Below are 57,671 nucleotides of genomic sequence, written 5' to 3'. Positions count from 1 at the left end.
AAGTTTGACAGCTTCATTGCCGACGCAGGGATCGGATGCGACAACATACCGCAGCTGACTGGCACTGGCTCAACTCTCACAGTGGCGCAGACGACTCAAACTGAAAGTTCGACATCGAGTAAAAGTAAATTCTTCGGCATCGACTGGGGCTGCGGTGCCATCGGACACCAAGGTGGCGGCACCGCCGAAGGTGTAATCCTTCTCCTCATGATCCCGGCTTTAGCAGCCTGCGTGACGCCGACCGCAGCGAAAGTTATCGCGACAAGGCGTCGCCGCAAGTGATACCATAGGGGCGCATCTCGTCTCATATTGAGACCTTGAGCTTCGAGGACTTCGATGCTGGCAACGCTAGTCAAAGGCACAGAGTGGTCTCAACTGACAGAATATCTTTCGCCGGTATTCTTTCAAATCGTTCCTCCCCTGAAAATGGCGGGTAAACTAAAGTCATTAGCGGGTGGCTACCTTAGCTCACATGCCTTCAATACCGCATTAACCACCATCCGCCCCGCGCTTGAAACTAGTGGTCTTGGCGTCTCCCTGGTGGCTCCAGGATCTGTGGTCACGGCACAGGGAGGAGACGATGACAGCACGCGCAGGCGACGTGGCGATTTAATTTTAAGGCTCTATTTCTGGCAGATCTTTAACCTCGACGTCAACCTTCTGGACTTTCGCCGGAGGGCCTTCCACAGTGATGGTGACCAGTTAGTTTGGCAACCAGCAGCATTGTTCAATCACTGGGATAAAGACTTTGTCGCGGCAGTAAGGCAAATGTACATAGGTTTTTATCACACCCGTCACGATATCATGGATACCGCTCTGCACAAACTTGGCCTATACGGCGCTAAAGACACGCTACTAAACCATTTTGGCACTAATCAAGACTGCGTCTACTTTGACCTAGCTAAATTCCGTTCGACTTTTCACGACGTTTTTCTCGCATGTAAAAAGGCAAGATCCCAGCTTCACCCGGATTTTTTGGCTTTGGGCGGCATCCTCGCTTGTCTATACGAACACCTGGAGCAGCTTGGCCTGGGCCTTGATGTCAAAGCTGCATTTCACGATGTGATTCGGGATGTTACGGTCTAGTTACGGTCTAGTTGCGGTCTAAAATCCCGCAACATCGGCGCTCGCTGCCACCCCGCCTTAAGATCCGGCGATTACCGTGTAATTACAAACTTACCTGCAACTCTTTGTCAAAATCTAAAGTTTCTCGCCGCTATGCCGATAAGGAACTCGTGTGAGCTGATTCCGCTCATACGCATCAACCCTAGAGGCTAACCTAAATGACTAACCTGCTTCGTACTAGATTCAGTCGGCGTTCGCTATTTGGCCATAAAGTCAGTAGCCTATTTGCTCTGACCCTGATGCCAGCCCTACTACAGGCCTGCGGCACGCCCGATGCCGAACAGGCGGGAACCAATCAAACCGCCCCCGGCAAAGGGGCGCGTCGATCCAGCGGTGACTCCAAGTCTAGCAAACGATCTAGAGACTCAGAGTACGAGGAAAGTGGCGACACTGGGGAAGTTAAATCGACGCTGGCGTCTAACACGCCAACGCAAGGCACCGCCCAGGCACTGCCGGCTAACAATACAGCCACGCAGCAGCCATCCACGCAATTAACTCCGTCGACGACCGTGAATTCCAGGGTCACGGGAGCCAAGCCCGATAGTGGCTTTTTTGCTCGTGGCGCCCCAACTCTTAGCCTAGCTCAGATTAGTGCGGGTCAGCAGGTGGCGGCGAAGTGCGAGGGCGGGCTACACGATCTAGTAATCGAGCCACAGCATCTACAGGCCCTGGCCCAAGGGCAGACTGTTACCATTAAGAGCTCGGTACACACTCACTTTGCTAACCCCACCGTACATGGCCACTCGGTAACATACACCCCTATTATGGGCTAAACAGATAAATGGGAACATCTAGCGAAGGTGCCACCGGGACGTCACCAAGATCCGGTGGGAGCTTTACCACGGCCTCTGCTTGCAGATTCTTTGGTAAATAGCCTCGGCCTGGGTCAGCCATGAGCACCTTGGTGCCCGAAGCGGCTAGTGCTTCGAACCACGGTAGCACTCTCTGCACCATATCGTGGCCATAGGTCACATCCCCCACAAGCAACCAATCAACGCCAGGTAGCTTTGCTCCTATGATATCGTGCGGGTCAAGACCTAACTCGATCCCATTTAGCGCAGCGTTCTCCCGGCAAGCCCAAAGCGCCAGAGGATCGATGTCGCAGGCCACAGTGCGGGCCGCACCAACGAGCGCCGCCGCCACACCAACCACCCCGCAGCCTGCACCAAAGTCAATCACAGTTTGATCGTGGACAAGATCCGGTCGGTCGAGCAGATAACGCGCCAAGGCGGTACCGCCTGGCCAGCAGAAGGCCCAGTAGGGATCGACAATCCCCTGATTCTCAAGGTCCTTGGGATCGCTATGCCACCATGGTAAATCGAATGTGACCAGTCGCAGATTAATCTCTGGTATCGCACCCGGCGTCACTATCTTCGTGTTCGCCCTAATAAGGGCCTCAATCCCCATGTCCAACATGCGCACCAAGTACTAAATTTTGGAATATACAATCACGTCCAGGGTCTTCGACCTGGTCTCTTTACTAGCACAGTTATTCTGGCCGTAACAGCTCCCTAACTGAAGCTTTTTCCCCACCACCTTAATGAGGCGGTAGGTGGTCGGAGGCTCAATGCACGCCGTCAGGTCGGTTTCCTGACTGGGCTGAAAGGTGAGTGTCTTGCAAGCCGGCTTTTTAATTCCAAGCTCTGAAAGCGCTTCAAGAGCCTTAGCTTTGTCAGGCAAGCGCGGCTGCACGATAAACTTAGTAATTGCCAGATCAAAATCGAGCGATCCCTCGACAGATTTACTGACGCTTCCGAAAGTACTGGTGCCAATCTGTTTATCCGTCCATACAATTTTACTCGCATCGGCACAGGCTTCGTCCTGGTAATGCTCCGTCTGCGACGTGAGTTGACCACCGGATTCTATGGTCAGAGTGGACTGGGTATATTCGGGAGTGGCGGTTGCAGGGATGGTGGGGTCTAGGATACAGGTCGACCTCCAGCTCCCAACAACGGACTCGGCGGTAGTTACCGGCTCTGGTTTCTTCGGTTTCTTTTTCGAGTCACCTGAGGAAGCCGGCTCGCTCCCGCCGCCACTGGACGCTTGATTACAGCTCACCACTAGTAGCAAAGTTGAGACCACCCGCCCGATTCTTTTCATCGCAACATCCCCTGTCAATTAGTCCGCACCCAACCGAAATCCCTCGGTGAGGCACAGCCACCTGCGTGCACCGCATCAAATCCTTATCGGAACCTCCCTATTTAACTTTAATTTTTATCGCAAATCCCTGTAACATTTACCTTTTCAGAATCGCTAAGCATCAGCTCCAGTGCCGCCGGCAGCTTGTCAATACGCCCACTTATGTGAGCTTCGCGGCGCCCCACATCCAAAGAGGCGTCCGTCGCCAGGTAAACAGGTAGCGTGGGCAGTCTGGCGCGCAGTTCTCCAGCAAGCTGCAGCCCATCAAGCTTGCAGTTATCGAAATAGAAATCGGTAACCACAAGTTTGAATTGCGTTAGAAACCCTGGATTCACCCGGATGTGATCGAGCAGAGCAAAGGGATCCGCTGCCACATGAACCGCTAGTCGATCGGCAAAATAAATCTGCCATTCCTGCGCTATAAAGGGATCATCCTCCACGAGTAAAATGTGATCCCGTTGTCCTGTTGGCTTCGCGGCAACGAGCTTGTATTGCCCCCGCTGCAGGCAATCACTTATGGATGTCAGAGGCAGAGTACAAATAAATTCCGTGCACCCATCAGGATGGGACTCATCACGCCGCGACACACAGTCTATACTACCTCCGTGAGCTAGCATGACTTGCTTGGCAATGGTGAGACCAAGTCCAGTGCCTCGTGCCTTGCCACGAGTGAAGAAACTCTCGAAGATCCGCTGCCTGTATTTAGGCTGCACGTAGGATCCTGTGTTGCCGATGCGAATTTCGACCTTATCGTCCCGAGCAGCCATGCGTATCCAAACTTTACCTTGTTTGGCCGTTGCTTCAAGGGCGTTACTAACGATATTGGTAAATGCGCGCAGCAATTTATGCTCGTCACCTTGAGTCACGTAACCCTCGTAAATGCTGTAATTAATGCGTCCTTGGGCCTCTGGATCAAGGTCCGTACATTGTTTAATTGCCGTGTCCAGTATGTGACCTAAGCTGACATCGCCATGCTGATGGCGCGTCCTGATGCGACCGATATCCAAAATGTCCTGGACCATCTCTTCTACATGCACGACTGCGCGATCAATGCGTGGCAACATGTGCTCGCAAATATCATGCATCTCCTCCAAGCTCCTGGCTCTTTTAATTTTACTAATGACCACACGCAGAAGGGAGAATGGGCGCCGCGCATCATGTGCTAACATCTCTACGGCTAAACGCAGCATGGTGATGGATGTGGTGGTGTTCTCTGAGCACTCTCGGTGACATGCAAGACCCATACAATCTCCCCCTTAACGTAGCGGCGTAAGTTGGGGACGATCGCACGACAGCAACGCTGCATAGCCATGACAGGTATCGTCGGTGAAGTCATTTGGTAAAGAATCGCACCGGGTGCCGGTCCATTTCTTTACCCCCGAGTACCTGATGCTAGCTGCATCAGGTACTTATGACTCACCGATCGCCCCCAAATCTAGCTAGAGCAATCACTGTGCCAACCTGACGTTGGACCGAATTCAAAAGCCGCGGCGGAGACCGCCATCGACTGGGATATGGACTCCCGTGATATAACTCGCAGCGTCTGATGCCAGAAAGGCGACCAGCGCAGCCAGCTCCTCCGGCCGTCCCATCCGCCGCATGGGAATCTGCGTCTGACTACGCTCCATTTCTTCGGCAAGTGTCGTGCCATCGCGCAACGCTTTAGCGCGACGTAGATCCTCAATGCGCTGCGTATGGATGATTCCCGGTAAAACCGTATTGACCGTCACTCCGTCTTTAGCAACCTCACTGGACAAAGTTTTGGTAAATCCGGTCACCGCTAAGCGCATAGCGGTCGAGACTACGAGATTTTCAATCGGCTCAAGCACACTAATCGAAGTGATGGTGACGATGCGCCCGAACCCCTGCTGGCGCATCGATGGCAGTAGAGCTGTCGTCAGCAGAGTGGAGCTGAGAAACACCTGCTCGAAACCCTTCTGCCAAGCCTCGCGCGTCGTATCAGAAGCTGCAGTGGGGGCTGGACCGCCGACATTATTAATCAAGACATCGACACCGCCCAGGTGTCTGGTGGCTTCCTTGGCTAGCAGCTCAGGTGCCCCCGGCGTAGTTAGATCGGTAACCACTGGGTAAACACGGACCCCATACTCATCGCTGATAGTTGTGGCAGCCTGCCGTAACCGGTCCTCACCGCGCGCGCAGATCACAAGATCCATTCCCGACGATGCAAGCGCCTTGGCTGTCGCCAGGCCAAGGCCGGTTGAGGCCGCTGATACTAGGGCGCGGCGTCTGCTATTTATTGCCTTTGTCACGACTCGACTCCTCACTAGACATCAAGAATTCTCTTTCAACGCATGGCCATCGAGATGGTCTTCAGCTCGCTAAAGAAATCTAAACTATACTGCCCACCCTCGCGTCCAATACCGCTGCGTTTCATCCCGCCAAATGCCGTGTGCAAATCACGAGAGAACCAGGTATTGATCCAGACGAGACCCATACGAGCGCCCCGAGCAAATCGCTGAGCACGATCGATGTCCTTTGTGAACACCGAACATGATAGGCCGTACTGCGTGCCGTTAACGAGCTGTAAGGCTTCGCTCTCGTCATCAAAAATTTGCACCGTCAGCAGCGGACCAAAGACCTCTTCCTGAATCAGTCTTGAGTCTTGGGTTACGCCGGTCACTACGGTCGGCTCAAAAAAGGCTCCCTGCGGCAAGTCCACTGGCACGTCACCACCACAAAGAATCTCCACGCCAGCAGCAGCTTTAGCATATGCGGCGTAGCTTGAAACTTTGTCGCGGTGATCACGGCTGACCAATGAACCCATGGTCGTGGCTGGATCCAAGGGATCGCCAACTCGAATACGGCCGACGGCAGCAAGAACTTTTTCAATCACCTGCGAGGCAACGCGACGCTCCAAGAGCAGCCTTGACCCCGCAAGACAGATCTGGCCCTGATTGCGAAACGCCGCTCGTACCGCGGTTTCAGCCGCCTGTTCTAGATCAGCGTCGGCAAAAATCACGGTCGCTCCTTTGCCGCCAAGCTCAAAAGACAGCTTCTTTAGGAGTGGCGCAGCCGTCCGCATAATGGCCTCACCCGTGGAGGTCTCGCCAGTAAAGGAGATAGCCTTGATGTCCGGATGCTTGACGAGCGCCTCACCGGCTCCACCTGCGCCAAAACCTTGCACGATGTTCACCACACCGGGTGGCAGACCTGCGGCGTTGCATATGTGTCCCATGGCCATAGCCGTGAGTGGCGTCAGCTCGGCCGGTTTTAGGATGACTGCATTGCCCTGCGCAAGGGCCGGTGCCAGCTTCCAGGTGGCCAGGTATAGCGGCAGGTTCCACGGTGTAATAAGCCCGACGATACCCATGGGCTCGCGCACCGTCGTGTGCAGAGTGCCGTCATCACCAAGGTAGCTTGGCGCCATTTGGTGGGCCGTCAATTCGGCAAAGAACTGAAAGTTATGTGCTGACCGGGCGATATCACCGTCGAAGGCCTCGCCGTAAGGCTTGCCACTATCAAGGGCCTCGAGCCTTGCGAAAGCCTGACGGTGCTCCATCAAAAGTTCGGCGACGCGTCGCAAAACGGCGGCCCGCTGCGACGGTGTGCTACGCCCCCAAGGGCCAGCCAAGGCTGCCTTAGCAGCATCGACAGCACGCGCCACATCGGCAGATGAGCCAAGAGCTACTGCACCCAGTGAGGTGCCATATGCAGGGGCTATATTATCGTAGGTCGCACCGGCTGGCGGTTCAATATAGGCCCCACCAATAAAGTGACCGTGGCGTGCTGGTAAAAGTTCAACCAATTTATGTTTATGAAGCATCTGCGTCACACCTGACCTCAGGTTGGGAAGGCGGCAATCGCCTTCATCTCGACAAAATTATCACCAGGAAGGCGCACCACAGCGACGGTGGTCCTTGTCGGTGCCGGCGTCGCCGCAAAAAATTCGTTCCAGACCTCGTTCATGGCTTGAAATTCACCCATGTCAGTAAGAAACACGGTGACATCGACCAAATCCGCGCGGCTCAGACCCTCGGCCTTAAGCGCCCTCTCTACGTTGGCCAGAACGGCTGCGGTTTGCGCCGCGATATCGTGGGCCGTCACAAGTCCCATACTGTCGCGCGTGACCCCAGCGTAAGCGTTAGTCACGGGATCACGGGACCCCTGCCCGGCGACAAAAAGCAGACTACCAACACGCCGCGTGTGCACATAGGTCGCCATAGGTTTTGTAAGCGATTTCGATGTCATAGCCGCTCCGCAGAAGCCGAAATGATAGCCAGCATTCGGTAGCCTCTCGCCGAAAGTTTGCTAATCTACTAGCACTTCTCGGGACGAAGCACAAATCGGAGCCGAGCCGGCAAGCATCCCGCCGTCAGCACCGTCCCACCCCGTGGTTGTTGCCTCTGTCCGCTGCCTGGTCGGTTCAGCCAAGAATTTCCGTAAGGGGACCAGTGCCTAGCATCGGATCGCCAAAAGTCGGATTCGCAACCCCCGCAGCGTGGATGAGGCTGATGAGTAGGTGGTTGTAGGAGCGATCTTGTAGGTTCAAATTCTGCCCAGCGCGAAGTTTACCACCCGCACGGCCAGCTACCAGGCAGGCTATGTCTCTGAAGTTATGTAAATTCGAATCACCGAGCTCAGTGGTCACTAAAACCATACTGGCATCCAAGAGATTTCTGTCGCCTAGGTTGACAGCCTTCATCGCGTTCAAAAGATAAGCCACCTGCTCCATGTACCAACGCTGGCAGTTAGCAAAGTGGTTACCATAAAAACCGTAAGCATCACCGCCGTAATGCGACACATCGTGGTGCCCAAATGGGACGTCAGGTCCACCAGCAAAGTTAAAGTTGGTAGGACTCACGGCATGGGACCACTGCAAGAGACCCACCGGGGTGATCCCACAAGCTAGGGCCTGTACCATGATATCAGTCATGATCTGACCGACTTTGCCGAAGGCATCATTCATTTCAAAGGATTTGGGGTAGCCATTTTCCTGATCTGGAATCGTAAGTCCGCGCCAGTTGACATCGCGCGAGCAGGTGGCTCCCTGACTCTGACCAGCGCGGCGCTCAAGTTCGCGTAGCGCCTCTAAGTGCACTGCTAGCTTCTTCTGCTCGGTGGTACCGAGTTTATAGCGCAGTCCTTGCACCTCCCCGCGAGCATAGTCGAGGACGCTGCGTTTTTGTGACATCAGGTCTTGTTTATTTTCCAGTCCTCCCGCATTAAAGACATCGTAAAAGGCCCGCTTAGGGTTGTCCTGAACCGGTGCAATAGCACCCGAGCTGAGATAAGTAAGGTGCTTGTCTGACCCAGACTGAAAGTTGGCACCGACACCGAGCCGCAAATTTTTCTGCTGGTACTGGCCTCCCAGGCTGTCACCGAGAAAGTTATCAATGGAGTAACGCTGATCCTGACGCGAGGTGCCGGTAAGACAAAACTGCGCGCCGTTTTCGTGACTACCGTTAGTCCGGAAGACGAGACCACGCACGAAGCTTATATCACCGCGGAGATCCCGTAGTGGACTTGTGATATCGGGAAGATTCCCGTCGGCATTGGGAAAGAAGCGATCGGCAATATTGCCATCTGGGTAGTAAACAAAAAGCGCTCGCAGTGGCGCTGTAGCAGCGAACGCTTCCTCCTCAAGCAGGGTACGCATGAGCGGGATAGCGATGCATGACATTCCGGCATAACGAAAGAGACCACGGCGTGACAGTGTGTTCATAGTAATCCCTCTCACCTACGGTTGACGACGCCTAAAGGCGTCCAGTGTCGGCACAGTTAAAAAAATATTGGACACCCTACGGCCACCATCGACAAATGCTCTGTCGAGATCCTTCACCGCACACGCACTCTTCTGGTCGTCATCGTGACCAGCTGCGTACCTATAGACTTGCTTGCTGACGCAAATTTCAGCTTGGGGGCTTGTGGCTAGATAACGACTTAGTCCAGCCGTGCCCCAAAATTCGGTTTTAGCACCACCCTTGCTGAATACTTGACCTTGGGCGTCGATGTTTCGTCCTGCCTCTACCTTTTTAAGCCGGCCTACGGCATCCATGTCTTCCATGCCAAAACCAATGCCGTCGATGCGCTGGTGACAAAGGGCGCACGCTTCATCTTGGGAGTGCTTTGCAAAGCGTTCACGGACTGTAGCATTAGGATCCCGTGGCGGAGGCGTGATCTGTAGAGAGGTAGGTGGCGGTGGCACCGACTGGCATAGGAGTCGATCTAAGACAAAAACGCCACGTTTGATAGGCTCTGATTGTTCGTTACCCGCGAAGGTCGCGAGGATACTAGCATGCCCCAGGAGCCCACTTCGTTCGTTACTGCGGTAGCGAATATATCCATTGTTGGTTGGAATACCGTCGTAAATTGCTGCTAGAGGTTGATCACCAACAGTGTAATCCGCTTGGTAAAGGTCCGCAACGCTGCCACCGCGATCGAGAACCATATGACTGAAAAAGTTCTTAGTTTCGGTCAGAAGCTTTTGGCGATGATCGCTATCAAAGTGCGGAAACAAATTTTTATCTTTATTAACACTGAGCACACCATCGGCTCCGAGCCACAAAGAGGCAAAATAACCCAACTGTTCCCTGGCTCTTGGGTCTTGCCACAGCCGCTGGGCCTCTTGCGCAATGACCGAGCGATCGGTCAAGCGGCCGGCCTCAGCTTGAGCGATCAGCTGATCATCGGGCGAGGTGCCCCAGTACATATAGGATAGCGCTTGGGCCATCTCCCAAGAGCTGAGCTCGTAGTAGCCACCACGTAGCTCCCCAAGTTCAAATCGGTAGAGGAACCGCGGCCCCATGAGCAACCCTTGAATGAGACGCTCCATGCCATCGTCAAAACTACTACCAGTTTGGTAGAGAGAGGTCAGGCGTGCCTCTTCCTCTTGATCTATAGGACCACGCCATGCACGTCGTCCGAACCCACGCAGGAACTGACCAACACAGCTGGCGTCACGCCCCGGACAATTCATGTACCGTCCCAGATCTTTCACCATCTGTTGCGACACGAGTTTCGCGGCGCTGTAGTATGCCTCAGCATGGGCCTCTGTAATCAGTCCGTTGGCCTCATGGTTGTCAAAGCCGTGGGTCCGCATTTCCCTCGGGAAATCTCGGGTGACATCCGTCTTGAGTCCGGTGATGGTCTCAATCGTACGCTGATACTCTCGTGCTGTTAAGAGCCGCAAAAGGCGAGGACCATAGCTTGGCTTATCACGATCACAGCCAACATCGATCGGTGGAAACCGGCCACCTGTCGCATCACAAACATAAATTGTGAGTGGGTTTGGACCAGATTTTAAGTCAAAAACGTTATCATCTCCGCAGGCAATACTGCTTAGGACCAAACTGTCATTTTTATAATAGTCGAGTTGCAACACGGTTTTGACTGGCGGCAACTGTGCCTGAATGGCGCCCTTGCCTTTAGCCATGCCAAATTTAGCCACTTTTTCTTTTGACGCGGCGGCGGGCCAAGCGCTCAGTTCAAGCCGGTCGTAGTCTTCGCCACTGATTTCCTTCACCGTCACTGTCGCCAAACGCGATGCCGGACCGCCGCGACCCTTTTTTTTCCAGGTCTGGCAGCCGGTGATTCCCGTGGTACCCACGGCAACCATCGCAATGGCGATCAGAGATTTGAGGAAACTTTGACGCATGCGCTATCACCTAAATTTGGTGAATACATAAGAGGCAATGTCTGTTGCGCAGGATTCGTCGCAACTGCCCGGGCTACTGACTGGCATCGTATCTATTGTCACTTTGATGAACGCTTCTTTAGACCCGCAGGTTTTACATTGCCCACGAAGCGAGGAGCCAGCCGCAGTGCCCTGTCCCACGTCACCGTGGCAGGCTGCGCATTGTACGGTATAGAGGGCTAAACCTCTTTCGGAATTCACAGATTGTTTCTTAAGAGGCGTGATCTCTACGCTCGCATCTTCAACCGGTTTACCCTCCGGCGTACACACAACAATATTTAGTTTATTTATTCCAGGCTTCACGCTTTGTTTGTGGCTCGCCTTATCGGCATCACCGCAGAACGCGGTGCTTAGCGTCTGCTCGCTACCACGAAAGTACGATAGCCCAAACTGATACGTGTCGGGCTTCAGGGTGATCGCAATCGTCGCAGGTCCGCGCGGTACTTCTTGGCTCACGACGGGCTTGTCGCTTTCAAACTGCGTCACGAATAACTGCATGCGATCGTAATCCTCACCCTCAAGTGCGGCAACGGTGATCGTCGCTAGTTTATTGCCACTACGGCCTGACATCACACAGCCGGTGGTCAAGGCACTTACCGTCACGACTAATCCAAGAATTCCGAGAGCCCAGCGAGTCAGCTTCATGATCTTCATCTCCCAATTGGCCACATGGCGCGGCATCCGCTTTGGACAGGTATCGCAGGATCCGTGCCAACCATCGCCCGATGGGGGCTGGGTTCACAAGGATCCTCGAAAAGTCCGGTAGTGAGCTAAAATAATTTATGAATTCGGCTGTGCTGGCCAGGGAGCGCAGAAAACTTTAGCGCCAGTGTGTCGCCCTCTGTCAAAACCCTTTACACCCAGTGCGAAACAAGTTGCCACCTGCAGGGCCCTCTTCTCGGGTCGTTTGCTTGAGTCTTGGATTTTTACGTTGCCGCTTGCCGTAGCCCGCGCGGGATCACAAACTTTTCTAGCCATCCGAAGGCCACCTGTATCACGACGGCCAATAAAGCTGCCGGAACGGCTCCGGTGAGGATGACAGCCATATCATCGTGACGGATACCCTCAAGGATCGGTTCGCCGTAGCCACCCGCCCCGATGATTGCGCCCAGCGTTGCCGTGCCAACATTTAGGATTGCTGCGACTTTGACACCAGCGATCATAAGCGGCGATGCCAGCGGCAACTCCACATCCCAAAGGCGTCTCCAGCTAGATAGCCCGAGGGCCTCGGCCGACTCCCTGAGAGACGGCGCTATGCCGACAATACCCTCATAGGTGTTCTTCATTATGGGTAAGGTGCCGTAGATAAATAGAGCCGCGAGAGCTGGAGGATAACCTACCCCTAAAAACGGGATAAGAAATACCAGTAATGCTAACGACGGGATCGTCTGTGCAACGCCGACGAAACCAAGGGCGTACACGCCAAATTTAGGATACCGAGCGGCCAATACACCGAGCGGCAATGCCACTAAACAATTGAGCGCGAGAGGGATGAACACTAAAGTCAAATGGCGCAGGGTGTCTTCGGCCACGCCCTTGAGCGATTCGTTAATTCTGCCGAGGTGCTTTTTGGGTTTGATAGCGATACCGATTGATCTTAGGAACCTGGTGGCCGCAGTGGCTTCAGATTCGGTACCTTCACGTACCGCAGCATTCATGGCAATCATGTCTTTTTCGCTGATATTGCCAGAAATGTGTGACAGTGATCGCATTAGCCCAGGGTATTTAGCTGCTGTGTCGAGACGGTATAGGTAGATAGCCTCGTACGATGGAAAAATTCTGAGATCATCCTCCAGGGCCACGATGTCATACGCTTTAATCTCGGCATCGGTGCTATAGAGGTTAGTCACGTCGATATCACCAGATGCTAAGGCGCGGTAGGTGATTTGGTGTTCCATGGTCTTTGGGTGCTTGTGAGTCAGGTGATATCGTCGTTTGATCAAGGGCCAACCATCGTGGCGCTCGACAAAATCGTTACCGAAACCAAGTTTAAGTTGCGGGTGAAATCGCAGATCGGAGATTTTGCGAATGCCGAGCTGACGCGCTTTATCTGCGCGCATGCCGAGAATATACACGTTACTGAAACCTAAAGGGCGTGACACCCCGATGCCGTATTTGGCAAGCGCAGCTGGCAGATCGAAGTTGTGAAGCTCACCGGTCATGCCGAGAGTCTCCCGAATCACAGTTCCGGTGTAGTCACCATAGGCATCGATCTCACCACTCTGTAGCGCCTTCCAAAGGATCGGACTGTCACCAAGACTGGGGACGTGCTGGGCGGGGACGCCGTTACTGTTTAGTAGCTGCGTCAGCGCCTCACCGAGTATGACGGCTTCGGTAAATGTCTTGCTTGCAACCAGAACGCCACGTGGCCGCGCCACCGCGGCCGAGCACATCAGAATGGCACCCACCAACAGCACGCGCCCATAAACCTGCCTCGTCGTAGCCATTCAGCCCTCCCCCTCGCGATCCATAAAAAGCCGGTTTTATTGATCTTTTTACTGATCCCAAAAACACCAGGAATTTCAGCGATAACTCCCTGATATCACAGATAAACTTTAGTTGGAATCAATTTAGTCGCGGAACCTTCGCGGCGGGCCTAAAATTGGCTGTCATTTAATCAATGTATTTAGATGCTTATGATGCATATCTCAATTTTCTGCATGATCGCCCGATAGCCACTACGAGGAGAAACACGCCGGAGGATGAACCTTGCACCAAGGTTTCGCGATCACAGCATCCAGACCCGTCCGAGCCAGTACTTACCTGGCTCGGACCCTGATGCGTCGCGTCACACTACTCGCCGTCCTGATGGTGTCAACGAACCTGGCCTGCACCGACAACCAAGGGGTGATCGTCCAAGGCCAGAGCGCCGCGGCCAATTTGAGCGATATCAAAAACGGCGCGCTAGCCATTACGGCGGACTTTAAAATTTTACCGGGCACGGGCTTCGTCAATAAAAGGCGCTTTGCTCTCAAACTAGACCGACCGGCAAACATTAAGCAGTACCGCGTCGTCACGGTTCCTCCTGGATCTTCGTGCCGCAGTGCTCCCTGGGGCGAATGGGAACGCCTGAACGATGACGGCATAATAAATTACGATACACAGCTACCCGAAGGCGCGATGCTCGTTTGCCTGGACGCTCGCGTTTCGGCAACTACGCCGATGAGTAGCGCCGAAGCGACCGTCGTCTACGACGAGTCATCGCCGCTTCTCACGGTGGAAGAACCGCCAGCAGTCATGGGAATCGCAACGACAATCGGACCTCAAACCCGTTTTCGTGGCACCGTCAGTGATGCGCGCCCAGGTCTCAGAGAAACCTTGGTATTCCTGAAGAACCGCACCACAGGGAAGTTTCTGAGCAGCGCCACGGCTTCATTCACTGCGGACGCAGAGACGGCGGTGGCACCAGCCATATTCGACGATCACTGGGAACTCGATATCCCAGACGCGACATTCACAGAGGGCGACTATGAACTCCGCGTCAGAGCAGAAGACCTGGCAGCCAACGTCACGGCAGCTCCGACCTCCACTGCGGGGACCGTCGGTGAAGCCGCTTACCGGTTCCACTGGGACAATACCCCACCCGATTCCGCGTTCGTGGTCGCTAACGGTAGGTCGGCGACTAGAGACCGGCAGATCGTAGCAAAACTAAAAAATACTAGCGATGACACCGAAAGTTACAAGTTGCAGATTGGCTCAAGCTGCGACGAAAGTGAATGGGCACCGTTTACGCAGCGCAATGGCGTGTTCAACATTACGCTACCTGACCTTGACGCTACTTACCAAGTTTGCATGACGCTGATCGATAAGAATGGAAACGTCAGCCAAAATGCGATGCAAACGATCACGCTTGATCGTGTCGCGCCGACCATCTCGGTCACATCACTCACAACGATAAGCCCCGCTGATTCGGTTAACAACCGGGTCCAGATTCGGGGGAGCGCTGCCGATGAGCGTAGTGGGCTCGCGATTGTCCGCGTATCCGTGCGCCATGCAGACGATCACTGCCTCAACGCTGCAGGCGCGGCATTTGACGCACCATGTCCAACCTGGCATCAGGCCACGGCTACGAGCAACTGGTTAGCAGCGGTTTCGCACGAGCCCTTTCTTTACACTGATGGTGTTTACTCCGTCACGGCTGAGGCTGAGGACTTAGCCGGCAACATAACTCCCGTGCCGGTGGTAAGCCCTTTCAATTGGCGTGCTAGTCTTGCTGACATCACGATCACCAGCGCCCCGCAAAGCCCATCGAATAATTTGACTCCGTCCGTTACAATTACGGGCAACAACGCACAAAGTTACAAGCTAAAGGTCGTTCAGGGGGGCACTGCCAATTGCGGGCTGCAAGGGTATGGCAGCGAACTTCCTTTTGGTCCCCCCACGTTGTTAAATGTTAGCTCCCAACTCGACGGCCAATTAACACTGTGCGCGATTGGTAGGGACTTTAACGGCTTTTGGCAGCTGTATCCAGTCACTGCATCTTGGATCAAGGACACAGTACCGCCGACTCTATCCGTTTCTCCGCTGACGCGTACTAAACAGCCTGTTGCGCTGAGTGCCACATCGAGTAAATCTGGTAATCTACGCTGGAGTCAGACGTCTGGTCCAGGCACCCTGACATTTGGTACCCCGACCGCGCTTACTACTTGGGTCACAGCCAGCCAAGACGGTTCTTACCAGATTGCTTTTAGAGCGACTGATCAAGCAAATAATGTCAGCAGCACCGAGACTACATTAGTATGGGACACGACACCTCCGGGTGCAGGCGCTAATGGACAGCTTAGTTTTACTGACATTTCATTCAAAAGTTTAAAACTCAGTTGGACAGCTGCTACCGACGCCCAGACAGCCGCCAGTAACATGAGCTACCAGGTTTATCTGGCCCACAGCCCCTTGATTGATGACATCGACACCGTTGCGACACTCGGTACACCAGTCGGCAACGCTCTAGTCGGCAGTACTAACCTCACAGTTGCCAATCTAACACCTGGTACGACCTATTACTTCAACGTAGTTGCCACCGATGAACTTGGGCACAAAACTCTCTACCAAATGGCTAACGTGACTACGACTGCCGATACCACACCGCCGGTCGTTGGCGCAGGCGGCACTCTCAATGTCACAAGTTACACGGACACTTCTGTGACTATAGGTTGGACTATAGGAACTGACGACCAAAGTGCCGCGGACCATCTAAAGTACTTCGTTTATAAGTCAACTATCGCAAATATCGACAGCCTAGCCAACATCACGGCCAATGGCGGCATACCTCTCAACGGGATATTCGGATCTCAAAATATCAACACTTATGTATTGAGTGGTCTAACCCCATCAACAAGATACCACTTCGCCATAGTCTGTGAGGACGAGGCCGGTAATCGTTCGATGTACCTCAATAGCAATCAAAAGACACGCGTTGGGCCAGTCGTAGCAGCTCAAAGTACCTTAGTCCTAACCGGTGGGCATTCAAGTCTTGCGTCGGGCTTACCAGTAAATATCGTGCTTCAGGCACGGGATATCACAGGTGCGCCACTCGCAACTGGTGGCGCTACCACTGCTCTGACCCACACGGGTGGAACGAGTACCTTCTATGAATCTTTCCCGTTACCAGGAACTGACCTTGGTAACGGAACATACCGATTCACGATCACCGGCAAGATGGCTGGGACAGCAACGGCCCTAGCAGCCGTGGTCAACGGGGATCCGGTCAGCAATACGGTCGGAATCAGCGTCGTACCCGGAGCGATATCTGGTAGCACCTCGACTCTGGCAACGTTGGGAGGATCCGGAACCGTTGCATCAGGAAGCACGGCGACGATTCGTCTCACGGCTTTTGACTTCGCCGGTAACCGAATTCAATCAGGTGGAGCTCAGGTCAGCTTTAACGTCGCCGCCGGCGGGTCCACTTTTACCGAGTTGTTCCCACTCGCGGCAACCGATCGCCAGAATGGCACCTATGAAGCTCTAGTTACAGGTCTCATGGCAGACACTCCAGCGATTTTTAGCGCCTCGGTCAATAATGCCCCTGCAGCGGCCTCTACTAACCTCGCAGTTGTACCTGGTCCCATTGATATTGCGAATTCGCTAGTTGCCTCACCCGTATCGATCGCACCAGGCAGTCAGGCAACGCTCACTTTCACGGCTAGAGACACGGCCGGTAACAACTTGCGTAGTGGCGGTCAAGCAGTTGAATTTATCCAGCAGAGTGGCGCCGGGACCTTTACTGAGGCGACCCCCGTTCCGGCTAGCGATCAAGGTGACGGTACCTACCTCGCGACCGTGACGGGAAGTCTCGCTGGTCCCTTCACTATTGCCGGTCGGATCGGCTCCGGCACTACACAAGCAACGACAACAACAACGGTGGTTGCCAATATCGCGGCGACTGCCGATGGACAACCGAGCGGAAGTAGCCTGATCACCGCGCAGAATATCACGGTAGGCGGTACTGGCGTCGTCAAATACAAATATAAAATTGGCATGGCTGCATCCACTGACTGCACGTTAGCTGCCGGCTATAGTAGCGAGAGGATGGTATCCCTTCCTATCACTGACGACATAAGTAGCTACCCCGACGGTGCTATCAAGCTCTGTATCGTTGGCGCTGATTTCGCTCCGAACTGGCAGGATTTAGCGACGGCGACCGTCATTGGTTGGAATAAAATCCGAGTTCCTCCTACCTTCACTTCGCTCAGTCTTATAAACGAGGCCGCTGATACTTACTTAAACCTAGCGGAGTCACAACTCGCGAGCACCATCGCTGGAGCGCTCGTGGCCGCTACTTACGACACAGCCGCATACGCCGCAGCACCCGCAGCAGCGTCCTGCGACGAAGCGCTTACTTATGGGCCGATGCCGCAAAACACTGAGCTCCAGGGCGCACCTGATGGGTTGTATAAAATATGTGTCAAGTTATGGAACACCTCTAACCCACCAGTTTATGCGGCGGGTCCGACTTTTACTCTCAAAAAATCACTGCCGGATTTTATCTCCGTATCACTGGCTGGCGAGGCCGCTGACGGCTACATCAATCTGGCCGAGCGCAGCACTCAAAATGCCATGGCAGCCACACTCGTAGGTAACGACTTTGACACAGCTGCATACAAACTAGTCGCCTCATCGACGACCTGCGATGCGCAGCTGCCTTACGGGCCTGCACCAAAAGGGGATTCCGCTGCGTTTGGTACGGACGGTAACTATAAAATTTGCGTCAGGCTCACCGACACCGCAGGCAATCCAGCAGACTACGGCGAAACGCCTTTGATCGTTTTGAAAACAGCGCAACCAACGTTCATATCGCTCGCTTTGGCTAACGATGCGAGTGACACTTACATTAATGTCGCAGAACATCAAGGCTCATCCATACTGGTGGGAGACGTTAGCGGCACCAGTTTTGACACAGCGGGCTACCGATTAACGGATGTGGCGACGGACTGTGCTACGATCACAGACTACGGACCTAAACCTATCGCTTCATCCCCAGATTTCACTAGCGACGGCCAGTACAAAGTTTGCACGAAAATCACAGATTTTGCTGGTAACCCCGCGGTTTACGGCGCCAGCCCAACCATCAACCTAAAACTCACAGCAGCGTCTTTTACAAGCTTAGCTTTGAGCGGAGTGGCCACCGATGGATACATCAGCGCAGCCGATCACAGTTTGTCCTCAGTGATCGCGGCCAATCTTGTGGCAACTGGCTACAACGCAGTCACCTACAAACTGTTGGCAGCAAGCGCAACCTGTGATGGCAGTGCCACATATGGGTCCATGCCGCAGGCAGACGACAACATTCTTGTAACGGACGGCGATTACAAGATCTGCATAAAGCTTGATGATAGTGCTGGAAATCCATCCGTCTACGCGACAGGCCCCGCCGTCACACTCAAACTGAACGCACCGGCATTTACTAGCATCGATCTTACGGCACCCCTGAATGACGGCTACTTAAATGCCAGCGAGAACCAGCTAAATACGCCTTTAGTCAGTAATCTCCAAGGTCTCCGTTATGACAATGTGGCCTACGCCGTCGTCACTGACATAACTGCCTGTGACAACACTTTATCTTACGGCACCACACCAAACCTGAACTCAAGCGAATTTGCTGCAGACGGTTCCTATCAAGTGTGCGTTAAACTAACGGACTTAGCGAATAATCCACCCGTCTTTGGTCATTCCGCAAGCTTCGATCTGAAGCGGGCCACCCCAACTTTCACATCCTTAGATTTGGCAGGCGATGCTGCCGATGGTTACGTCAGTAGTTTGGACCGTCAGGCAGCCCAACCCATTGCAGGTAATCTTGATGCTTTGAATTACGATGCAGTCGGGTATAAGTTGGTTGCGAGCACGTCCTCCTGCGACCAATCGATCAGCTACGGTGCGATGCCGACTGCCGCTTCATCCGATTTCGGCGCGGACGGCGCCTACAAAGTCTGCGTTAAACTCAATGATGTCGCCGGCAATCCCGCTCAGTATGGATCCAGTCCAACGTTCGTCCTGAAGACTGCGCCTCCAACATTTGCATCAATCTCGCTCGCCAACGCTGCCCTGGACACCTATTTAAATGCGGCAGACCGGCTCGTGACCACGCCCCTAGTTAACCCTGCTCAGGGTAGCGAATTCGATCATGCCACATACAAAATCGTTCCAGTGGCGACCACCTGCGATAGTTCTCTCACTTACGGAGCTTTACCTGATGCAAATACTAGTGACATCAGTGCCGACGGTATTTACAAGGTTTGCGTCAAGCTCACCGACCTTGCCAACAACGCGCCTGACTACGACCAGTCGCCAAGTTTCACGGTAAAAACATCACAACCTGCGTTTATATCGGTGGCTTTAAATGGTGCCGTCACCGACGGCTACCTCAATGCCGCTGAGCACACCTCCGCTTCTCAATTATTAAGCGCGCCTGTCGGCAGTCACTTTGATACCGCCACCTACAAAGTGGTAGCTGCAGCGCAGGCATGCGATCAGACTCTTACGTACGGGGCGATGCCCCAAAGTGACGACGCCGCATTCGCCACCGACGGATCTTACAAAGTGTGCGTAAGGCTCGAGGATCAAGCAGCTAACCCTGCAGCCTACGGGGCAAGTGGATCGATTACGTTAAAGACTGCACTACCTCATTTCACATCATTAGCCCTCGCCGGCCCAGCGCTCGATGGTCATATCAATTTGGCAGAGAGCCTTATAACCAATGATTTATCTACCCAAGCTTCAGGCCTAAATTTTGATCAAGCTATCTACGCTCTCGTCACCGATGGAACTAACTGCAGTAGCAACGCAGTTAGTTACGGAAACATTCCAGTTTCATCAAGTGCAGATTTTGTTAGTGACGGAGTTTATAAAATTTGCGCTAAGCTTACCGACATAGCCGGCAACACCCCTGCATTTGGTAGCAGCTCTCCGATTCAACTGAAACGAAACGCACCGGTGTTCACGAATATTGCGCTTATAAATGACGCGGCCGATGGATACATCACGGCGAGCGAGCGGCTAACAAGTAATCCTTTAGTTGGGAACTTGGTGGCAAGCCTCTACGATACGGTCGATTATTACTTGGTTTCAAGCAACTTCAGCTGCGACAATGCCCTACCTTACGGAATTCTCCCGCGGTCGAACTCGACTGACTTTGGTGGTGATGGGACTTATAAGGTCTGCGTCAAGCTCTCGGACCATGCAGGCAATCCTCCAGTTTTTGGCGATAGCGACCAAATTCAACTCAAGTCGACCACGCCTCAGTTTGTTTCAGTTCAGCTTGCAACAGAGGCAATCGATGGTTACTTCAGTAGCAGCGATCGCCAATCAACGAGCCCGATTGTAACTGGATTAAGTGGTCTCCGCTATGACACCGCCGCCTATAAGTTAGTCACTGATGCCACCCCCTGTGACAACACTCTTGCCTATGGGCCAGTGCCGTTGGGTACATCCTCTGATTTTTCATCAGACGGTAGCTATAAGGTTTGTATCCGTCTTAGCGACAATGGTGGCAACCCACCGGATTACGGATCTAGCCCATCATTCGAGCTTAAGTCAACGTCACCACAGTTCCATGCACTTGCTCTGGCTAACGACGCCCTCGATACCTACGTTAATGCAGCCGAGCGTAGTTCATCAAATCTCATGACCGGCCTGATTTTAGGCAGCTACTACGATATCGTTGCCTACAAGCTCGTGCCACAAAGCACAACATGCGACGGCAATCTTAGCTACGGCGACGCCCCCTCTGCCAACAGCAACGATTTCACAGTAGATGGTCTCTACAAGATCTGTGCAAAACTAACAGATTACGCGGGTAATCCGGCGGTCTACGGTGCCAGTGGCACAATCACACTTAAAACAGCAGCACCCGCTTTCACATCCGTAGCCCTCGCTGGTGATGCCGCTGACAGCTACGTAAATCTCGCCGAACGCTCGCAAACGAACGCCCTGGCAGCAGCCCCCGTGGGAGCTCATTTCGATCTAAGTCAATTTGCCCTCGTTGCCGCCAGTACAGCATGCAACGGGGTCACTACTTATGGCCTCATGCCCACCAGCGATTCCCCGAACTTTGGCGCCGACGGCGCCTACAAGGTTTGCGTCAAACTCACCGACAACGCCTTAAATCCGCCGGCATACGGCAGTACTCCCACCATGACGCTGAAAGCGGCGCCGCCTACCTTCACGGCGCTGCCTCTTGCCAATACTGCTGTCGATGGCTACGTCAACGCGGCAGAGAAAACCCAAATCACTGATCTAGCCGGCACTATCCAAGGTACCGCCTACGACACCGTAACCTATAAGCTGGTCGCCGCTGCGGCCGTCTGTGCCAGTGTCACCGGCTACGGCACCATGCCAAAGGCTGACACCAACGACTTCGGCGCCGACGGTAGCTATAAGATCTGCGCTAAGCTTACCGACCTAGCCGGTAACCCGGCCGCCTACGGCGCAAGTAATGACTTTAGCCTAAAAACGGCACTACCGGCCTTCACCTCACTCGCGCGCGGCACAGATGCTGCCGATGGTTATATCAATGCCGCCGAGCATACCCAAACAACCGACCTCGTCACGAGCCTCAATGCTGTGCATTATGATGCCGTCAATTATAAATTGGTAACGGCAAATACAACATGCGACGGCAATTTGACCTACGATGCGCTACCCAAAGGTGACTCGAACGACTTCGGCGGGGATGGCTCCTATCATGTTTGCGTCAAGCTCACGGATCTGGCGGGGAATCCCACAGTCTACGGCGCTAGCCCGAGCTTTATACTCAAAACAGCACTGCCCGACTTCACTAGCCTCGCCTTAAACGCTGCGGCCACCGACACCTATATCAACGCGGCGGAAAGCGCACTCACTACCGATCTCGTCGCTGCAGCAACCGGTCTCAACTTTGACACGGCGACCTACAAATTAGTCACCGCAACGACGAACTGCGACAGCAGTCTCAGCTACGGTGCCATACCGAAGGCCGATAGCGCAGCCTTCATCACCGATGGCGATTACAAGGTCTGCGTTAAACTGAGCGACAACGCCGCCAACCCGCCAGACTACGGCTCAAGTCCGATCATCCATTTGAAAAAGACAGCACCAACCTTCACCGCACTTGACCTTGTCAACGCCGCCGCTGATCGCTACGTGAACGCCGCCGAGCACGCCTTATCCACCGACCTAGCTGGTAATCTCAGCGGCACGCAGTACGACACTAGCGACTACGCACTAGTCGCTGGCGCAGCCACCTGTGACGGCAATCTCACTTACGACACGATGCCGCCTGCCTCGGCCGCAACACTGACCACCGACGGGCCCTATAAAGTTTGTGTGCGCCTCGGAGATCATGCCCAAAATCCACCAGCATACGGCGCCACTTTAACTTTCGATCTCAAGCTGTTGCAACCGACCTTTACTGGGCTTGCTCTAGCCAACGAGGCTCAAGACAGCTATGTCAACGCTACTGAACGCAACGTCAATCACGATCTCACCACCATTGCTAGCGGTACCAACTTTGATTCCGCTAGCTACAAACTAGTCACTGCGGCCACGATCTGCGACGGCAACCTCACATACGGCTCTTTGCCGCGCAACACCAGCAACGACTTCGGTGCTGACGGCTCCTATAAGGTATGTACTAAACTAAGTGATAACGCTCAGAACCCGCCCGTCTACGGGGCCAGTGGCATCATCCACCTCAAGGTTACGCCACCCGACTTTACGTCTCTTGATTTAGCCGGCACGGCTGCTGATGGCTATGTCAATAACGCTGAAAATCAACTAACTACCGATCTCGCCACTAATTTAGCCGGCACGCAGTACGACCAAGCTCAGTATAAACTGGTCTCAGCCGCTACCACCTGCGACGGTAGCTTAGCTTACGGTACCATGCCAACCGCTAACTCCGGTGACTTTGCCGGAGACGGCAACTACAAGGTATGCGTCAAACTCACGGATCTCGCGGCTAATACGCCTGACTATGGATCGACGGCTAGCTTTACCTTGAAAACGGGGTTTCCCGACTTTACTTCGGTCGCTCTATCAGGGGCTGCAAGTGATACCTACATCAACCTAGGCGAGCGTTCGTTAACTACTGCTCTAGTTGGATCACTCGTAGCCGCTAATTATGATGCCGCTGCCTATGCACTGGTCTCTGCTGGCACCACCTGTGACGCTAGTTTGACCTATGACAATGCACCCGGTGCTGACAGCGGGTCGTTCGTTGCTGATGGCGATTATAGGGTGTGCGTGCGTGTCACGGACCAAGCTAACAACCCGGCTGATTACGGCTCCAGCGCAACGATTCATCTGAAGACCTCTCTACCGGCGTTTACCAGCCTAGCTCTGGCCGGGGCGGCGGCAAATGGCTATGTAAATGCTGCGGAACATCTTCTGACCACAGATCTTGCCGGACCCGTCGTCGGAGCCCATTTCGACACAGATGAGTATAAACTAGTCGCCGCGGCAGCCACCTGCGATGCTGCACTTAGCTACGGAGCGATGCCTAAGGCGAATTCCAACGATTTTACGGGCGACGGAAACTATAAGATCTGTGTCAAACTGAGTGACCATGCGGCGAATCCCGCCGTCTATCAAAGCTCGCCAACGTTTGTGCTCAAAACCGCACTACCAATATTTAGCTCCATCGCTTTGGTGAACGAGGCCTCAGACGCCTACATCAGTGTCACAGACCACACATCTAGCCAACCGCTCGTTGGCAACTTGGCAGCAGCAAATTACGACACAGTGGAATACAAATTAGTCACTGCTAGCACTTCGTGTCATGGCCCCCTCACCTACGGTACCCTACCCACGGCTGATTCGATGGATTTCACCACGGACGGGAGTTACAAAGTATGTGTGCGTCTGACCGACACTGCAGGTAATCCGCCCGCATATGGCAACTCCGCATCTATCACTCTAAAAATTGGCCAGCCTACATTTAGCTCACTAAACCTTACACAGGATGCAACCGATACCTATATCAACGCAGCCGAAGAATTACTGACAAACCCGTTAGTCACCACCGTCACTGGACTAAGTTTCGATCATGCCGCCTATAAACTTGTACCGCTAGCCACTAATTGTGACGACAACCTCAGTTACGGTGCCATCCCGAATAACGACAGTACCGACTTTGGTTCGGATGGTGATTACAAAGTTTGTGTCAAATTGACTGACACTGCCAACAACCCACCTGCATTCGGCAGTAGTCCAACCATTCACTTGAAAACAGCCCAGATAGCGTTCACCTCCATTGACTTAACGAATGCTGCAACAGATCAATACATCAACCTGGCTGAGCGTCAAAGCACTCTATCGCTAGTAGGCAATCTAGTTGCGGCAAATCATGACAGTGTCAGCTACACATTAGTAGCGGCAGCGACGACATGCGACAGTAATCTCAGTTATGGCTCCGCTCCATCCGGGGCCTCTAGTGACTTTGGCGTCGATGGATCGTACAAAGTCTGCTTACGCCTCACGGATCAGGCAAACAATCCTCCAGTCTTTAGTGCTACATTGCCCATGACCCTCAAGACCGCAGTTCCTACGTTCAGCGCCCTACCACTCGCTAATCAAGCCGCCGATACCTTTATTAATGCCGCTGATAAACTCCTACCTAACGCTATCACAGGCGCTTTAGTTGGTAGCGGATACGATCAGAGTGACTTCAAGCTAGTCCTTGCAAGTACAAGTTGTGACAACAATCTTACCTATGACGCTGCCCCTTTAAATACGAGTAACGACTTTGGTAGCGATAATGACTATAAAGTTTGTGTGCGCCTCCGAGATTATGCCCTTAATCCGACGGTGTACAACTCTTCGCCTACATTTAAATTAAAAACATCATTACCTGCGTTTACATCGCTTGATTTGGCGGGAAATGCTACCGACCTCTACATCAATGCCGCTGAGAAAACCCAGAGTACGACCCTTGGTGGCACTCTCACAGCAGTAAACTACGATAGCGCCACCTACCGTCTAGTACCCAATACCACCAATTGTAACGGAGCCCTCACGTATGGTGCTATGCCACTCAGTAATTCGAATAATTTTGGTGCCGATGGCCTTTACAAGATCTGCGTCAAAATCACAGATCTTGCCGCCAACCCAACCGTGTACGGCGCATCACCGTCCTTCACACTTAAGACCGCCTTGCCTGAGGTTTACGGCATAGCTCTAGCCAACGGCGCTGCCGACGGCTACATCAACTACACGGAACATGGATCCGCAGTAGCCATCGCAGATGTCATCAACGGTGCCCATTACGATACTGCTACTTATAAATTAGTCGAAAATTTTGTCGCCTGTGATGACAGCTTAACTTACGGCTCAATGCCACTTGCTAACTCCACAGACTTCACGACTGACGGGGACTACAAACTATGTGTCAAAGTGGTGGACTATGCGGGCAATCCCGCTGCTTATGCCAGTAGCGACAACATCGGTCTTAAAACATCGTATCCTACTTTTACCGCACTGGGTTTAGCAGGGGGCGCTGTCGATAGATTCATCAACGCCAGTGAGAAACAACAAGCCACATCCATGGTGGGAGTGCTTAGTGCCACCTATTACGATCATGTAGCCTATACACTTGTAACAAATGCCACGACCTGTGACGGTGCCTTAACCTACGGTGGCGAACCCCTCGGAAATGCTCCAGAGCTTACCAGCGATGGCAGCTATAAAATTTGCGTTAAATTAACAGATAATGCGGGTAATCCGGCGGCTTACGGAGAATCCCTCGCGATCACCCTGAAGACTGTGGCCCCCAGCTTCACCAGTCTATCTCTAGCGAACGGAGCCACGGATCTCTACATCAACGTAGCTGACAAAGCGGCTGCCACCAGTTTAGTAAGCGCCGCTGTTGGAACCGACTTTACTACTGCGACTTACCGACTAGTCACCAGTAACACCACATGCGACAGCGCTCTGACATACGGGAGCATCCCTTTATCTAACAATATTTTATTAAATACGGACGGCAATTATAAGGTCTGCGCTCGTCTAGTCGATAGCGCGGGCAACACCCCAGCTTTCGGACAAAGCGCAGCGTTCACTGTGAAAACAACTTTACCCACCTTCACTTCCCTAGCACTTGCCGGCGATGCTACGGACACATACATCAATCTGGCTGAAAGAAACAACGCGACAGCGCTCGCGAACAATCTCGTCGCATCGAATCACAACGCAGCTGTCTATGCCTTGACTGAAGCAACCACCACATGCGATGCCAACTTAACTTACAGTAGCATGCCAAATTCCGATAGCGGCGACTTTAGTGCCGATGGCTCTTATAAGGTCTGTGTCAAACTAACGGACACAGCGAACAATACCCCTGCCTACGGATCCACGACAACTTTCACGCTCAAGACCGCACTACCGGCATTCACATCGATAGCCCTCAATGGGGTTGCCGCTGATTCCTATATCAACGCTGCCGATCGCTCAAGCACTCAAGACCTTGGAGCTGGTCTCGTTGCAGCAAACAACGATGCCGCAAGTTACAAACTGGTAACTTCCGCCACAGCATGCGACGCAACTCTTGACTACGGCCTGATGCCGACGGGAGCATCGCCAGACTTCGGCAGTGAAGGCAGCTACAAAGTTTGCGTCAAAATAACCGATCATGCACAAAATCCGGCTGCCTTCGGCGCATCGCCGCTGATGACGCTTAAAACCTCCGCCCCATCTTTAACTAGTCTCGCTCTCACTGGTAATGCCGCCGATGGCTTTATCAATGCCTCAGAGAAATTAGGAGGCACGGCGCTCGTCAGCGCAGCTGTGGGCACCGGTTTTAACGTGGCGACCTATAAATTGACCCTAAGCACGACCACTTGCAATGGTAGTTTAACGTACGGGGCAATTCCAAGCGCCAATGCGCCCGAATTCACGGCGGACGACCTCTATAAAGTATGCGTGAAACTTGACGATGCCGCCGCAAACCCATCCGTTTACGGAGAATCTGCCATCATCACGCTCAAAACCACCCTGCCGTCTTTCACGAGTGTCGCGCTCGCTAATGGTGCATCGGACAGCTATATCAACTCCGCCGAGAAAACTGCCAACACAGCCCTCGTGTCCGCTGCATCCTCGCAAAATGCCGACGCCACATCTTACAAGTTGGTGAGTGGCACCACACCTTGCGATAGCAACCTCGCCTACGGTGCGCTACCGACGAGTGATTCCCTAGATTTCGGCAGTGATGGCACCTACAAGGTCTGTGTCAAGGTCACCGACAGCGCTAACAACACTCCAGACTACGGGAGTTCAGTCAGTTTCACTTTGAAAGTAACGCAGCCTAGTTTCAGCTTCCTAGCTATCACCGGTGACGCCGTAGATGGCTATATCAATGCTGCTGACCGGCTGCTGAACAACGACTTGGCGGGTTCGTTGGCAGCTAGTTCCTACAACCAAGCGACCTATAAGTTAGCCTTGAGTTCAGCCACCTGCGGGAATCTGACAGGCTACGGACCAATGCCAACGGGCAATTCAAACGATTTTGGTGCCGACGGCAGCTACAAGGTGTGTGTCAAATTGGACGATAATGCCAACAATCCATCTGTTTACGGCGCCAGTGGGACATTTAACAAAAAAACTACACAGCCCGGATTCCTATCCCTATCTCTCGCAGGCGACGCCAGCGATGGGTACATTAGTTCAACGGAACGCGCGCTCACTAGCGACCTGGCATCCTCGATAGCCGGTGTCAATTACGACCAGGTCACGTATAAACTTGTAAGTACCAGCGTCACATGTGACGGATATCTTACTTACGGAGCGATGCCCAAAGCTAACTCGGGTGATTTCGGTAGCGACGGTAGTTACAAGGTTTGCGCGCGTCTGATCGATAACGCCAACAACACCCCAGCTTATGGTGCAAGTCCGTCGTTTAACTTACGTACCACTGCACCCACAGTAACGTCTCTTACCCTTGCAGGCGCTGCCAGCGATGGCTACGTCAATGCGGCGGAAAGATCGCTAACAACCACTTTGGTCGGGACCCTTACGGCGGCGCAATACGATGCCACCGCTTACTCGTTAGTCACGGCGGCCACCGCATGTGACGGTCAACTCACCTACGGAACAGCGCCGTCTGCTGATTCCCCCCAACTACTGGGCGCAGACGGCAGCTATAAAATCTGCGTCAAAGTCACAGACAACGCTCAGAACCCACCGGGCTACGGAGCTTCAAGCACATTCACACTTAAAGTCAACGGACCGACGTTCACCAGTATTAATCTGGCCAGCAATGCAAGCGATGGCTACATCAATCTGGCGGAGACCTCCCAAGAACAAGAATTGGTATCGGGCCTCGCTGGATCCGGCTACGACACAGCCGAATACAGTCTCGTCACAGCGGCGACCACTTGCTCCGATGGCGCAGTGACCTACGGGGCTGCGGTACCTAAATCGTCATCGCCTGTTTTCACCAGCAACGGATCCTATAAAGTCTGCGTTAAATTAACAGACAACGCCAATAATCCACCGGTTTACAATAGTTCATCTGCAATCACGCTCGATAAATTGCCGCCCGCATTTACAAGTGTTGCACTCAGTGGCAGCGCATCCAACAGTTACATCAACGCATCCGAGAAAGTTCTCTCCACTGCTCTGATCGACGATCCTCAGGGCTCTCAGTTTGATACAGCGGAGTATAAACTCGTCAGCAAAACCACGCCATGCAATGGCACTCTTAGCTTCAGCAGCAGCAAGCCACAAAATGATACCACTGATTTTGGCGTGGACGGCGACTATAAAGTCTGCGTCAAGCTGACGGATGCGGCCGGCAACACCCCAGCATACGGGGAAAGCAACGACATTCACCTAGTCACAACGCTACCAATATTTTACTCTGTATCTCTGGCATCTGGTGACGCCTCCAACTACTACATAAACGCCTCGGAACGACAAAATACGACCGATATAGTGTCTGGACTAGTCACCGAGGACAGCGACTTCGCCACGTACAAACTTGTACCCGATGCGACCACGTGTGATAGCAACCTAAGCTACAGCACTGTTCCAAAAAGTAATTCAGGAGACATTAACGGCGACGGAGACTACAAAGTCTGCGTCAAAGTGGAAGACTTCGCGGGCAACACTCCTGCCTACGGCGCGAGTCAAACCTTCAGTGTCAAGACGAGCACCCCAACCTTTAACACCATCGCTCTGAGAAACGCTGCCGCCGATCAAGCTATCAACCTCGCTGAGAGAAGCCTCACAACTGCACTCGCTGGTTCCCTCAGTGCCTTCTATTACGACAGTGTCGGCTACAAACTGGTAACTAGCGGGACCACTTGCAGTACGGTCACAACCTACGGCGCGACGATACCCGCAGCCAACTCCAATGACTTCAACGGTGATGGCAGCTATAAAATTTGCGTTAAACTCGATGATTTAGCGGGTAACCCGACCACTTACGGTGAATCCAATTACTTTGCGCTCAAGACGACGGCGCCAACGTTCACTTCGATAAGCCTGGCGAGCGTCGTCACTGACGACGGCTACGTGAATGCCGATGACAAAAACCAGGAGACAGCTTTAGTCCTAGTCGATCCGAACACGCCGTTTGGAACAGATTATAATACCGCCGCCTACAAAGTCGCCGAAGCGGGCGTCGCTTGTGATGGCGCACTGACGTATTCAACAGCGGTACCGAAAACAAACAATCAGTACCTCAGTCCTGATGGCAATTTCAAAGTGTGCGTGAAACTAAGCGACACCGCTGGTAACCCGCCTGCCTACGGCGCAACAAGTCAGTTTATCCGGAAAATTACACCGCCAACATTCACTTCACTAGCGCTTGCGAATGAAACGGCTGATGGCTACATCAACGCCAGTGACTACAGCCTTGGTAAAGCGGTAGTAACCACCGTCAGTGGATCGAATTACAATACGGCCCAATATAAAGTCGTAGCCAGTAATGTCACATGCACCACCTCAACCGTCTTTAACGGGAGCATACCCCTCAGTAACGCAGCGGAATTCGGGACCGACCGCGATTATAAGGTTTGCGTGATGCTGACCGACAACGCTAACAATACGCCGCAGATTGGCTACAGTGCCAACTTTGCTCTCAAGCGCAATGCTCCGGTGTTTACGAGTATCAGCCTCGCGAATGATGCCACGGGAGGATACATAAACAGCGGCGAACGATCTAACACAAACAACTTAGTAAACAATCTAAGTGCCTCAGGCCAGAATACGACGCGTTACGCGGTCACCCTATCAAGCAATAATTGTAATACACCACTTAGCTATGACACGGCTGTTCCTAAGAGCAACGCTGGCGTCCTTGGAACCGACGGCATTTATAAAGTCTGCGTTGAACTCACAGATAACGCGGGAAATCCAGCAACTTACGGAAACTCATCGAATTTTACGGTTGATACGGCAGCACCTTCATTGACGCTTTCGTCCACTGCTGGGGCCGACACCAAAGACACCCCCATACCGGTGGCAGCGCATTTCACGGAAGTCGTGACAGGATTCGTCAGCGGTGACATTTCCGTAACTAACGGTAGTTTAGCCAATTTTAATGGCTCGGGCTCAAGTTACACATTTGACGTCACACCTACTGCGAATGGCACGGTCACAGTTAGTGTCACCTCAGCCGTTGCGACGGACGCTGCTGGCAATAGTAATACGGCCGCCACAAATCTAACACGCAATTACGACACTGCGGCACCGAGCGTTTCTTCTGTATCCACGAGCACCGCTAGCGGCAATTATGGATTAGGTTCTACGATTAGTATCGACGTTAATTTCACTGAGGCCGTCAGCGTCACCGGAACACCAACAATCACGCTGAATACGACGCCAACCAACAGGACTGCCAGCTACAGTTCTGGCAGCGGGACCAGCACCCTTACCTTTACCTACACGGTTCAGGCCGGTGACACCGCCGGGCGCTTAGACTACGTAGCCACGAGCAGCCTCAGTGGTACAATCGCTGATTTGGCTGGTAACGCAGCTTCCTTGACCTTACCAGCGACAGCTAGCAATGGTCTTTACAGTACTAATATTGTCGTAGAATCGAGCTTACCATCACCAACCTCTGTCATTGCCACGCAACCCAACGGAGCCTACAGCACTGGTAAAGATATAGACATAGTTGTTAGCTACAGTGACATCATGACTGTGTCCGGAAATCCGCTGCTAGCACTCAACACATCTCCCGCTCAATCGGCAACGTACCAGTCGGGTAGTGGTACGAATAAGCTCACCTTCCGCTACACGGTACAGTCTGGCGACACGGCAGGCATACTGAACTACAGCTCGACTGCCGCTCTGACGCTAAACGGCGGCTCGATCACCGATGCACATGGCACCAATGCCTCACTCACCCTACCGGCAACCGCAGGTGGTAGCGCGCTCGGGGACCTGTCTCAAATCACCATCGATACTACGAGTGCCACCGTTTCCAACGTTAGCTCAACGCTAACGGACGCCACTTATGGTTTAGGTAAAGCTATACCGATCACCGTATCTTTTAGCGAAACCGTTTACGTCACAGGCCAACCACGAATCGAGTTAAACGTGACTCCATCCACGCGCTATGCGGTCTACACATCGGGCTCTGGCACCGGCACCTTAACATTCACATATTTGGTCGAGGGACCGAACACAGCCTCTGGAGATCAGGCCGGAGATCTCAACTATGCATCGACGACGGCTCTATCATTAAATGGAGGCTCGATTAAGGACGATGCTGGTAATGCCGCGACACTCACGCTTCCCGGCACCACGGCAGCCGGATCCTTAGGTACCAATAAAAATATCGCCATCGATTCTCTTCAACCTACGACGTTTGCCATCGAGGCACGGACCTGCTGCAGCGCTAGCCGGATCTACGGCAGAGCCAACGAACTCACGATCACCTTCCCAAGCAGCGTTTCCAACTTCCACACCGTGAACGTGTATAGCGCCGTCGGGGTCACCCCACCCGCTGACTGCACAGGCACGGTCCTCCTAACTGTCGACCCAGCCCTGGTGGTAGCAAATTCCGCAGCGACTATCCGCGACCAATTGGGATCAGCTGGCCAAACCTACAGTTACCGCGTTTGCGCCTTTAATAATGGGAACAACCAAATGGGTACGGCCACATCAGGCAGCGCTACGACTTCCACAGCGCAATTCGCTTTTGTCACCTCATCAACGACCTCAGGCAACATCGGAGGCGTTAGCACTGCCGATAGCACCTGCCAATCTGAGGGAGCCAACTTTGATGACAAACTCTCCTGGGTCGCATTACTGTCTGACGACAGCAAAGAAGCCGCTGGTCGCGCACCAATAGCAGGACCGGTTTACAGCACGCAAGCCTCTCCAGCTCTCGTGGCACACGACTACAGGGACCTCTGGCATGGCGGAGCACTATCTCAGCCCCTGAGCTACGATGCAACTGGCACTCAGCACAGTGGGTCCGCATGGACCGGCAGCACGGCAACGGGTACGCGCTCCGACGCCGCATCGTGCAGTAACTGGTGTTCCGCGTCAGCTTCAGCTAACGGTGCAAGAGGCAATGCTACCACTACCAGCGCTAGTTGGGCCTATAGCGGACTCAGCACTTGTGACAATAGTCAGCGTTTTTACTGTGTCAGTAAGTCACTGCAGCCGCTCACGTCGTTCACGGCATCAACTCCGGAGAACGGCACCGGAGGCGATATCACCGTGGATGTGACATTCCCAGCAAGTACACTTAATTGGACCAAGGCCGAAGTGCGGCGCATGCTAGGCAACACGCCTCCCACCTGCAGTCAGGGCACGGTAATCAAGACCTACGATGGCAGTACGACACCATTCACTTCCGGAAGCTTCACTGATGCCACGGGCAAACCTGGGGCGCTCTATCAGTACACCGTTTGTGTTTACAGTGGACTAAGACTGGCGGCTACTTATATGCGCACCGGATCAGCCGTAAGGGCCCATACATCAACGGCAGCTCACATCATGTTTGTGACGAGTACCAAATACAGCGGCAATCTAGGTGGTCTGAGTGGCTCCCCGAGCGCCACGGACGCTTTGTGTCAAACTCGAGGCGATCTCGTCATTGCCAACTACACTTGGCGAGCTGTCATCGGTGACGATACGTCCAGTGCTGGTACCCGCATCAACTTTATTAGCTCAGGCAACGATGTCCGCAATCTCAACGGCGACCTCATCATCGCTGGATCGTCTGGACTATTTGCTGCCGTTAATTTAAGCAACGCTGTGAGCTACGACGACACCTTTGCACAAACCACTGCTAGAGTGTGGACTGGATCCAATACTGACGGCACCGCAACAGCTAACCACTGTAGCCAATGGGGTTTGAGTAACTCCGGAGACTCGGGGACTTACGGTTCGGCGGGCAGTCTAGTCACAACCTGGCTGTCAAATGCCACGCAGACTTGTGACAAAGAGGCGCGCCTCTACTGTGTGTCAATTGAGGCCGACTAAAATCTACCAAGCGATCGATATTCCAGCGCCACCGTAGCTCGCGATGGTCCGCACGACAAAGCCGCTGGGAACCTCAATGTCCATGCGCGTATCTTCGCGGTACCAAAATCCAAGAAACGACAAATTGATATGGTCACGCTCATGGCCTAATTTAATACCGGGCGCGAATCCGTCAAATCCGATCCGCTGCGACACCGCACTTTGGCCCAAGCGCTTTGTTAATCGCCCGGCCGTGATATCCTGGGCTACCCAACCAGTGGCCACCCATCCGTAACGGATCATTTCTCCGCGAGCCTCGACGCCAAAACTAAATCGGTTCGCAGCGCTAAAGTCTAGAATCTCAATCCCACCGATCTCATTAATTAAGGGAAGCCGTGCGCTAAGCCGCCATCCGCCTATTTTAGGTGCGATGTCTATCCTGTCGAGTAGGATATTAGGCTCAAATATGAAACCGTAGCCAGCGATCAAATGACTCGATTCGTAAAAAAATTGCTGCCCCTGTAGATCTTTACTTACCCGCGGAATACTGTCGTAATAAAGCCTGAACCCTTTCATCGGTCCACTGCGGAGTTCTGTTAAAACTCCCATCATTTTGGCACCGACCAAAAGATCATCACGCCGACTTACGAGCGACTTAGCAAAGCGCAGCCCCACGTACCCCGACGCCGTCGATTGCCGCAAAAGTGAATCTTTAAGTGACTGGCCAGCTTTAAAACTACTCTTGCGGTTTTGCAGTAAAGTTTTATAGCGCTTAGATAAGGCGGATACGATCCTAGTGTATTCGGGCGCCCCAGGACCAATCGGCTTGGCTAGTATCATCGTGCCATTACCTGGTAGCGGCGTAGTTGCATCACTGAAATGCCAGACTTCACCCTCCTCAGTACTCTCAAGTAGGGCCGGCGCCTGCTCTTCTAAGACCCAGCTATTGCCTACTTTGGCCTTAAATAGCTGCAAGCGCGCCGGCGTTTTTAGCCCTCCCACCGCATCGCTGCCAACCTTCAAGTAGCCGCCACTGAGGATCGCATGCGGATCCTCAAACATAGCGACCACAGGCAAACGCACCAGCAGAGCTAAGGCCAGGAGATTCACAAATTCGGGGTCGTGCACAAACTCAACCAGCCAAGGGGAACTCGGCAGTCTCAGACGCCCGACCTCGCCAAGTTGCGACTGAGCATCTCCCGGTGCTCCCACTGAACCTGGATCCACCATGAGGCTGAAGTCAGTGACCTTGTCACCCTCCTCAACCATCAATATCCACGCTGAACTACCCTCAGCTCCACCGATCAAACGGCCATTGGTAAAACATCCAAATTTCGGGAAGAGCCCAAATCCCCACGGTCCCTTGCCTGGTCCAAGTGCAGCACCGACTGCACCACAAGATTTGCCTAATACCTCGGGATCCCCTCGCAAATTAATCGGTTTAGCTTGATCGTTCCAAATTATGCGCAGATAGGAGGTAGGCCAAATTTGATTAGCAGCTTTTGCCTCGCAGGTGAATACGATCGTGAACGCCAGCAAAGTGCTGGCTACATGCAATATTGCGACGTATTTTCTTGTCAAGTTGACCATCATACCAAACGACCGGACGACCGGACGACCAGGGCCACTACTAAAGACAGTTGCTTCATACCTGCGGAATACACGTTGCCCGTGGCAAGATTAAAACATATAATATTATAAACATTATACTTTTTAAGTGCCCTCCCGGCTAGCCACTCCTTCGTAAGTTCAAACAATTAGTCCAAGCGCAGCATGACAACTACATTCAATCGTCACCACGTTATTTTGGTCACGCAAGTCTGCATTACTTGCCTCGGTCTTCTTGCATGTATGCACAAAAAGTCAGCGCAAGACACTGCTAGTGGTACACAAATGAGCGTACCCGGATGGCTCGATCTTAGCACCAGCACGGATGGCAAGACTCGTCAGCAATGCCCATCGCAATTGAGCGATGTCAACGATGAGGTGCAATGCGCGTACAAAGACGCCAGCACGGGGCTCATCTGGAGCAGCCGCGCCCCTGGGCAAGATGGCTTTCGCGAGGCGCGAGAATATCTCACCTGGAGCGAAGCAAAATCTGCGTGTGAAAAGCTAGGCCAATGGAGCGGTATGGATGGCTGGCGCCTACCGACTGAAGCAGAGCTAAACAGCGCATTCCTGACACCGTCGGGTACCATCAGACAATCGGGACTTCTTGGACTGACGGATCGCATAGCTAGCTTCGGCCCGTTTCCGAAATATAGCCTCATCTGGTCATTAAATGAGGACTCCAAAAATGCCAATCAAGCAAAAGCCCTGCTCCGCGGCGGAGGCAATATCAGTATCGGTACCGTAGCTAAGGATATGGCGCGTGGATGGCATTGCGTTCACTCATCGGCCACTGCGATTGAGCCCCAGAGGCAGGTGGCCGAGCCAACCATCCAGCTCACCGAACCGTCACCAGAGCCAAGGACGCAATCGGAGCGACCAAGGTTGCCTCCCATGAAACCTTCCCCGCTCAATGGCGACGAACTAAAAACCTCGTCCATGCTTTCGCAGAGTAGCACGGGGATAGCGGCTCCCAAGTGGACTATCAAGCCTATCAATGATTTCGATCGCCTGAGCTTCATTTTAAACACCACCGACTTACCACCGCCTCAACCCGCGCAAGAGACGCATAAAAGAGAAGTCGCGCGAATCGCTCAGCAGCCTTCAGACGAAACGCTCATGACTCCAGAACTACCGACCAACCTGACGAACCAGAAAAAAACCACTACCTCGCAGCAGGGCTTTGTTAAGGCACTAAGAAACGCCTTCGCCAAATTGGGCGCAGCTCATGCTATCGATGATCGCGGTCGACTCATTCTCAACAAAGCCTCGGGAATACGCTTCCCAAGCGGCGAGGGCAACCTGAGCAAATCAAGCCTGCCGCGAGCAAAGATCATGCTTAGAACCTATGCCGAGGTACTGCTAGCCGAATTGCCTGAATCGGCAACGACAGCACGGTTAGCGGTCATTGGATACTCCGTCCCAAGCCTTAGGATGAACCCCGCCGCAACGCAGCAGGCCAATAAAAAAATTAGTCGGATTCGCGCAGACCTGATCCGCACTCTGATTGCAGACTTCAATATTTGGCCGCCAGATCAAATCAGTATTGACGGCCTAGGCAATATCAACCCGATCGAGCGCAAAGACCATACCGAAGGCGCATGCGGCATTTACGATTGTGAACTAAGTCGCAGAGTAGAAGTAAGCCCTATCTTTAAAGAAACTCAAAAAACTCAGTAGAAAGTCCCGGTGATTGTTTAGCAAAACCAAGTACAACCTAGTCTATTTCACGTGGTTGGCATTAGGACCCACGACGTGGAGCCATGTCGCTGCCGCCGCAGCATTCACTCTCGGGCAAACCTATCTACCACTGGCTCATTGCTCACCGGATATTGAGGAATTCATTGATTACATGAACCCGGTCGACGGAGCGGTTAGCCAAGAAGATTTGAGCTCAAAAATCGCAGAAATAAGCCAAGAGGTTATCGAACACGAGCATAATCTTTCAGACCCAGATGTCACCGGGTACAAGAGGCATGTCAGCCTCATTAAGCTCGGTAATCTATATCTGCAAAAACATGCTCTAATTCAAGAGCAGCGCCATCAGATCTCAGATCGTCTTAGTCGGTGCAGCAAAAAAGACGCCGTTCCTAAACCCCCATATTACGGTAACGCGCCAGAACTCCGCAGCGCACTCTCAACTTTTAGGCGAGCGATTTCGGAATTCCCGGATCTAGCAGGGACTGACGCAGCCTCTTACGGAGTCATTACGAGTTCAGTCCGTGCCATGAATGATAATGCCCCCACACTTTATCAGTTATTCCAAAATCGTTACCCCAAATCAACTTGGATACCGCTCACGCATCTTGCGATGGGCGATTATTTCTACCACCGTCGTGATTGGCCCAGTGCCTTTGCAGCATTAAGTAAAGCTGCCCAATCTAGCAACCGGGTTGCCAAGCCATATGCTTTGTATAAGATTGCCTGGCTACGCATGATCACACTAAGAGGATCACTGGCCGAGCAACAAGTTGAGGTGCAACGATCCATCAGCGAGATGCAACAGGCAGTCACATTTCTCGGACAACAAAAACCAAGAATGTCTCGGTACAATTTAGCCAAGGCATTACTGGCAGACCTTGCGTTTATCTGGGCAGAGCAAAATGACATCGAGCAAGCTGCAAATTACTTCCAAACCGTGGGTGCGACAGCTAGCCTTAAAATCTACTTGAACCGCCTTGCGACGCGGCTAGTTGCCGCCCAAGACCTTGCTGGTGCTGCCAAGGCCTACCTCAGACTTGCGCACGACGATCCCAACAATCCAGACAACGCAGCAGTATATGAGCAGTTACTCGTATGGAGCTACGCGGCAAAAGATCCCGAACGTATCCTAGATACTCTGCGTGATATGGTAGCCCAACACCTTGGCGACAGCGCTTGGCGCCAGAACTTTGAGGGCGAGGATCAGGTTCTCAATGCTAGTCAGCGGGCCGTCGAAAGAGCCCTTAAGAGATATGGCCTCACTTTACTCGAAGACGGCTCCAATACGGGCAATCGCGCCCTGCTTGCCGCAGCGGCAGAAATTTTGGCCATGTATTTGGGACAATTCCCAACCGGTCATTCCGCCTATGACGTCCGTTTCACCTACGCTGCAGCTCTTGCCAAAATCGGGAACCACCGGGACGCTGTGCAGCAGTATTTGCAGGTTGCCAAAAGCAAAACAGATCAAGGTACACACTATCGGGAGGCCTGGCTAAAGGCCATGACCGAGCAACAAATCCTTGTAGCCGTGAATGTCCCCAAAAGGCCGACAGACGGCCCAGCAGAGGCACAAGAATTACCAGCTGAGATCAGACAACTGATGCAGATTATCGATGACTCCCCCATTTTTGTTCCTCACGAATCCGTACAAGCAGCCGCCAAACTACAGGTGGCAGAGCTCATGATCACATACGGGCAACTAGGTCTAGCGGCCGAACGCCTTGGACGTCTGGCTTCAGAGTTCCCAGAGACCACCAGCGGCCAGCTCGCACTGCTGAGACTACTCGAAGATTACCAAAAACAATCGGCCTGGGAAGAAATTATCTTATGGTGTGAACGCTTCGAAGCGACCCTGGCGACCACCCAATCCACGGTGCTGCCCACCGTGTCGGGGCATCTCAGGCGTGCCATGTTAGAGCGGATCAAAAGCACTCTGACTAAGGCGGAATATAAAAACGCAGCCAAACTATCTAAAGCTTTTAATACTAGGTTCCCCAGTGACTCTGAAGAAGAAACAGTGACCTATAACGCCGTGGTTGCCCTACTAAAGGCAGGTCTCTACCTTGATGCAACTCAGTACGCCACTCAATTTATGGCAAAAAAAACCAACGCGGCGTCGAGAGCCAATCTACAGCTTCTGATCGCTGACGCAAACGCCCAAATTTTCAATTTTGCGGAAGCCGTCAGTTGGTATCAGCAGTTTGTGAACTCTTTTCCATCCGATGCTCGAGTGCCTACCGCGCTGTACAATAGCGCCGTCGCCGCCAGAGCGGCCGGCAATCATCAGCAGGCAAGTCTGATGTTTGCGACTTTTGCCCGCAATTTCTCCCATGACCCGAGAGCTGATCTAGCTCTGATGGAAAGCGGCAGGCAGTTACAACCCACCACTATAAGCAATCAGTCGCGACAGAATTACAGTGATATTCTGCAGCCAGACCGTGGTGGGGAGCGTTTAATTGCCGCAAAACCCCCAACACTTAGCCCCGTAGACCTTGAGAATCGCAAAAACTACTGGCAAACCCTCAAAAGGATGTCGCAAAGACATAAGTCAAGAGATCAAAATGGAGCCTTTGCACGTAGCTTGGCCGCATCAATGTTTAACTTAGTATACGAAGAAAGCCTCCCCTTTCTTGGACGCCTCGCCACAAATGTCGAGAAATTTAGCGTAGACATCCGGACCAAAAGCAATGCCATCAAGGGCATTGCTACTGCCCTAGAAGATGTACGCGGCGCAGGTGACACGGAGTTTAGTATCGCTTCCCACATTCTGGAGGCTCGACTCAATGAATCCCTGGCTGCAGGTCTATTCGCTGCCCCAGAGGTAGCTTCTAAGTCACGCGACAATGCAAATACAAAGGACACCTGGGAACAAGAGGCACTGGTCGCGCAGGAAAAAGCTGCGCGCAGTTACACTGCCGCCGCTAAACTTGCCGAATCCACAGCAAATATGTCACCTTGGGCCCGCTTTGCCCGTCAGAAGGTGGCCTCAGGTGCCAAAGGCGGCGAGTTCCGCGAACTCTACGCGCCACCGCTCTTCCTCGCCTATCGCAGTGCAACCGACACCGGGGGAGCCCAGGGCATTCTCTACAGGCTGGACCGCGAGGTGCGCCCCGATCGTCTGGTGGGTATTGCCATACGCGAGCAAAAACAGGCCATCGACACCCTGCGCACCCTGCCAAATGACACCAATGCTAAACTACAGAAATCACTCTCAGAGATAGCCCTAGGCCAAGCACAAAAATCAATACCCGATCTCATGCGAGTCCTCGGCAGTGACCCCAAAAATGCCAATGCCAGAAAGATACTCGCCGCGGCGCATCTACTTACCGGCAATCTCGATGCGGTGGACAGTATTTTGGGAGCTTTCAGTGCCAAGAGTCCAGCCGATAGTGACGCCCTCACGCTCCAGGGCGTGGCTGCGACCTTGCGGGCTGACTACGGTGTAGCTCGCGGCTTTTTTGAAGCTGCGATTGCCACCAACCCTAGTGATGCGGCAGCCTATTTAAACTTAGGTCTACTTTACTTGGAATTTAGGCAATTTGATCAGGCTGAAGCAGCGTTAAATCGCGCTCTCGCCTTGGCCAAGGGTGACGGCACTCCAGCGCTGCACCTGGCAATAGTAAAGTCTATTGAGGGCGATTTGCCGGCAGCATCGGCGCTCCTGGACAAAGCCAAAGAACTGGGCACTGACACCGAAATTCTAGCGTTCAATAGAGCTGCCGTCGCCCTCAAGGTAAAAGAATTTGATTTAGCCCTCGAGTACCTATCCAGATACAAATCCCTCACCAAAACAAGCCCACTGAAACAGCAACGAGCCGACATACTCCGGAGCGCGATAGAGACCGAGAGAGCCATTTACGAATCCCATCATTAACGCCTCCTAGACGCCGTTTTCATTGCAGGTTGAGTGTATGCTAGACGCCATCATACGCTTCTCCCTAAGACACAGACTCACTGTGATCATGGCGACAGCTTTGCTCGTCGCCTACGGTGTCTGGGCAAGTGGAAAACTACCGGTCGATGTGTTCCCAAACCTAAGTCGCCCCACGGTCGTGGTTCTGACCGAAGCACAGGGTCTCGCCCCCGACGAGGTAGAGACCCTGGTGACGACACCTTTGGAAGCGAGCCTGAACGGAACTCCCGGCGTCACCCGCCTAAGGTCGACGAGCGGAATTGGACTATCGATTTGCTACGTCGAGTTTGACTGGGATACCGACATCTACCGCAATCGCCAGCTTGTAGGCGAGCGGCTACAAATAGCCCAAGCGCGTTTACCGCGCGGCGTCCAACCGATTATCGGACCTATCACATCGATTATGGGAGAGATTCAATTTATAGGCTTGCAGCCCAAGGATAACTTGGTCTCCCCAATGGATCTGCGATCATTGGCAGACTGGAATCTTAGGCCTCGCTTGATGGCCATTCCCGGGGTCAGCCAAGTCGTGGTGATGGGTGGCGACGTCAAGCAATATCAAATTCTCGTTTCCACCGACAAATTACAAAAGAAATCTGTGTCGCTAGAAGAGCTACGCCGCGCACTCACGAGCATCAGTGAAAACACCACAGGCGGATTTCTCGATCTCGATGGTCGCGAATATCTGATTAGGCCTCTGGCACGCGTACACCGTGTAGAGGACATCGAAAACTCGCTCGTCGGCCTACACTTTGGTAAGCCAGTGTTGGTTAAAGACGTGGCTACGGTAAAAATTGCGGCAAAAGTCAAACGAGGACTCGCCTCTATTAACGCCGCTCCAGCTGTCATTTTAACAATTCAGAAACAGCCCCAAGCGAGCACTCTAGACTTAACCAAAGCCATTGATAAAGAAATCGATCAAATTCGTCGGACTCTTTCCGACCGGATTGAAATTCAAAATGACCTTTTCAAACAGGCGCATTTTATCCGGGCAGCGATTGATAATGTCCAAGGGGCTCTAAGAGACGGCATCCTCATTGTAGGCGTTGTGGTCTTTATCTTTTTAGTAAATATCCGTACTACCGCCATTACGCTCATCGTGATCCCGGTGTCCTTACTTGTCACCGCGACTGTCTTTTATTACATGGGTATAGGCGTCAACACGATGACCCTAGGTGGCCTAGCTATCGCCATTGGAGAGCTCGTTGATGATGCCATAGTAGATGTCGAAAACGTGGTCCGTCGGCTACGCGAAAATCGCAACCGCCAGCAACCGCGGCACGCCCTGCTGGTGATCTACGAGGCTTCCTCAGAGGTACGCAATTCGATTGTATTCTCGACAGTCATTGTCTGCCTCGTGTTCGCGCCCCTCTTTGCCTTAGGCGGGATCGAGGGACGTCTCTTCATTCCTCTGGGTGTGGCTTACGTCGTGTCTATACTGGCGTCATTAGCAGTGTCCTTAACGCTGACGCCGGTTCTCTGTGCTCTATTTCTGCGGCATGCCACATCCACAGCCATTCAAAATGAGAGCTTGGTCGCCCAGCGCTTGAAACAGTTTGGGCGGAAAGTGATGGACATCGCACTCCCGCATCCCTACCTCGTGATATCCATGATGGCTCTACTTATGGGTATAAGCCTTAGCTTGCTGCCGCAAATGGGACGCAACTTTCTACCGAAGTTCAATGAATCCACTGCTACCATTGGCCTCGCTGCCACTCCCGGTATTTCTCTCGCTAGCTCTGACGCCAAAGGAATTGAGGCAGAAAATGCTATTCTATCGGTACCCGAGGTTAAATCTACAGTAAGGCGCACCGGACGGGCCGAGATGGATGAGCACGCGGAGGGCATTCATTGGAGCGAAATTGACGTCGATTTCCATCCAAGCGGCCGCAGCCGACCTGTCGTCCTAGATGAGATCCGGACCAGACTTGAATCGATCAAGGACGTCTACGTCAATATCGGTCAGCCCATCAGTCATCGACTCGATCACATACTGTCGGGAGTTCGAGCCGAGCTAGCCTTGAAAGTATTTGGTCCAGATCTTGCGGAATTGCGACGTCTTGGCGGCGAAATTCAAGATGTCATCTCAGGAATTAAAGGTCTAGTGGATCTTCAACCTGAACCCCTGGCACTGATCCCCCAGCTAAAAATTGCAGTCGACCGCAACCAAAGCAATATTTATGCGATAAAAGCCGGTGGTCTAGCAAGCGACCTTGAGTTAGCCCTCCGCGGCGAGACTGCGAGTACAGTACTAGAAGATCAACGAGCCTACGATATTTTCATGCGCCTTGACGACCATTCGCGCGCATCACCCGAAAAAATAGGCGCTACCCTAGTCAAATTCATGCCCAATGGGGAACCTGTCCGACTTGCCGATGTTGCCGCAATTTACAAAGGCACCGGACCCAACATGATCAACAGGGAAAACATGCAACGACGGATCGTCATAGCTGCGAATACAGACAATAGAGATATCGGCAGTGTCGCCTCAGAGGTCCTGACCGCCGTAGAGAATGCCGTTAAGATACCGAGTGGATACTACCTCAGACTGGATGGTCAATTTGCGAATCAAATAGATGCAGCTAGACGCATCAAAGTACTTGCGACTCTAGCGCTGATTGCGATTTTTCTTGTGCTGTATTTTCACTTCCACTCAATTATTCTGGCGCTCCAAGTCATGCTCAACATCCCTCTAGCATTTATCGGCAGCACGATAGCCATCTACCTGACCGATCGCACCATCTCAGTCGCAACCCTCATAGCACTCGTCACATTATGCGGCATTGCTTCCCGTAATGGCATTATGATGATCACCCACTACTTACATCTGATCGTTGAGGAAAAAATGACCTTCGGCCGCGATCTTGTCGTCCGCGGGACACAGGAGCGCCTGATCCCAGTGCTGATGACCGCGTCGACAGCCACACTGGCATTGCTACCCCTACTCGCAGCAAAGGGGTCCCCTGGCAAAGAGATACTCTACCCAGTAGCCGTGGTAATCATCGGAGGACTCAGTACTTCGACCTTACTAGACCTAGTAGTGACACCGACTATTTTCCTTAAGTTTGGACGGTCGGGTGTCCAAGCCTATTTAAAAAATCGCCATGAGCGAGAAGAGGAGATTCTAACATGAGATCCTATGCTTCACTTGTGCTTGTGACTGCCTTTGCTACCACGCGTTTGTTGGCCCATGAAGGCGGGCACCACCCAGCTGTGACGGACGGCGGACACTATGGTGGGCTCGTAACCGAATTAACAGCAAAGCACGAGGCGCACGATCATGATAGTGACCACAATCACAAACATGTTCACAGTCACTCACATGAGCATGAGTCAAAATCCAAATTCAAAGCCGAGTTAGTCAGAGCCACCGACCGCACCGTTCACCTTTACATTTACAATGATGCGATGAACCCTCTCGATCCCAAAAAACTCGGAAACGAAGTTAAAGCCACACTCGCACAGGGCAGCGGTAAGAAGACTAAGAGGGAGATGTTCTCGCTCAAATTTAACGGCAAGAGTTATATGGGAGTGAGCCCCACAATCATCCAGAAACCGTACGCCATGGAATTCATGGTACCTATCGAGGGACAGGAGCAGCAAGCATCGTTCACGAATCTTGATTGATCTCGCTTATTTTACTGATTGATCGCAAAGCAAGCTATGATTTTCAAATTATCATTACCAATATTGCTGATCTTTGCCGCAAACGCACCAGCGTATGCAGAAATCATCACATTTAATGATCTTCCTGCTTTAGTCCAAGCGAATAACCGCCTCATCAAAGCAGCAAGTAGCAACTTAGTGGCGTTCAAAGAGCGAACACCTTTTCTCACACAGTCTTTTCTACCGAACTTCACGGCGAGTACCGGCCGTCAGGTAGGCGAAAAGAGCTCTACTACTGACTTCGCGGCTGGTCAGTCATACCGCTTGGAGGCAAGTCTCAATTTATACAATGGCGGCAGGGACCAGCTTGAAGAACAGGTGCGCGAAGACGCGCATGAAGTCGCGCACGCCGAGCTCACTAGAGAGTCAGCTCTACAGTTGCTAGCAGCGCGACGTTATTTCTGGCAAATCGTTGGGCTCAAATCCTTGATGGATCTCTACGACGAGGCTATTTCTGCAACGCAAAAATATGGGATAGCTGCCAAACGACGCATCGACCACGGAATTGCAACACAGTCCGATCTTATCCAGTTTGAGCTACACGGTGACACCCTTCTGCAGGACCGCAAGCGCCTAATGCTCGAACTAGACATAGCCAAAAGTCAGCTAGCCGTACTCATTGGCTCCCAGGACCATGTCGGCCTCGACGTCAACGGCACCCTCACCCATCCCTCTCATGCCCCAGTTGACCTATCGGAAAGCCATCTCGCGACGAATCCCGACATCCACGTTTTTAAAGGGCGGATAGACTCCCTGCGACATCAGGCCACGCAGCTAAGCAGTTCGATCCATCCACAATTCGATCTCTTTTCTGACTACGGTCAACCCACATACGTCGGGAGTGGCGGCAACAATCAGAGAGAGTGGCTCCTTGGCTTGCGCCTTAGGTTCGATCTGGCTGACGCACTGACTGATCGCCGCGAGAGTAAAGCTAGACTTGCCCAGGCCTACGCCACGGAACTTAGACTAGAGGATCACAAAGCCAAGCTCACGGCCTTTGTTCATGAGTTAAAGTCAGAACTACCTCTCAGACACGAGCTACTGCACGACGCTGCCAAAAATCAGGAGCGTTCCGAAGCGCTTTTGAAGCTTGTAGCCGATGAGTATAACCGGGGCATCCGTAATGCGGCCGAGTTACTTTCGGCTGCTGAGCAACGCCTGGGAGCTCGTCGGCGCCTGATCGAGCAAACGCGAGACTTTTACCTAACCGAGGCTCAGCTGACGTCTCTGAGTGGGACCTGAGCAAGCCGCCTCCGCATGGGACATTTTTTGCATAACCTAGGGGTGTGGCGCCCACCGCGCCACAGAAGCCGCGCCGCTCAGTCAATCGCCAGCAAAACTAGCGGCAAATATCTAACAAGTGTCAAATATTTTGACACCCACCGCCCCCAGTGAAGGAGTTCCCCATGAGTGACAAGATCATCAGCATTAACACCGAAGCGCTCAAGGACAAGGCCACGAGTTTAGCTAAAAGCGCCGCCTCAGCTACCCGCGAGCGGATAAGCTCGGCTACTAGCCTCATCTCGGAAAAAACCAAAGACGCTAGAGAAAAAGCCTTGGACAAAGTCCTGAGTCGCGGCATCGCCATCTCCGAGAAGCAACTCAAGGCCCTTAAGCAAGCTAAGTCTAAACTTAGCTAATGTAGCTTAAACAAAAAAGAGACCGTCGACTGGCCGACGGTCTTCTTTTTTTGTGAGTCAGGTGATTCAGTTAAGAACGGTGGACGTCTCAACTAGAGGCTGCTGGCTACTACTCCCCGGCAAACTCAACTCTGGTTGCCAGATCTCAGCCAAGACCTGAGCGGCTTCCGCCTTGGCAGCTAGAACACGACTGCCGTCAAAAGGAGGTATGGCCGTACCACCAAGGCTAATGGTGTTAATTTGGTCGATACCGATGAACCTGAAGATGTCTTCTAGGTACCTGCTCCCATGATTGAGCAAAAGGCCTGGGCCGTCATTGTAGAACCCACCACTCGACTGCACGATGACCAGCTTCTTCCCTGTTCCGGCCAATAGCCCAACAGGTCCCGCTGCGGTGTAGCGAAAGGTTTTACCTGGCACGACGATGTTATCGACGTAGGCCTTAAGCAGCGGTGGTACGCCGAAGTTCCAGAGCGGCAGGCTGACGATATAGCGATCGTACTGCAAAAATTTATCAACCTCGGCGCCCACTTTAGCGAGTGATGCCGACTCTTCCACCGTGAGCGCTGCCTGCTGTTGCATCTTACGCAGTGCACTCAAGTAAGTAGCGTCTAGAATAAAGGGGGTATCGTTGTAAAGATCACGGACGTCAACGGTGACGTCCTCTTGTTTCTTTTGCAGCTCGGCTAGCATGAATTCAGCTACTTGCCGACTCGATGATTGGTCTGCAGGGTTAGGACTGCCGACGATATAAAGCACTTTGGTCATGGGACACCTCCTCAAGGTTCCCAGGGACCTAGCACACTCGGAGCAGGGGCTGCAAGCTGGGCGGTATTACGATGTTACGGCTTGAACGAAGCCAGATAACATGCTAATTTTACGACGGATATCGACCTTCAATCGGGCGTCTGCTGGGAGCTTGGCACAGGAAATGTCGATCCTAGCGGCACGACCTGGCTGAGACGCAGATGATCTATCACCCCGTTAAAATATCCATACGGAGAGCGACCGTCAGCTCCGATCCGCAGTGGTGCGGCCGTCGCGTTGATACGCGCTGTGCCAACTACCCCAACCGTTTGGCTACCAACAAGCTGGCCGTTGACGTAAAACTTCACGTTACCAGCATCCCAAGTCATGGCCACGTGATGGAAGTTTGCGCCTGTGAGAAAATCAAATGAAGTGGTTGCTAATTTCTCCGTCAACGACGTACTGCCACTTGGCGCAACCGTAAAACACAGCCTGAGATTTTGTGATGGATTCGAGGTTCTCTTCAAACTAAAACGCCATCCATAATTACCGCTCGGATCCCCGTTTTTTGATGCGATCACATAATGGTAGTTCTTCGCCGGAACTGTGCTTAGTTTAACAAAGGCATCAATTGCCATTTTAGCAGCAAATAAGTCCTGGGATTGATTGTCGGGTGCGACTAGATGCTGTGATGCACTAGCAGTAAATTGCGCACCGTAGCCAAACTTACCAAGTACATTAAAGGTAGGAGTTGCCGTTCCCGATTGGGATGCATCATTATGCTCCGATCCTGGGAAGAGCGAGCTATCAAGGCCGATAGGACTCCCGGAATCAAAGTTATAAAAGGCTACCGTTTTGTAAGAGGCTTGGTTCCAAGTGACTGAGCCAGGAGTCCCGACGTTGCCAGCTAAATCTGTGCTGCGGACGTAAACGGTACGGGTGCCATTTTGCGTAGTAGTATAGCTAAAAGGAGACGTACAGGTTTGATAGGCAGCTCCGTCCAGACTGCACTGACTGGTCGCTCCCGCTTCACTCGTGAATGAGACCGTGGCCGTTGCATTGAGGTTAGGGTTAGCGGTCACAAGACTCACCGCGGTCGCTGGAGCTTGAGTATCGCGAGTCCAGTTCACACTCACCGGGCTCGAGTAGTAACCATTACGCTCCTGACTTACATCAAGTGCATAGGGACCATCGATGGTCTTACGTACGATAAACGCATAGGATCCATTCGAGCCACAGGCCTGAGTCAAGGAGCCTGCCGGAGCGCTAATCTCGCTACCCAGCACCTGCCCCCCTAGGACGACGTTGACCCCGGGAGTGCAACCACCGGCAATAGTGAGCTCCGAAGTTGCCGTAAGCACGTTTGCCGTGCTCGGTGCCGTGACAGTCGGGGGTGGCGGCAGCGACGTATCGACCAGCCACGTAAACGCCGATCCTGTCGATGTGTTCATGGCCCGGTCTTTTTGCTTCAGGACGTAACTGTAGGTGCCACTCGTCGTGGCCGTGAGGTTCAGCTGGTAGGCACCAGCAACGCAAGTTGTTGGTGTCGCCGAAGATCCTTCAACATACACCTGTGTACCCGTCTCACAGGCACCCACAATTGTCAGTTGTCCACCACCGTTGGTGAATGGATTTTGGCTAGGACTGGTAATAGTGACAATCGCTGGCACGAGTCTATCGACTGTCCAGTCTACCGATACGGAGGATGAATCCCCTCGGGTGGGAGGATCCGCAGAATCTGCCTGCATCAAGTTAAGTACATAGTGGCCGTCGCTAGACTTGCTGACGGTGAAGCTAAACGTAGAGGTTTGACAAGTCTGTGTCAGCGCACCACTCGGCGAAGTGACTTCACTTGCCGTAATGTCACCGGAGAGATTCACAATGAAACCATTCGTGCAGCTCCCGGACACAACCAAGGTATTGGATGATGTCCAGATCGGACTTAAGTTCGGGGATGACAGCACCGGCGTCGGCAGCATCGTCGTATCTTTAGTCCAGGTGACGGCGCTTGCGGCTGATTGGTTGCCAGCACGATCGGATTGAGTCAGCGTGATAGTGTAGGATCCGTCTGTGGACTGCGGGATTGACGCCGCAAATTCGCCAGCGTCTGTGCATGCACCCGATCCAGTGTTAGCGCCACTCCAAGTACCACTCGATGTACCACTCCAGTTGACTGTACTACCGCGCTCGCACTGCACCACTAAAGCAAGTGCGGCGTCACCGGAGCTAACCGCCGCCCCAGCCGGCGTCACCACGCTTGGCGCCAAGGGAGGGATATTGTCAATGATCCAGGTCAGAGCCACGGGCGCGGAAACCGAAGATGTACTCGGATCAGATTGACTTACTTGGAGATCATAAACGCCATCCAGCGACTTGCTCAGCGCGAAACTGTAACTGCCGGACACACACGTTCGGCTCAGGGCCTGCGAAGGATCACTAACCTCTGATGCCGTGACGGCTCCACTAAGAGTCACGGTCGCGTTGGACATACAGCTGCCACTAATCATCAGACTACGAGTCCGGCTATAGAACATGCTGCTCGCCGGACTCTGTATTGCTGGCGGTGACATCACCGATGCACTGCGCACCCACTGGAAGCTCGTCGCAGCAGATAGATTTCCAGCGGCATCAGTCTGACTTAGCGTGTAGTTGTAGGTTCCATCACTGGCTTTTGTGGAATTGAAACTAAACTGCCCGGCACTACAACTAATTGCCATGCTGTCGGCCCCAGAGAGATTCACTTGAGCACCTGGTTCACAAGCGCCCCCCAAGCTGAGACTTGAAGCGCTATCGTAAAATGGCGACTGGCTAGGCTGACTGACGACGGGAGGACTGGGCGGCGCCGTGTCGCGGATCCATGTCACCTGGACGCCAGTCGAGTCCAGCTGCGTTTGCGGGTCGCGCTGCATAACAGAGACTGTGTAGGCACTATCGGTCGTCTTACTGAAACTAAAGCTAAAAACTCCGGCGACGCAGTTGGCGACATTGTTCCCAGCCGTTGGTGCGCTGACGTCCTGAGCGCCTACATGCCCACCGATAACGACTTGCAGGCCGTTATCGCAGGTTCCTGCTAAAGTAAACGCGTTAGTGTTTGAAGACGACGTGCTGGTCCCGGGTTGAGTAATGACCGGCGGATTGGGCGGCGACGCTGGTGAGGACACCGGTGGCGTTACTTGCCCACCAGGCGCGGCTATGGTCCACGAGAAATCAACAGGTAATGAAAAAGGCACCACACCCAGGAGTCCCTGCGCAAATTGCAACCTGAACGTGCCTGCGGCGCTTTTATTGATCTCAAATGCAAAGGCATCCGCAACGCATGGCTGGTAGAGCGCACCAGAGCTCGGCCACTGAACCTCGCTATTACTGACGTCCCCGGTTAAAACCACGTCCAGCCCGCTGACACACGATCCCTCAAACCTGAGAGGCTGTAGGCCGGTGGTCACGCTAGTTCCCTGGGGCGCAAGGATGGCTATCGATGGTGTCGCTGGGAGGTCCCCGCTACCAAAAGATCCCCCACCGCTGCCACCACCACCCGCGTAAATTTCGGTTCCCGAGTCCCTATTGGATTGATCAGACTCTTCGGTGTTGCCCTTGTCTTTTTTACAGGCACCGACCAATAGCCCTGCGGTCAGAGCCATAGTGCCCAGGTCATTCCATAGGTTGTACCTTAGGTACCCGTGCAAGTTCGCCATGGTTTACCCCTGATTGTCTGAAGATATGGTCGGCAAACCGCGATAAAACTTGAGAATTCGATTAAAAACCAGTTATATCAGGTTGTTACGCGTTCTTAATGAGCGGCTAAAAAAGGCCGTAGTCTAGGTTTTACGGAATATGGAACAAGGTGCAGCGGTACGGCTGACCGTCGTAGCCGTCCCAACTGTGCATGATATTAATGTTAGTCGACGTGTAACTTATAAAGTGGTTGTTAACTTCCCAGCCGAATACAACATAGCCGATGCCATTTTGGTAAATCGAGCACGAGACGGATACGATTTTTTGCCAATCAACTCCGTGCGCAAATGTGGTTGAATTGGTTCCTGAAGTGCCTGTAAATACTTTCCACTTTATACCTGCATCACCAGTGGAAATGTAGCCATTGACATGCAACGCTTGCTGCGGAGATGCGGTGCCTATTCCGACGTAGCCAGAATTTGTTATCAACATTTTTGTATCTGCATACGAATTGGTCGCAAAACCGATCGCATCTGAGGACAAAAGCTCAAGGCGTCCAATCCAACGGCTTATGTATCCCGTCGAACCGTCGATGCCGTTATCTAATTTGATTTGAGCTTGTTGGCCAGCAACACTACCACCGATATGTAATGAGGATCCTGGACTTGTTGTTCCAATTCCGACGTTGCCGGTTGTGTCAAATACTGCGCGACCGATGCCTGCAGTGGCGTCGTGTATAATGAGCTTGCCAGACCAGCTTTTGATATCCCATCTTCGCAAAGCACCGCCGGAACCATCGCCTTCAACTACGGAAAATCCTGGATTTCCACCTGGTGAGCTCAGTCCAAGCACAGATCCATTAGGGGTTCCTGCCGGAGTGAAAAAAGAGTTGCCCGTGATTACTAGTCCAGCTGATCCTCGGATTGCGCCACCCACTACATCTAGTAACGATCCTGGAGATGTGGTCCCAATCCCGACGTTGCCGACGGAACTCGTGCCGTTATGTGCAAGAATCACGTTGCCGTTTGAAGCTGCCGATCCTGTGCCAGGGCCGCCATAAGCATAAACGTTGCCACCACTGTTTGCTGCGGTGACACCGTAGCCGGTGCCTCCGGTAAGGTATAGCGATCCACCGTTTTGCCCATTTACACCGCTCTGCTGAGCTGTACCCGATCTGATGGTTAGACTGTTGCCAGCTGTGTTGCTCGTAGTAGTTGCGACACTAATCGTTCGATTAGCGCCTTGTGACATCATGATGTTACCGGTCACTTCGAGTGTGCTTGCCGGCGCCGTCGTCCCAATCCCGACGTTGCCGGATGTGTCGATACGCATGCGCTCGATCTGGGTGGATCCAGTGCCGAAGATCAGTGGGAATGCCTTACCAGTACCGTTCTTCGACGATGAAATGAATGCGAAGTCGCTCGTTCCGAGGCCGCTTACATTAGAGCCAGCACGATCGATGCCCAGTAAGAGATATCCAGCGTTGCTCTGGTCCGGTCCATCGTATGCAACAAACCCAGCGGTGCCGTTGGCAGAGTTTGTATTCGCTTGAATCAACGTTCGAGCTGGGCCGACCACTTGCAGAGCCCGGCTCGGACTCGTGGTCCCAATCCCGACGTTGCCGCCAAGTGTTGTCTATTTAGGTTAGCTTGGTATATACTTGGTATATAAGGGGGAATAGATGCTAATCGATGCGAGCAAAGCGGTTAAGGACAAGCTCCGGAACACTCATGACGTTGATTGGACCGAAGTCGAGGAAGCATTCTTTACATCCGCGCCTCCTTATCTGCTGGATATGCGTCCGCAGCATAAGACGAAGCCACCGACCCAATACTTCATCGCCGAGACTTTTGATGAAAGGTTGCTCAAGGTTTGCTTCACAATTAAAGATGGAACAATCTGGGTCAAATCAGCCTTTGATCCCGAAGAAGCCGACATCATTAGATTCCTAAAGGATGGGGGAAAGATCGGATGCCTGTGAAAAAGAAGAAAGATGATCAAGCCATTGAAATTATCGCCGAGTGGAAGGCATCCAGGCCAGACCTAAAGGAAAAGGCTAAGCGAGTGCGCAAGCAACGAAATCATCAAAAAGGCATTTATATCAAATTTCCCGAGGACCTCCTGGAGAAGATTCAGGAACTCGCACAGCAAAAGCACATCGGCTATCAAACTTATTTAAAGTTTATAATCAGTGAACACATTGAGCGACTTGAGAAAAAATCAGCAAGACGATCATGAAAGAGTATCGTTGCAATCACGCTGCTCTTTTTGACATACTGCCGCTTACCTTGGACAGCCGTCTTAATTATGGATAAGAACACATACTGCCGCTTACCTTGGACAGCCGTCTTAATTGTGGATAAGAACACCTAGAGCAACGACTTGATGTAGTACACGAAACTACGGCCAAGATTAGTCGTCCCTATCATCAGCCCCAACCTTTTCCGCAACTCCGCCTCAGCGACACATCGGCGCATCGGGGAATTGGCTGCATAGGAACGCCTTAAGCTGTGCGGATTCGGCTTCAGCATTCTCAGCTCGACGTTGAAGGTCTGCGATTTGCGCATCTTTTATTGCTGAAAGTGTAACTATTGCTTCAAACCTTAGATCAATTTTATTTTTCAGATCTTTTATCGCTTCAATCAGAATCGGAATGATTTCTGTATATTTTACTCCCAAGATGCCTTCATGCTCCGATACTGCCTCAGGTAAGACCCTTTGGACGTCCTGAGCTATGACTCCGACCCGGCGCGGGTCAGTGTCGGCATCAGTTTTGTATTGGTAAGTAAGCCCACGGAGCTGTAAAGTTTTTTCCAGCGCATCAGAAATGGGTGAGAAATTCTTTTTGAGCCTGATATCAGAGGTTGAGGACCATGTGTTGCCGCCGTTGCCCAACCACACACCAACATTATTTTGATTGTAAACTAATAAGGAGTTGCCTGAGTTTGGGCCAATCTGCCAATAGGCTCCCGCCGTGCTGGCGTTATTTCTCAATCGCAATGGTATCGTGGAGTCTTGGACTTCTAGAGCAGCAGTAGGTGAGGTTGTCCCAATCCCGACGTTGCCAGCCACAACTAACCCATTCGATGGCGCCGAAGTAGCAGCGCTGTAACCAATAGCAGCTCCCCCGTTTACTTGGAGCTTGGATCCTGGTGACGTGGTAGCGATGCCGACGTTGCCAGCCACAACTAACCCATTCGATGGCGCCGAAGTAGCAGCGCTGTAACCAATAGCAGCTCCCCCGTTTACTTGGAGCTTGGATCCTGGTGACGTGGTAGCGATGCCGACGTTGCTCCCAAAATAATTCCTGGCATCGGTATCTGCCTGGTATACGGCATAGTAATTGCCTACGGAACCACCACCATAAGCACCTGATAGATAAAGCGCATAGCTAGTGTTGATCGTCCCGCCTTGATGATAGGGGACGACTCGTATCCCCGCCGCCACATTCGTGGTGCCTGTGGTTAAGGTCGTGTGTCCGTAGATTGCATTAACTCCATAAAGGGAACTCAGGGATCCGGCATCCGAGGCAGAGGTGCGCCTCGCCTGCGGGTAGAGGCTAATCACCGTACCGGTCGATGATGCTCCACTTGCCACAATCGGCGCCACGGCTGTTGTTAAGTTATAGGCACTGAAGTTTCCTGAGTTATTGACGTAAAGGTTGGTGTTGAAATTTCCTGATTCGTTGGCCCCCGCGTCAGTTGCCGTCGACTGAGACTGTAACATGGCGTTCGGATTGTGAGTGCCAATGCCCACTGCTCCGGCGCTGGTGAATCTGACTTTTTCGTCCCATCCTGCCAATTGGGCACCCGTTGCGGTTCCCAAAGCCAGATACCCCGAATAACTGAGGTTGGCACCAGTGCTATTGGTAGCCAGACCTGCTATCTGGCCGCTCGCTCCACGATCGACAAAAATTTCCGGGTAGTTTGAAGCCTTATAAATGTGCAAAGGAGCTGAAGGCGATGTGGTGCCAATCCCGACGTTGCCGTTGGAATCGATCCTCATTCTCTCGGTGCCTGAGTTGGTGCTCGTTGTCGCACCAGTGAAGAATCTCAGCGAGGTTATCGCATTGACCTGTGTGGATCCGCCGCCAATATTCAAAATATTGTCCGTACTCGTAGAGTCACCTATAAGCACGCCAATAGGGGTATTTGCAATGCTATAACTCGGCATGGCAGCCCGAAAATATTTTCGTGATGCATCGGTCCTTGTATTAGAATTCTGATCCGAGCCGATCAAAAGAGCGTAGCCCCCAGTATCCGGATTCGTGACATCAAGTTTCGCGACCGGCGCCGTCGTCCCAATCCCGACGTTGCCAGCCACAACTAACCCATTCGATGGCGCCGAAGTAGCAGCGCTGTAACCAATAGCAGCTCCCCCGTTTACTTGGAGCTTGGATCCTGGTGACGTGGTAGCGATGCCGACATTTCCACTAAAATATCCATTACCACCGGATATTGGCCCAGTGACGCTAATGACTGACGCACCATTAATCGTCGCAGCTGATATGATCGGCGATGCTAGGGTCTTGTTACTCAGCGTCTCCACTGCATTCTGAGTTACTACGACTCCACTCGACGGAAAAGTAGCTGATGAAACGACTCCAGTGCCACCGACAGAGGTCGGGAGCACGCCAGTCACAGCCGCCGCCTGCGATAAATCAATAGCTCCAAATGTTGGCGTACCACCGCCACTCGGCACGACTAAGCTTTGGTACGCAGCTCCCGCTGCGGTGGATAAAAGATTCCCGCCGCTATTACCGATGAGGACGCCGTTATTGGTGAAGCTAGACGCTCCGGTACCACCATTGCCCACAGGCACAATACCAGAACCGATAATCGACGCTGGAAGTGACGGAATATCAGCAAGCGCGAGCGCACCACCGTAATAGATACGACCCTTCGCATCAGTAGCGACCTTGGTGTAAGTTCCAGAGGCAACGCCAGTCGCTGTTAGTGTGGGATTTGGAAAGTTACCCGTTAAGTCGCCACTAGCAGCACCAGTCGGTGCTAGTCCCGAAGCCCAAGATAAAGCTCCGGAGCCATTAGTAACCAAAGCCTGACCGCTAGACCCGTCACTCGCTGGTAAGGTCCACGAGGTTGAGGCAGCTAAAGTGTCGGGTGCTCTCAACGCTACAAAGTTAGTCGTACCCTTATCGTGCATCACCAGTTTGTTGCCTGTAACACCGTTACCACTGATCGTAACATCGCCATTAAACTGGCCGGAAGCCGCAGTTACAGTGCCAGTCGTGTTAACCACCGTCGAGCCGGTGATAAGCGACGCACCACTCATAGTCCCTGCATTGACGATGGGCGAAGCCAAAGTCTTATTACTCAATGTCTCCATTGCACTTTGTGTCACCACCACACCAGTGGCTGGAAACGTCGCCGTCGAGCTTACACCCGTGCCACCCGCTGATGCTGGGAGTACACCAGTCACAGCCGCTGCTTGCGATAAGTTGATCGCTCCAAACGACGGCGTCCCACCACCACTCGATACGACTAAGCTCTGGTACGCAGCACCCGCAGCCGTGGACAAAAGATTACCGCTGCTATTGCCCAATACGACGCCGTTATTGGTAAAGCTAGAGGCTCCGGTACCACCGTTACTCACAGGCACGATACCAGAGCCGATAATCGACGCGGGAAGTGAGGGAATATCGGCAACCGCGAGTGCGCCACCGGAGTATACGCGCCCCTTCGCATCAGTCGCGATTTTAGTGTAAGTCCCAGCTGCTACGCCAGTCGCGGTCAGGGTGGGATTTGGGAAATTTCCAGTCAAGTCTCCACCAGCAACGCCTGTTGGTGCGAGACCCGAAGCCCAAGATAAAGCTCCGGAGCCATTGGTGATCAATGCCTGACCGCTAGTCCCATCAGTCGCTGGTAAGGTCCAGGAGGTCGAGGATGCTAATGTATCCGGAGCTCTCAACGCTACAAAGTTAGTCGTACCATTATCGTGCATCACCAGCTTGTTGCCAGTGACACCGTTGCCACTAATCGTGACATCACCATTAAATTGGCCGGCAGCCGCAGTTACAGTGCCAGTCGTGTTAACCACCGTAGAGCCGGTGATAAGCGATGCACCACTCATAGTACCTGCATTCACAACGGGCGAGGCCAAAGTTTTATTACTCAATGTCTCTGATGCACTTTGCGTCACCACCACACCAGAGGTCGGGAATGTTGCCGTCGAGCTAATCCCAATACCACCGGCCGTAGTCGATAGCACTCCAGTCACAGCCGCCGCCTGCGATAAATCAATAGCTCCAAATGAGGGCACGCCGCCCCCACTCGGGACGACTAAGCTCTGGTGGGCAGCTCCCGCAGCAGTGGACAAAAGATTGCCACTGCTATTCCCAAGTACCACACCGTTATTAGTGAAACTTGAAGCCCCTGTACCACCGTTACTGACTGGCAGGACACCACTGGTGATACTCGATGCTGGTAGCGGCGGGATGTCACTGACTGAGAGTGTCGCGCCTAAGTAAACGCGGCCTTTTGCATCCGTCACCACCTTCGTGTACGTCCCAGCTGCCACACCTGTGTTGGATAGAGTGGCCGCTGCACTGCCAGGACCTGCAGCCGTGACGTCGCCGGTGAGTCCGCTTAAATAACTGCCTGCTGCCTGCTTGCCACTAAATGCCTGGTAATCCGTGTTAGAGATCAGACCAGCTGTCACCGTGGCACCAGCCGATGCCAGAGGGATACTCAGCGTATGGATATTCGCGGTTGAGTTAATTGCCGGTGCTGTACCGCTACTTGTGACCGTAAAGGTCTGGCTGTTACCCGTCTGGCCGTTGAGACTGGAGAGACCTGAGCCTGATACACCTAGGGATCGTGACTGCGTGCCGTCCCAGAATTTAATTTGATTAGAGCTGGAGTTGTACCAGGTCTTACCCACGTCGGGGGAGCCGGTG

The 57,671-nt window shown here is 52.9% G+C and carries 27 protein-coding genes (1 of these 27 running past the window's edge); 12 read left to right on the top strand and 15 right to left on the bottom strand.

Annotated elements, in window-relative coordinates:
* From FJ146_06870 to FJ146_06860, 3 genes are all read left to right on the top strand, one after another.
* Positions 1 to 282: the final stretch of a hypothetical protein gene (locus tag FJ146_06870; protein MBM4251675.1), read on the top strand. 1,731 nt of this gene lie to the left of the window's left edge; the window shows 282 of its 2,013 coding nt (coding positions 1,732-2,013); its start codon lies beyond the left edge, outside the window; its stop codon occupies positions 280 to 282.
* Positions 283 to 336: 54 nt separating this feature from the next.
* Positions 337 to 1,086 (top strand): hypothetical protein, encoded by a 750-nt coding sequence (locus FJ146_06865; GenBank protein ID MBM4251674.1) that lies wholly within the window; start codon positions 337 to 339, stop codon positions 1,084 to 1,086.
* A 197-nt stretch (positions 1,087 to 1,283) separates the two neighbouring features.
* Positions 1,284 to 1,898 (top strand): hypothetical protein, encoded by a 615-nt coding sequence (locus FJ146_06860; GenBank protein MBM4251673.1) that lies wholly within the window; start codon positions 1,284 to 1,286, stop codon positions 1,896 to 1,898.
* On the opposite strand, the gene FJ146_06855 is transcribed toward FJ146_06860, so the two are convergent.
* The 10 genes from FJ146_06855 to FJ146_06810 all read right to left on the bottom strand — a co-directional run bounded on the left by FJ146_06855 (position 1,888) and on the right by FJ146_06810 (position 13,365).
* A complete protein-coding gene (locus FJ146_06855) occupies positions 1,888 to 2,547 on the bottom strand; it encodes a methyltransferase (protein MBM4251672.1) in 660 nt (219 codons plus the stop codon). The genes FJ146_06860 and FJ146_06855 overlap by 11 nt on opposite strands.
* Positions 2,548 to 2,553: 6 nt before the next feature.
* Positions 2,554 to 3,225 (bottom strand): hypothetical protein, encoded by a 672-nt coding sequence (locus tag FJ146_06850; GenBank protein ID MBM4251671.1) that lies wholly within the window; start codon positions 3,223 to 3,225, stop codon positions 2,554 to 2,556.
* 107 nt (positions 3,226 to 3,332) lie between these two features.
* The gene (locus FJ146_06845; protein MBM4251670.1) at positions 3,333 to 4,508 is read right to left on the bottom strand and encodes a hybrid sensor histidine kinase/response regulator; all 1,176 of its coding nucleotides are present in this window, start codon (positions 4,506 to 4,508) and stop codon (positions 3,333 to 3,335) included.
* Positions 4,509 to 4,742: 234 nt separating this feature from the next.
* Entirely contained in the window at positions 4,743 to 5,522 is a 780-nt protein-coding gene (locus FJ146_06840) for an SDR family oxidoreductase (GenBank protein ID MBM4251669.1), read from the bottom strand.
* A 47-nt stretch (positions 5,523 to 5,569) separates the two neighbouring features.
* Entirely contained in the window at positions 5,570 to 7,048 is a 1,479-nt protein-coding gene (locus FJ146_06835; GenBank protein MBM4251668.1) for an aldehyde dehydrogenase, read from the bottom strand.
* Between the two features lie 17 nt (positions 7,049 to 7,065).
* Positions 7,066 to 7,473 carry a RidA family protein gene (locus FJ146_06830; protein ID MBM4251667.1) on the bottom strand — a complete coding sequence of 136 codons (408 nt, stop codon included), beginning with the start codon at positions 7,471 to 7,473 and terminating at the stop codon, positions 7,066 to 7,068.
* Between the two features lie 175 nt (positions 7,474 to 7,648).
* Entirely contained in the window at positions 7,649 to 8,947 is a 1,299-nt protein-coding gene (locus FJ146_06825) for a DUF1552 domain-containing protein (GenBank protein MBM4251666.1), read from the bottom strand.
* Positions 8,948 to 8,962: 15 nt separating this feature from the next.
* The gene (locus FJ146_06820) at positions 8,963 to 10,879 is read right to left on the bottom strand and encodes a DUF1592 domain-containing protein (protein ID MBM4251665.1); all 1,917 of its coding nucleotides are present in this window, start codon (positions 10,877 to 10,879) and stop codon (positions 8,963 to 8,965) included.
* 6 nt (positions 10,880 to 10,885) lie between these two features.
* The gene (locus FJ146_06815; GenBank protein ID MBM4251664.1) at positions 10,886 to 11,599 is read right to left on the bottom strand and encodes a cytochrome c; all 714 of its coding nucleotides are present in this window, start codon (positions 11,597 to 11,599) and stop codon (positions 10,886 to 10,888) included.
* 245 nt (positions 11,600 to 11,844) lie between these two features.
* The gene (locus tag FJ146_06810) at positions 11,845 to 13,365 is read right to left on the bottom strand and encodes an ABC transporter permease subunit (GenBank protein ID MBM4251663.1); all 1,521 of its coding nucleotides are present in this window, start codon (positions 13,363 to 13,365) and stop codon (positions 11,845 to 11,847) included.
* A gap of 262 nt (positions 13,366 to 13,627) precedes the next feature.
* On the opposite strand from FJ146_06810, the gene FJ146_06805 reads away from it, so the two are divergent.
* Positions 13,628 to 33,829: a hypothetical protein gene (locus FJ146_06805; GenBank protein MBM4251662.1), complete on the top strand. Its 20,202-nt coding sequence runs from the start codon at positions 13,628 to 13,630 to the stop codon at positions 33,827 to 33,829.
* 3 nt (positions 33,830 to 33,832) lie between these two features.
* Here FJ146_06805 and FJ146_06800 read toward each other — a convergent pair whose 3' ends face one another.
* Positions 33,833 to 35,389 carry a hypothetical protein gene (locus FJ146_06800; protein MBM4251661.1) on the bottom strand — a complete coding sequence of 519 codons (1,557 nt, stop codon included), beginning with the start codon at positions 35,387 to 35,389 and terminating at the stop codon, positions 33,833 to 33,835.
* Between the two features lie 192 nt (positions 35,390 to 35,581).
* Between FJ146_06800 and FJ146_06795 the strand changes: the two genes are divergently transcribed.
* From FJ146_06795 to FJ146_06770, 6 genes are all read left to right on the top strand, one after another.
* The gene (locus FJ146_06795; protein ID MBM4251660.1) at positions 35,582 to 37,096 is read left to right on the top strand and encodes a DUF1566 domain-containing protein; all 1,515 of its coding nucleotides are present in this window, start codon (positions 35,582 to 35,584) and stop codon (positions 37,094 to 37,096) included.
* A 13-nt stretch (positions 37,097 to 37,109) separates the two neighbouring features.
* Positions 37,110 to 40,991 carry a tetratricopeptide repeat protein gene (locus FJ146_06790; GenBank protein MBM4251659.1) on the top strand — a complete coding sequence of 1,294 codons (3,882 nt, stop codon included), beginning with the start codon at positions 37,110 to 37,112 and terminating at the stop codon, positions 40,989 to 40,991.
* A 37-nt stretch (positions 40,992 to 41,028) separates the two neighbouring features.
* A complete protein-coding gene (locus FJ146_06785; protein MBM4251658.1) occupies positions 41,029 to 44,163 on the top strand; it encodes an efflux RND transporter permease subunit in 3,135 nt (1,044 codons plus the stop codon).
* Entirely contained in the window at positions 44,160 to 44,657 is a 498-nt protein-coding gene (locus FJ146_06780) for a hypothetical protein (protein ID MBM4251657.1), read from the top strand. The genes FJ146_06785 and FJ146_06780 overlap by 4 nt, the downstream gene beginning before the upstream one ends.
* Positions 44,658 to 44,693: 36 nt before the next feature.
* Entirely contained in the window at positions 44,694 to 45,938 is a 1,245-nt protein-coding gene (locus FJ146_06775) for a TolC family protein (protein MBM4251656.1), read from the top strand.
* A 164-nt stretch (positions 45,939 to 46,102) separates the two neighbouring features.
* Positions 46,103 to 46,336 carry a hypothetical protein gene (locus FJ146_06770; GenBank protein MBM4251655.1) on the top strand — a complete coding sequence of 78 codons (234 nt, stop codon included), beginning with the start codon at positions 46,103 to 46,105 and terminating at the stop codon, positions 46,334 to 46,336.
* Between the two features lie 66 nt (positions 46,337 to 46,402).
* Here FJ146_06770 and FJ146_06765 read toward each other — a convergent pair whose 3' ends face one another.
* From FJ146_06765 to FJ146_06755, 3 genes are all read right to left on the bottom strand, one after another.
* Entirely contained in the window at positions 46,403 to 47,104 is a 702-nt protein-coding gene (locus tag FJ146_06765; GenBank protein MBM4251654.1) for an FMN-dependent NADH-azoreductase, read from the bottom strand.
* Between the two features lie 128 nt (positions 47,105 to 47,232).
* On the bottom strand, positions 47,233 to 50,775 hold the full coding sequence (locus FJ146_06760; protein ID MBM4251653.1) for a LamG domain-containing protein: 3,543 nt from the start codon (positions 50,773 to 50,775) through the stop codon (positions 47,233 to 47,235).
* A 130-nt stretch (positions 50,776 to 50,905) separates the two neighbouring features.
* Positions 50,906 to 52,333: a hypothetical protein gene (locus FJ146_06755; protein ID MBM4251652.1), complete on the bottom strand. Its 1,428-nt coding sequence runs from the start codon at positions 52,331 to 52,333 to the stop codon at positions 50,906 to 50,908.
* Between the two features lie 103 nt (positions 52,334 to 52,436).
* Here FJ146_06755 and FJ146_06750 point away from each other — a divergent pair, with 103 nt between their 5' ends.
* Together FJ146_06750 and FJ146_06745 are read left to right on the top strand one after the other, a co-directional pair.
* The gene (locus FJ146_06750) at positions 52,437 to 52,736 is read left to right on the top strand and encodes a hypothetical protein (GenBank protein ID MBM4251651.1); all 300 of its coding nucleotides are present in this window, start codon (positions 52,437 to 52,439) and stop codon (positions 52,734 to 52,736) included.
* Positions 52,733 to 52,993, top strand: coding sequence for a hypothetical protein (locus FJ146_06745; protein MBM4251650.1), 261 nt, complete (start codon positions 52,733 to 52,735; stop codon positions 52,991 to 52,993). Before FJ146_06750 ends, FJ146_06745 begins: the two co-directional genes overlap by 4 nt.
* Positions 52,994 to 53,212: 219 nt before the next feature.
* Here FJ146_06745 and FJ146_06740 read toward each other — a convergent pair.
* Positions 53,213 to 57,671 (bottom strand): tail fiber domain-containing protein (locus FJ146_06740; GenBank protein MBM4251649.1); only part of this gene is annotated, 4,459 nt, incomplete at its 5' end.

Source organism: Deltaproteobacteria bacterium (assembly GCA_016874735.1).
GTDB lineage: Bacteria > Bdellovibrionota_B > Oligoflexia > Oligoflexales > CAIYRB01 > CAIYRB01.
Note: the sequence above shows the minus strand (reverse complement) of the source record. Positions and strands in the feature narration are given on the sequence as shown.

Excerpts from the sequence above, each read along its gene's own strand:
- FJ146_06865 (MBM4251674.1), top strand. The coding sequence starts at position 337 with ATGCTGGCAACGCTAGTCAAAGGCACAGAGTGGTCTCAACTGACAGAA.
- FJ146_06860 (MBM4251673.1), top strand. The coding sequence starts at position 1,284 with ATGACTAACCTGCTTCGTACTAGATTCAGTCGGCGTTCGCTATTTGGC.
- FJ146_06850 (MBM4251671.1), bottom strand. The coding sequence starts at position 3,225 with ATGAAAAGAATCGGGCGGGTGGTCTCAACTTTGCTACTAGTGGTGAGC.
- FJ146_06845 (MBM4251670.1), bottom strand. The coding sequence starts at position 4,508 with ATGGGTCTTGCATGTCACCGAGAGTGCTCAGAGAACACCACCACATCC.
- FJ146_06835 (MBM4251668.1), bottom strand. The coding sequence starts at position 7,048 with ATGCTTCATAAACATAAATTGGTTGAACTTTTACCAGCACGCCACGGT.
- FJ146_06830 (MBM4251667.1), bottom strand. The coding sequence starts at position 7,473 with ATGACATCGAAATCGCTTACAAAACCTATGGCGACCTATGTGCACACG.
- FJ146_06825 (MBM4251666.1), bottom strand. The coding sequence starts at position 8,947 with ATGAACACACTGTCACGCCGTGGTCTCTTTCGTTATGCCGGAATGTCA.
- FJ146_06820 (MBM4251665.1), bottom strand. The coding sequence starts at position 10,879 with ATGCGTCAAAGTTTCCTCAAATCTCTGATCGCCATTGCGATGGTTGCC.
- FJ146_06815 (MBM4251664.1), bottom strand. The coding sequence starts at position 11,599 with ATGCCGCGCCATGTGGCCAATTGGGAGATGAAGATCATGAAGCTGACT.
- FJ146_06810 (MBM4251663.1), bottom strand. The coding sequence starts at position 13,365 with ATGGCTACGACGAGGCAGGTTTATGGGCGCGTGCTGTTGGTGGGTGCC.
- FJ146_06795 (MBM4251660.1), top strand. The coding sequence starts at position 35,582 with ATGACAACTACATTCAATCGTCACCACGTTATTTTGGTCACGCAAGTC.
- FJ146_06785 (MBM4251658.1), top strand. The coding sequence starts at position 41,029 with ATGCTAGACGCCATCATACGCTTCTCCCTAAGACACAGACTCACTGTG.
- FJ146_06780 (MBM4251657.1), top strand. The coding sequence starts at position 44,160 with ATGAGATCCTATGCTTCACTTGTGCTTGTGACTGCCTTTGCTACCACG.
- FJ146_06775 (MBM4251656.1), top strand. The coding sequence starts at position 44,694 with ATGATTTTCAAATTATCATTACCAATATTGCTGATCTTTGCCGCAAAC.
- FJ146_06770 (MBM4251655.1), top strand. The coding sequence starts at position 46,103 with ATGAGTGACAAGATCATCAGCATTAACACCGAAGCGCTCAAGGACAAG.
- FJ146_06765 (MBM4251654.1), bottom strand. The coding sequence starts at position 47,104 with ATGACCAAAGTGCTTTATATCGTCGGCAGTCCTAACCCTGCAGACCAA.
- FJ146_06760 (MBM4251653.1), bottom strand. The coding sequence starts at position 50,775 with ATGGCGAACTTGCACGGGTACCTAAGGTACAACCTATGGAATGACCTG.
- FJ146_06750 (MBM4251651.1), top strand. The coding sequence starts at position 52,437 with ATGCTAATCGATGCGAGCAAAGCGGTTAAGGACAAGCTCCGGAACACT.